General features: G+C 45.8%; 49 protein-coding genes and 2 tRNA genes (2 of these 51 cut by a window edge). 17 read left to right on the top strand and 34 right to left on the bottom strand.

What is annotated here, in order from left to right; translation table 11 throughout:
- The 3 genes from LZZ85_RS17340 to paaZ form a co-directional block, all read right to left on the bottom strand.
- A protein-coding gene (locus LZZ85_RS17340) for a polysaccharide biosynthesis/export family protein (protein WP_237874602.1) crosses the window boundary here: on the bottom strand, positions 1-1,061 show its 5' portion. It extends 1,381 nt beyond the left edge of the window; 1,061 of the gene's 2,442 nt are visible here — the first part of the coding sequence; it begins with the start codon at positions 1,059-1,061; its stop codon lies off the left edge, out of view.
- A 701-nt stretch (positions 1,062-1,762) separates the two neighbouring features.
- The gene (locus LZZ85_RS17335) at positions 1,763-2,551 is read right to left on the bottom strand and encodes an enoyl-CoA hydratase/isomerase family protein (protein WP_237874601.1); all 789 of its coding nucleotides are present in this window, start codon (positions 2,549-2,551) and stop codon (positions 1,763-1,765) included.
- Between the two features lie 89 nt (positions 2,552-2,640).
- Complete coding sequence (paaZ, locus tag LZZ85_RS17330) at positions 2,641-4,695, bottom strand: phenylacetic acid degradation bifunctional protein PaaZ (RefSeq protein WP_237874600.1); 2,055 nt, start codon at positions 4,693-4,695, stop codon at positions 2,641-2,643.
- Positions 4,696-4,841: 146 nt separating this feature from the next.
- On the opposite strand from paaZ, the gene LZZ85_RS17325 reads away from it, so the two are divergent.
- The gene (locus LZZ85_RS17325; RefSeq protein WP_237874599.1) at positions 4,842-5,288 is read left to right on the top strand and encodes a viral A-type inclusion protein; all 447 of its coding nucleotides are present in this window, start codon (positions 4,842-4,844) and stop codon (positions 5,286-5,288) included.
- Between the two features lie 189 nt (positions 5,289-5,477).
- On the opposite strand, the gene LZZ85_RS17320 is transcribed toward LZZ85_RS17325, so the two are convergent.
- Together LZZ85_RS17320 and LZZ85_RS17315 are read right to left on the bottom strand one after the other, a co-directional pair.
- Complete coding sequence (locus LZZ85_RS17320) at positions 5,478-5,951, bottom strand: hypothetical protein (protein WP_237874598.1); 474 nt, start codon at positions 5,949-5,951, stop codon at positions 5,478-5,480.
- 291 nt (positions 5,952-6,242) lie between these two features.
- Positions 6,243-6,821, bottom strand: a complete 579-nt coding sequence (locus tag LZZ85_RS17315; protein WP_237874597.1) for an adenylate kinase — start codon at positions 6,819-6,821, stop codon at positions 6,243-6,245.
- A gap of 156 nt (positions 6,822-6,977) precedes the next feature.
- On the opposite strand from LZZ85_RS17315, the gene msrB reads away from it, so the two are divergent.
- Both msrB and LZZ85_RS17305 read left to right on the top strand, forming a co-directional pair.
- Positions 6,978-7,565 (top strand): peptide-methionine (R)-S-oxide reductase MsrB, encoded by a 588-nt coding sequence (gene msrB / locus LZZ85_RS17310; protein WP_237874596.1) that lies wholly within the window; start codon positions 6,978-6,980, stop codon positions 7,563-7,565.
- 200 nt (positions 7,566-7,765) lie between these two features.
- Positions 7,766-9,022 carry a pyridoxal phosphate-dependent aminotransferase gene (locus LZZ85_RS17305; protein WP_237874595.1) on the top strand — a complete coding sequence of 419 codons (1,257 nt, stop codon included), beginning with the start codon at positions 7,766-7,768 and terminating at the stop codon, positions 9,020-9,022.
- A 106-nt stretch (positions 9,023-9,128) separates the two neighbouring features.
- Here LZZ85_RS17305 and LZZ85_RS17300 read toward each other — a convergent pair whose 3' ends face one another.
- The gene (locus LZZ85_RS17300; RefSeq protein ID WP_237874594.1) at positions 9,129-9,365 is read right to left on the bottom strand and encodes a hypothetical protein; all 237 of its coding nucleotides are present in this window, start codon (positions 9,363-9,365) and stop codon (positions 9,129-9,131) included.
- A 19-nt stretch (positions 9,366-9,384) separates the two neighbouring features.
- Positions 9,385-9,531, bottom strand: coding sequence for a hypothetical protein (locus LZZ85_RS17295; RefSeq protein ID WP_237874593.1), 147 nt, complete (start codon positions 9,529-9,531; stop codon positions 9,385-9,387).
- A gap of 58 nt (positions 9,532-9,589) precedes the next feature.
- On the opposite strand from LZZ85_RS17295, the gene LZZ85_RS17290 reads away from it, so the two are divergent.
- Positions 9,590-10,717: a glycosyltransferase gene (locus LZZ85_RS17290; protein WP_237874592.1), complete on the top strand. Its 1,128-nt coding sequence runs from the start codon at positions 9,590-9,592 to the stop codon at positions 10,715-10,717.
- A 138-nt stretch (positions 10,718-10,855) separates the two neighbouring features.
- Here the strand turns inward: LZZ85_RS17290 and LZZ85_RS17285 are convergent, their stop codons facing one another.
- From LZZ85_RS17285 to LZZ85_RS17275, 3 genes are all read right to left on the bottom strand, one after another.
- Positions 10,856-11,365: a SixA phosphatase family protein gene (locus LZZ85_RS17285; protein WP_237874591.1), complete on the bottom strand. Its 510-nt coding sequence runs from the start codon at positions 11,363-11,365 to the stop codon at positions 10,856-10,858.
- Positions 11,366-11,523: 158 nt separating this feature from the next.
- Complete coding sequence (locus tag LZZ85_RS17280) at positions 11,524-13,371, bottom strand: amidophosphoribosyltransferase (RefSeq protein ID WP_237874590.1); 1,848 nt, start codon at positions 13,369-13,371, stop codon at positions 11,524-11,526.
- A 168-nt stretch (positions 13,372-13,539) separates the two neighbouring features.
- Complete coding sequence (locus LZZ85_RS17275) at positions 13,540-14,883, bottom strand: peptidylprolyl isomerase (RefSeq protein WP_237874589.1); 1,344 nt, start codon at positions 14,881-14,883, stop codon at positions 13,540-13,542.
- Positions 14,884-14,968: 85 nt separating this feature from the next.
- On the opposite strand from LZZ85_RS17275, the gene LZZ85_RS17270 reads away from it, so the two are divergent.
- Positions 14,969-15,445 carry a hypothetical protein gene (locus LZZ85_RS17270; protein WP_237874588.1) on the top strand — a complete coding sequence of 159 codons (477 nt, stop codon included), beginning with the start codon at positions 14,969-14,971 and terminating at the stop codon, positions 15,443-15,445.
- A 510-nt stretch (positions 15,446-15,955) separates the two neighbouring features.
- Here LZZ85_RS17270 and LZZ85_RS17265 read toward each other — a convergent pair.
- The 4 genes from LZZ85_RS17265 to rimP form a co-directional block, all read right to left on the bottom strand.
- Positions 15,956-17,332, bottom strand: a complete 1,377-nt coding sequence (locus tag LZZ85_RS17265) for a peptidylprolyl isomerase (RefSeq protein ID WP_237874587.1) — start codon at positions 17,330-17,332, stop codon at positions 15,956-15,958.
- A gap of 145 nt (positions 17,333-17,477) precedes the next feature.
- The gene (gene infB / locus LZZ85_RS17260; RefSeq protein ID WP_237874586.1) at positions 17,478-20,519 is read right to left on the bottom strand and encodes a translation initiation factor IF-2; all 3,042 of its coding nucleotides are present in this window, start codon (positions 20,517-20,519) and stop codon (positions 17,478-17,480) included.
- A gap of 143 nt (positions 20,520-20,662) precedes the next feature.
- Positions 20,663-21,910 carry a transcription termination factor NusA gene (gene nusA / locus LZZ85_RS17255; protein WP_237874585.1) on the bottom strand — a complete coding sequence of 416 codons (1,248 nt, stop codon included), beginning with the start codon at positions 21,908-21,910 and terminating at the stop codon, positions 20,663-20,665.
- Positions 21,911-21,991: 81 nt separating this feature from the next.
- Positions 21,992-22,639 carry a ribosome maturation factor RimP gene (rimP, locus tag LZZ85_RS17250; protein ID WP_237874584.1) on the bottom strand — a complete coding sequence of 216 codons (648 nt, stop codon included), beginning with the start codon at positions 22,637-22,639 and terminating at the stop codon, positions 21,992-21,994.
- Between the two features lie 122 nt (positions 22,640-22,761).
- Here rimP and LZZ85_RS17245 point away from each other — a divergent pair, with 122 nt between their 5' ends.
- Complete coding sequence (locus tag LZZ85_RS17245) at positions 22,762-23,001, top strand: DUF4834 family protein (protein WP_237874583.1); 240 nt, start codon at positions 22,762-22,764, stop codon at positions 22,999-23,001.
- Between the two features lie 249 nt (positions 23,002-23,250).
- Entirely contained in the window at positions 23,251-23,727 is a 477-nt protein-coding gene (locus LZZ85_RS17240) for a hypothetical protein (protein ID WP_237874582.1), read from the top strand.
- A gap of 106 nt (positions 23,728-23,833) precedes the next feature.
- On the opposite strand, the gene LZZ85_RS17235 is transcribed toward LZZ85_RS17240, so the two are convergent.
- From LZZ85_RS17235 to LZZ85_RS17215, 5 genes are all read right to left on the bottom strand, one after another.
- The gene (locus LZZ85_RS17235; protein ID WP_237874581.1) at positions 23,834-24,463 is read right to left on the bottom strand and encodes a hypothetical protein; all 630 of its coding nucleotides are present in this window, start codon (positions 24,461-24,463) and stop codon (positions 23,834-23,836) included.
- Between the two features lie 141 nt (positions 24,464-24,604).
- Positions 24,605-25,840, bottom strand: a complete 1,236-nt coding sequence (locus tag LZZ85_RS17230; RefSeq protein WP_237874580.1) for a thioredoxin family protein — start codon at positions 25,838-25,840, stop codon at positions 24,605-24,607.
- Between the two features lie 444 nt (positions 25,841-26,284).
- Positions 26,285-27,151 carry a GLPGLI family protein gene (locus tag LZZ85_RS17225; RefSeq protein WP_237874579.1) on the bottom strand — a complete coding sequence of 289 codons (867 nt, stop codon included), beginning with the start codon at positions 27,149-27,151 and terminating at the stop codon, positions 26,285-26,287.
- A gap of 43 nt (positions 27,152-27,194) precedes the next feature.
- Positions 27,195-28,265 (bottom strand): BF3164 family lipoprotein, encoded by a 1,071-nt coding sequence (locus tag LZZ85_RS17220; RefSeq protein WP_237874578.1) that lies wholly within the window; start codon positions 28,263-28,265, stop codon positions 27,195-27,197.
- 1,174 nt (positions 28,266-29,439) lie between these two features.
- Positions 29,440-29,513, bottom strand: a tRNA-Ile gene (locus LZZ85_RS17215).
- Positions 29,514-29,679: 166 nt separating this feature from the next.
- Between LZZ85_RS17215 and LZZ85_RS17210 the strand changes: the two genes are divergently transcribed.
- From LZZ85_RS17210 to LZZ85_RS17195, 4 genes are all read left to right on the top strand, one after another.
- The gene (locus LZZ85_RS17210) at positions 29,680-30,420 is read left to right on the top strand and encodes an outer membrane beta-barrel protein (protein WP_237874577.1); all 741 of its coding nucleotides are present in this window, start codon (positions 29,680-29,682) and stop codon (positions 30,418-30,420) included.
- A 170-nt stretch (positions 30,421-30,590) separates the two neighbouring features.
- Positions 30,591-31,778 (top strand): GTPase HflX, encoded by a 1,188-nt coding sequence (gene hflX / locus LZZ85_RS17205; RefSeq protein ID WP_237874576.1) that lies wholly within the window; start codon positions 30,591-30,593, stop codon positions 31,776-31,778.
- Between the two features lie 137 nt (positions 31,779-31,915).
- A complete protein-coding gene (locus LZZ85_RS17200; RefSeq protein WP_237874575.1) occupies positions 31,916-32,272 on the top strand; it encodes a Rieske (2Fe-2S) protein in 357 nt (118 codons plus the stop codon).
- A 268-nt stretch (positions 32,273-32,540) separates the two neighbouring features.
- Positions 32,541-32,780, top strand: a complete 240-nt coding sequence (locus tag LZZ85_RS17195; protein WP_237874574.1) for a hypothetical protein — start codon at positions 32,541-32,543, stop codon at positions 32,778-32,780.
- 38 nt (positions 32,781-32,818) lie between these two features.
- On the opposite strand, the gene LZZ85_RS17190 is transcribed toward LZZ85_RS17195, so the two are convergent.
- The 8 genes from LZZ85_RS17190 to LZZ85_RS17155 form a co-directional block, all read right to left on the bottom strand.
- Positions 32,819-33,982 (bottom strand): hypothetical protein, encoded by a 1,164-nt coding sequence (locus LZZ85_RS17190; protein ID WP_237874573.1) that lies wholly within the window; start codon positions 33,980-33,982, stop codon positions 32,819-32,821.
- 10 nt (positions 33,983-33,992) lie between these two features.
- Positions 33,993-35,228, bottom strand: a complete 1,236-nt coding sequence (locus tag LZZ85_RS17185; protein WP_237874572.1) for a YaiO family outer membrane beta-barrel protein — start codon at positions 35,226-35,228, stop codon at positions 33,993-33,995.
- A gap of 61 nt (positions 35,229-35,289) precedes the next feature.
- A complete protein-coding gene (locus tag LZZ85_RS17180; protein ID WP_237874571.1) occupies positions 35,290-37,317 on the bottom strand; it encodes an LTA synthase family protein in 2,028 nt (675 codons plus the stop codon).
- Between the two features lie 9 nt (positions 37,318-37,326).
- Complete coding sequence (locus tag LZZ85_RS17175) at positions 37,327-38,763, bottom strand: glycosyltransferase family 2 protein (RefSeq protein ID WP_237874570.1); 1,437 nt, start codon at positions 38,761-38,763, stop codon at positions 37,327-37,329.
- The gene (locus LZZ85_RS17170; RefSeq protein WP_237874569.1) at positions 38,760-39,866 is read right to left on the bottom strand and encodes a HEAT repeat domain-containing protein; all 1,107 of its coding nucleotides are present in this window, start codon (positions 39,864-39,866) and stop codon (positions 38,760-38,762) included. Before LZZ85_RS17170 ends, LZZ85_RS17175 begins: the two co-directional genes overlap by 4 nt.
- Positions 39,867-39,922: 56 nt before the next feature.
- Entirely contained in the window at positions 39,923-40,285 is a 363-nt protein-coding gene (locus LZZ85_RS17165; protein ID WP_237874568.1) for a response regulator transcription factor, read from the bottom strand.
- 55 nt (positions 40,286-40,340) lie between these two features.
- Positions 40,341-44,138 carry a PAS domain S-box protein gene (locus LZZ85_RS17160; protein WP_237874567.1) on the bottom strand — a complete coding sequence of 1,266 codons (3,798 nt, stop codon included), beginning with the start codon at positions 44,136-44,138 and terminating at the stop codon, positions 40,341-40,343.
- 285 nt (positions 44,139-44,423) lie between these two features.
- Entirely contained in the window at positions 44,424-46,001 is a 1,578-nt protein-coding gene (locus LZZ85_RS17155; RefSeq protein ID WP_237874566.1) for a sensor histidine kinase, read from the bottom strand.
- A gap of 568 nt (positions 46,002-46,569) precedes the next feature.
- Between LZZ85_RS17155 and LZZ85_RS17150 the strand changes: the two genes are divergently transcribed.
- Positions 46,570-48,255: an ArnT family glycosyltransferase gene (locus LZZ85_RS17150; protein WP_237874565.1), complete on the top strand. Its 1,686-nt coding sequence runs from the start codon at positions 46,570-46,572 to the stop codon at positions 48,253-48,255.
- A gap of 190 nt (positions 48,256-48,445) precedes the next feature.
- Here LZZ85_RS17150 and LZZ85_RS17145 read toward each other — a convergent pair whose 3' ends face one another.
- On the bottom strand, positions 48,446-49,201 hold the full coding sequence (locus LZZ85_RS17145) for a carboxypeptidase-like regulatory domain-containing protein (protein WP_237874564.1): 756 nt from the start codon (positions 49,199-49,201) through the stop codon (positions 48,446-48,448).
- On the opposite strand from LZZ85_RS17145, the gene LZZ85_RS17140 reads away from it, so the two are divergent.
- Positions 49,200-49,865 (top strand): phosphatase domain-containing putative toxin, encoded by a 666-nt coding sequence (locus LZZ85_RS17140; RefSeq protein WP_237874563.1) that lies wholly within the window; start codon positions 49,200-49,202, stop codon positions 49,863-49,865. The genes LZZ85_RS17145 and LZZ85_RS17140 overlap by 2 nt on opposite strands.
- A gap of 218 nt (positions 49,866-50,083) precedes the next feature.
- Positions 50,084-51,037 (top strand): alpha/beta fold hydrolase, encoded by a 954-nt coding sequence (locus LZZ85_RS17135; RefSeq protein ID WP_237874562.1) that lies wholly within the window; start codon positions 50,084-50,086, stop codon positions 51,035-51,037.
- A 77-nt stretch (positions 51,038-51,114) separates the two neighbouring features.
- On the opposite strand, the gene LZZ85_RS17130 is transcribed toward LZZ85_RS17135, so the two are convergent.
- The 3 genes from LZZ85_RS17130 to LZZ85_RS17120 all read right to left on the bottom strand — a co-directional run bounded on the left by LZZ85_RS17130 (position 51,115) and on the right by LZZ85_RS17120 (position 52,432).
- Positions 51,115-51,549, bottom strand: coding sequence for a VOC family protein (locus tag LZZ85_RS17130; protein WP_237874561.1), 435 nt, complete (start codon positions 51,547-51,549; stop codon positions 51,115-51,117).
- 71 nt (positions 51,550-51,620) lie between these two features.
- Positions 51,621-52,115, bottom strand: a complete 495-nt coding sequence (locus tag LZZ85_RS17125) for an SRPBCC family protein (RefSeq protein WP_237874560.1) — start codon at positions 52,113-52,115, stop codon at positions 51,621-51,623.
- Positions 52,112-52,432 carry an ArsR/SmtB family transcription factor gene (locus tag LZZ85_RS17120; protein WP_237874559.1) on the bottom strand — a complete coding sequence of 107 codons (321 nt, stop codon included), beginning with the start codon at positions 52,430-52,432 and terminating at the stop codon, positions 52,112-52,114. Before LZZ85_RS17120 ends, LZZ85_RS17125 begins: the two co-directional genes overlap by 4 nt.
- A gap of 206 nt (positions 52,433-52,638) precedes the next feature.
- On the opposite strand from LZZ85_RS17120, the gene LZZ85_RS17115 reads away from it, so the two are divergent.
- Positions 52,639-52,938 carry a hypothetical protein gene (locus LZZ85_RS17115; RefSeq protein WP_237874558.1) on the top strand — a complete coding sequence of 100 codons (300 nt, stop codon included), beginning with the start codon at positions 52,639-52,641 and terminating at the stop codon, positions 52,936-52,938.
- A gap of 472 nt (positions 52,939-53,410) precedes the next feature.
- Here LZZ85_RS17115 and LZZ85_RS17110 read toward each other — a convergent pair whose 3' ends face one another.
- The gene (locus tag LZZ85_RS17110) at positions 53,411-54,568 is read right to left on the bottom strand and encodes a hypothetical protein (RefSeq protein WP_237874557.1); all 1,158 of its coding nucleotides are present in this window, start codon (positions 54,566-54,568) and stop codon (positions 53,411-53,413) included.
- Between the two features lie 555 nt (positions 54,569-55,123).
- Between LZZ85_RS17110 and LZZ85_RS17105 the strand changes: the two genes are divergently transcribed.
- Entirely contained in the window at positions 55,124-55,486 is a 363-nt protein-coding gene (locus LZZ85_RS17105) for a VOC family protein (protein ID WP_237874556.1), read from the top strand.
- A gap of 148 nt (positions 55,487-55,634) precedes the next feature.
- On the opposite strand, the gene LZZ85_RS28840 is transcribed toward LZZ85_RS17105, so the two are convergent.
- Together LZZ85_RS28840 and LZZ85_RS17100 are read right to left on the bottom strand one after the other, a co-directional pair.
- A complete protein-coding gene (locus LZZ85_RS28840) occupies positions 55,635-55,745 on the bottom strand; it encodes a putative polyvalent protein kinase domain-containing protein (protein WP_432422773.1) in 111 nt (36 codons plus the stop codon).
- A gap of 1,261 nt (positions 55,746-57,006) precedes the next feature.
- Positions 57,007-57,080, bottom strand: a tRNA-Asn gene (locus tag LZZ85_RS17100).
- Positions 57,081-57,319: 239 nt separating this feature from the next.
- Between LZZ85_RS17100 and LZZ85_RS17095 the strand changes: the two genes are divergently transcribed.
- Positions 57,320-57,671: the beginning of an endonuclease Q family protein gene (locus LZZ85_RS17095; RefSeq protein WP_237874555.1), read on the top strand. The gene runs 950 nt beyond the window's last position; only the first 352 of its 1,302 coding nucleotides appear in the window; the start codon lies at positions 57,320-57,322; its stop codon lies beyond the right edge, outside the window.

The following is a 57,671-nucleotide window of genomic DNA, read 5'->3' as shown; positions in this document are numbered from 1 at the left end:
CTTTTAAACCCGCCAGCATATTCAAGCGCTTTATCAAGGTTCTCATCAGCTTTCAATTCAAAAATACCGCTGCGGTTCAGTTGTCCTGTAAGCGTTACAAGAAGGGTTGCAAACGGAACACGGATTACATCGTTGTCTTCCAGCCGCACATTTGTCAATTGATTACCGCGAACCAAAAAGTCATATAAGTCTGCTGTTTGAATCACTTGGTTGTTCCTGATCAGCTCGATATTTCTGAAAGATCCATTCTCAGCAGGCCCTCCACTCGCATATAATGCATTAAAAAGCGTAACAAGAGAAGGTAACGAGTAAGTCCCCGGCCGTTTTATTGCTCCGATCAATATGACGCGAATACTACGGATATTTCCAAGGGTCAGCTGCATTTTTGTTTGTCCTGAAGAAAGACCAGGATAATATCTCGTGAGACGGTTTTTCAGAATGGTTGTGAGAACATCAACGGTCAACCCGCTGACATTGATAACCCCGGCATATTTTACATTGACAGTTCCTTCAGGAGTTACCTTCAATGTTTGTTGGGAAATGTTCAACCCATATATGTTAAGCAATAATTCATCATCAGGCCCGATCGTGTAGTTCTTCGGAGTAGCCATCCGGAGATCTGGTTCAAAACTCAGGTTTGCATTCGCGAAAAGCTCAGAACCAAAGATCTTTGGCTTCTTATCGTTTATGTCTTCAACAATTTCCAGGAGCCTGTTATTACTTTTGGCCACCTGGCGTTTAGTATTTGCCCGCATATTTGTGCCATCAGCACCTGTAGAATCAACAGAAGTGGTTTCATCGGCAGTTTCTATACCGCTTTCAATATCAGAGATCCGCTGACGAAGAATCTCCATTTCAGTCGCCGGAAGCCCTCTCCTGGTAAACTCTGCTTCAAGCTGAGCCTGCGAAAGACCAGAAGATTTCGCCCGGTTCAAAAACTCCCTTAGCTGAGCGTTTGATATTTGTGAAGCTTTCACATTACTCATGTCTGATGGCACCTGTGCCATCAGGTTCAAACTTATCACGGAAAAAAGAAGCAGGAAAAAGCCTTTGAAGTTCATGTGCTTGTTGTTACGGAGCTATAAGATTACAGCAGATGGAAAGCTGAATTGATTTGCGTGAATAAATTGAGCTGATTTAGAAAATGACTTTTCAGAGTCCGAAAGAAATGTGCGTTCAGCGGTGTAGGTGACAGTGCATTCACATCATTGCAGATTGATGTGCCCGGCAACAGTTTGAGTAGGACAGCCGGCAAGTTCTGTTCACTCGCTTCCGCCAGCATCCCGAATGATAATTTCATTTGAATCTCCATTGGATCGTTCATAGGTATTTACCGAATCTCATTTCCCACATTAGATGCAGAACAAGATGAATTACATTTCTTTTAAAGAAAAAAATAAACAACCGTGCACTTACCTGATTATCCCTTCTTTCTTTAAAATCCTAATCCGCAAAAACCCTTAAACCGGTTATAAATTTTCACCGGCAAAATTAAGGTTTTCGTTATTAGAAAAAGCAGCCCCCGATCCGCTTCCTGCCCTATTTTGATGATTTATTTCCACATTTATTAACTTTTCTAATCGTTTCTACTTATGAAAAAATGCTGTCAAAACAAATAGCAAAACATCACCATATTTCATTGAGTTATAGGGTCATGCAGTTCATGACATTAAAAAACTGCCCGGCGTGTGCCGGGCAGACAAATTATATACTACCAGAATAAATTAATGGTTGGGTTTCCGAGAGAATTATTTACCGATCACTATACGGCTTTCGTTGCCTGTTTTTTAAGGATGGTCTCAATAGCTTTTCCCGAAAACTCGCTTAGAAGCAGCCGACCGCTGATCGCCGCCCTTTCAAACAACAGCTTATCCCAGTGATCTGTATCCTTCCAGCTTATCTTTTTAATCTCGCGCATCGCTTCCGGACTTGAATGAGCGAGCGTGAAAGTCAATCTCGCGATAGACTCATCCATCCCTTCCACAGTCGGATGCAGTTCCGCAAAAAGCCCTTTTCTTCTTGCCCAATCCCCATTCCGCCACATGGTCGCGTCTATTGCCAGCTGAGAAAATGCAGAAACACCGATCTTCCTCTCCACGGCCGGGCCCACCACGAACGGGCCGATCCCAATAGATAGTTCGCTTAGCTTTATTTCGGCATCTTCACACGCAATTGCATAGTCTGCCGCTGCCACTAATCCAACGCCACCGCCAACGCATTTACCATGAACCCGCGCAATGATCAATTTGGGGCAGGTACGCATCGCATTGATCACTTTCGCAAAGCCGCTGAAAAACTCCGTTCCGGCCTCCACCGTTTTTATCGCCGCCAGCTCATCGAAAGAGGCTCCGGCACAAAACGCCTTGTCTCCACCCGACCGCAACAACACCACTTTCACTTCGCTGTCCAACGCAGCACTGTGAAATGCCTGCGCCAGTTCATCAAGGATCTGTGCCGGTAACGCATTGCTCTGAGAATGAAAAAATTCGATTGTTGCCACTCCATTGTGTAACTCCGTTCTAACATATGCTTCCTTTACTCCTGTGCTCATAAAATCCATTTTAAGAGGGTTTTCAAGAATGTTTTAATAAAAATATTAAAAATAAATTTTGTATTTGTCAATAGTAAGTTAACCATGTTTTACGACAGATCCTTTCTTGCCACCATCGTCAATATGGTAGCAATTCCAACCACCGGCTCCTCCGATTCATCAAAAATCTCCACCAGCCATTTCACAATGCCTTTTGCGATATCCGTGTCTTCTTTTTTGTCCTGTGGCAGCTTTTCCTTGCAGGTGAACCGCACATACACAGATGTCCCCGCGTAAACCGGCTTTGTGAACCTTAGCTCATCAATGCCGTAATTCAGCAGAACGGGATTCTTTTCATAACTGTCCACAAACAATCCCGCGGCAGCGCTCATAATAAAATACCCATGAGCTACCTGTTTTTCAAACATAGTACCGGAAAAATCTGTGTCCTGCAAATGCGCATAGAAATGATCCCCGCTCAGATCGGCGAAACGATCAATATCCTCCGCCGTGATCAGCCTTTTTTCCGTGACTAACTGGTCTCCGATCGCCAGTTCTTCATAATATTTCCGGAACGGATGCTGCCCGGGATCTTTCCCCGGAGCATTTGGCTGATGCACGCTCGTTACCGCGCGGATCATACCCGGCGAACCCTGCACCGCCACCCGCTGCATATAGTGTTTAACACCGCGCAGCCCACCCATTTCCTCGCCACCACCGGCGCGCCCGGGACCACCGTGAACAAGCAGGGGCAGCGGAGAACCATGACCCGTAGATTCTTTCGCACAGGCTTCATTTAATATCAGGATCCGGCCATGATAGGTTGCCGCACCCAGTACATAAGAGCGGGCAATTTTTTCGTCGGCTGTTACAATTGAACTGCACAAACTTCCCCTACCCTTTTTACTTAACTCGATCGCCTCCTCCATTCCTTTATACGGCATGATCGTACTTACCGGGCCAAAAGCCTCTACTTCATGCGGAGCCGAATGAACAAAAGGCTGATCATTCAGCAGTAATAAAGGAGAAATAAATGCACCCTTCTGCGGGTCTGCATCGATCACCGATACATCTTCAAGTGAGCCATAAATGAGCTGTGAAGAAGCAAGCAACTTCTGCACCTGCGTTCTCACTTCTTTCCGTTGCGTTTCCCCGGCGAGCGATCCCATCCTTACCTTTTCATTCAACGGATTTCCGATCACCGTTTGCGATAAAGAAGCCGTGATCGCCTTCCATACATCTTCCATTTTACTCTCCGGCACAAATATGCGTCTGACTGCGGTACATTTCTGTCCTGCCTTCACGGTCATTTCCTTTCTGATCTCTTTAATAAAGATATCCCACTCAGGCTGGCCCGGCATCACATCCTCACCCAGTACGATACAGTTGAGAGAATCCGCTTCCATGTTGAAAGGAACCGATTCCGCAAGGATCGCGGGATGCGACCGCAGCTTCAACCCGGTTACCGCACTACCAGTGAATGTTACCACATCCTGCGAACCCACATGATCCAGCATATCGCCCGCACTGCCACAGATCAGTTGCAGCGAACCTTCAGGAAGGATCCCTGAAGCGATGATCTCCCGCACTACCGCTTCAGTAAGATAACAGGTAACAGTCGCAGGTTTCACTACCGCCGGCACACCGGCCAGCAGATTCACGGCGATCTTTTCCAGCATTCCCCACACAGGAAAATTAAAGGCATTGATATGTATCGCCACCCCTTCTTTCGGTACCAGGATATGTGTTGCCATAAAGCTGTTATGCCTGCCAAGATTGTGTGATTCACCATCTATGCAAAACGGCTCGTCCGGCAGTTTCCGGCGGAGAGACGCATTGGCGAATAGATTCCCGATCCCGCCTTCGATATCGATCCAGCTATCTGCTTTCGTAGCCCCGCTCTGATAACTGATCGCATAAAATTTTTCAAGATGCTTCTGCAGATGAAGTGCTAATGCTTTCAGCATATTTCCCCTTTCATGAAAGGTCATTCTTCTTAATGCAGGATTTCCCACTTTACGCCCATACTCCAGTACTGACGCAAAATCAATTCCTTTTGAAGAAGCCGCACCCAGCAACTCACCGGTCACCGCATTATAGAGCGCCTGCCCCTCACCATCGCCGGTAACCCAGGCCCCTGTAACATAATTTTTAAATGTATTCATAGTAACACTCGTTAGTCCCGCAAAGTAAGCTAAGAGTTCCAAAGAGGAAAAAGAGGTTAATTAAATTTCCATTTAAAAAACTCCTTTCCCCCAACATCCTCTTTTATCCGCTTAGCCCTAGCTTTGTGGCCTTAATTGTGATCATTATGAAAGTTTTATTCTTTGCCGCGGCTCTTTGTTCTTTAGTATTTATGTCTTGTGGAAATGAATCCGGGCCGCAGGAGAAATCGCTGGCTGACAGCTTACAGAAAGAGGTGCTTGACGGGCATAATGTAGGGATGGCGAAATCAAGAAAGCTTACGCAATTGCAGACAGACACAAAAAGAATGATCGATTCCATACAAAAGCTTCCGGCAAAAACGAAGCTGGCAACTGCCCCTTATCTCGCAAAGTTGGATTCACTGGCGAAAGATCTTTATAACGCTGAAGTGGGAATGAATACCTGGATGACGGAGTTTAATCTTGATTCTGCAATAGACAATCAGCCGGTACGTGAAAAATATCTTGCCGACGAAAAGGTGAAAGTAGACCGGGTAACGGCAGCAATCCTTTCTTCGATCGCAAAGGCAGATACCCTGCTTAAGAAAAAGTAATTCAACCTCATGATCCCGCCGGATTCCGTTTGTTCCGAGAAGCATTGGCCGGATGCGAATGACCAGGAGGGTTAACCCTGACAGGCAGCGCAGGCCGGCAGCAAAGTGCATCACAAATGACACCAACTTTCAGCCAGTGACCATTCGTTCATCCGCCATCGAGAACGGCGGTTCGTTGCGTCAATTAAATTATATGTACGGGTTAACACCGAACTGGCGAAGATGATGCAGGGCATGTTTGTACAGCAGCTGTACATTCTGGTCGAAATTCAATGGCCCGAAGATGGGGTTCAATGTGGTCATCATTGGTTTTTGCTCAAATACCTCAAAGAAATGGATCAGTTCGCCATGCAAATTGGCGATTGACGCCTGAACGGTATTAAAACGGAGCGGTAAAGGCTCTTCTCCCAGCAGCGGGTTACGCAAATTCTTTTTGAAAGGTTTCTCGCTCAGCAGAAACTCAATCATCTGTGGCAGCTGATCTGCCGGGGTGAACATTTCTATAACAAGCCTGCCATTCGCTACCTGCAGCACATCTCCCCCAAAATGTTCGATCATCTGCTGTACAGACATCTTTCCCCAAAGCGGCGGAGCAGATCCATCCAGTTGTTGCAGGTGGCGTATAAAACGCGTGCGAAGAAAGTTTTCCTTTTCGAAACTCATGTGGCAAGTTGTTGTCCTAATTAATGAAACGGTCAGGCATTTGTTCGATGGCCAATGGTCGATGCTCGATGCTCGATTTTATTTTAGTAAAGACCTTGAAAATAAACCACGCTGGTATGAGGCATTTATTTTTTCAGACGTCTCCTTCCTCCGATCCAACCATTTGACATCGACCATCGAACAACGATCGGGCATTTCCTGACTAAGCTACGCCCAGCGATTGTAAAAAACAAACCGGCGCAGGATCGTGATATCAATGCTCACGATCGCTGCGCCGGTCAGATAAACAGATCAGGCTATCTTTTTGTCGATATGGGAGGTCAGACCAGAGAATACCACATCAATCTCCGCCATTCCATCCACATGGATCACTTTTTTGAATTTGTCGTAATGAGCAGCCACAGGCAAAGTCTCTTTACGGTAAACATCCTGGCGTTTCCGCTGGATAGTTTCGTCCGCATCGTCGCTGCGACCGGAAGTTTTAGCCCGGTTGATCAAACGCTGGATCAGTTCTTCTTCATTTACATCAAGGAACAGAACCAGGGCGATGGAAGATTTTTTCAACTCAAGCAGTTTGTCCAACGCTTCAGCCTGCGCCGTTGTGCGGGGAAAGCCGTCGAACAGAAATCCACGGGCACTTGCATTTTCATCGAGCGCCGAGCTGATCATGCCGATCACAACTTCATCCGGAACTAGCTGCCCTTTGTCAATAAACTGCTGTGCTTCAACTCCAAGTGGAGTCTTTAATTTTAATTCTTTTCTGAGTAAATCCCCCGTGGAAAGGTGGATCAGACCATATTTTTCAACCAATTTAGCCGACTGTGTACCTTTTCCGCTACCAGGCGGACCAAATAAGATCAAATTAAACATATTTGCAATAAGCCTTAATGAGCAACAAATATAACGTAACCGCCTAAATAATCCGGCGATCCGGTAAATTCATTGATGTTTTCTAAGGAGATGTTAAGGTGGCAACCTAAAAAAATCCAGTCAAACAAGCTGGACGTAAATTTGTTAAACAGTTATATGATACCGATGCTCAGGAATATTTTAATACTGGCTTTTGTGGGTTTGCTGCAGCAATGCAGTTACTCTCAAACCAATAATTCAACCAATAAAGCAGGAAAAGAAATGGATTCAACAAAGAAAAATAACCCCGTCTATTCTCAGTCAGATACGTCCAAAGTAGAGATCAGTGAAGCTGAATGGAAGAAGATCCTGCCGGAAGATGTGTATTATATCGCAAGGCAAAAAGGCACAGAACGCCCCTGGACCAGCAAGTACGAAGCCTTGAAAGACAAGGGAACTTATTACTGCGCAGCCTGTGGGAATGCTTTGTTCCAAAGTGATACAAAATTCGAAAGTGGTTGCGGCTGGCCGAGTTTTTATCAGCCGATCAGCAAAACGAGCATCATTTATACTCCCGACAATACTCACGGTATGGAACGCGTCGAAGTACAATGCGGCCGATGCAAGGCCCACCTCGGTCACGTATTCGAAGATGGCCCACCTCCTACCGGCCTGAGATACTGTATCAATGGGGTTGTCCTTGATTTCGAAAAAGCAAAAGAAGCAGAAAAAACCTACCAGGATAAAGCCAAAAAAGACGAGTAATCCGCACATTCTGATAGTTTTAAAGTTTAAAGGTTTAATAGTTTAAAGGTTGCCAGGGGCGTTCCCTCAACTTGTAAACTATTAAACCTTTAAACTTTAAAACCACGAGGCCTGAACTCTTTCCCCTCTTTTTCACCGCTTAATCTCTTAGCTTTGCGGACGAAAACGCTAACGATCGTTAATTTTTAAAAAATTCAAGGATGAAACTTTCGCATTTATCGGAAACGCTGATCGGGTCGGAAATCGTGAAACTGGGTGGCGAGATCAGGGAAAAGATCCGTCAGGGTGAACGCATTTACAATTTCACAGTGGGGGATTTTGACCCTTCCATTTTTCCGATACCAAAAGAACTTGAAGATGCGATCGTGGAAGCTTACCGCAAGCATTTCACCAATTACCCGGCTGCTGAAGGCAATCTTGACCTTCGCGAAGCTATTTCTTCGTTTACCAAAGAAACAGAGGGACTTGATTATGGTGTAAGTGAAGTGCTGGTGGCGTCCGGCGGGCGTCCCCTGATCTATTCTTTATTCAGGGCGATCTGTGATAAAGGCGATAAGATCGTTTATGCCGTTCCAAGCTGGAATAATAATCACTATACACATTTCGTAGAAGGACAACACGTGGTTGTGGAGGCAAAAGCAGAAAACAACTTTATGCCTTCAGCCGATGATATCAGGCCCTATGTAAAAGAGGCGTCTCTGATCGCTTTGTGTTCACCACAAAATCCGACAGGTACGACCTTCAAGAAAAAAGATCTTGAAGCGATCTGTGACCTTGTGATCGAGGAAAATAAACGCCGTGGTGACGGTGAAAAGAAACTTTATGTGATGTATGATCAGATGTACTGGCACCTGACTTACGGAAAGATAGAACATTATAACCCAGTTTCGCTGAGACCTGAGATGCGTGAATACACCATCTTTATCGATGCGGTCAGTAAGGTTTTTGCAGCAACGGGTGTGAGAGTAGGCTGGAGCTTTGGGCCTGCAACGATCATCAAAAAAATGAACGCGATCTTATCGCATCTCGGTGCATGGGCTCCAATGGCTGAACAGAAAGCGACCGCACAATTCCTTGCACAACGTGATGCGATCAAAAGCTACCTGGGTAACTTTAAAAGCGAGATCGAAGAAAGACTTCGCAGCATTTACGATGGCTTCATGCAACTCAAAAAAGAGGGACTGCCTGTAGATGCTATCGCGCCGGAAGCTGCGATCTACCTTACCATCAAAATTGACCTCGCCGGCAAAACAACCGCGGAAGGCAACACACTGAAAGATCAATCTGAAGTGACCGCTTATATATTGAATGAGGCAAAACTCGCCGTTGTTCCTTTCTATGCATTCGGTGCAAGCAAAGATTCAGCCTGGTACCGGCTCAGCGTAGGCACCTGCAAAAAAGAGCAGATCAGCGAAATGATCGGCAAACTCAGGGAAGCACTGTCGAAGTTGAAATAAGGCCGGAGTAGCATTGTTAAAAAAGTGAAAGGTTTAATAGTTTAAAAGTTGATTTCTCAAACTTTAAACTATTAAACCTTTAAACTTTTAAACTCATATGTTGAGGTTAATTCTTATTGATCAGAAACCGGAACGGCTTAAGCTCGGAAAAGCGGATCGCTTTTAATATTCTTGCAGGTTTCGAAGTGATCTTGTTCCTGTTCACCAATTCATGTGCAACACAAAAGTGCTCGTCAGACTCAGCAATCAGCAGGATATCATTTAAACATTCCACCTCATGGTCAATCGCCTGTTGGCTCATGAATTCATTCTTCAGCAATACCAGTAAATCACGGTTGGGCATCTTCATCGCCTTTTAAAAGTTAATAGCCTGACATTCCTTTATGGCTCGGACAGCCGCAACCGCCTCCACCCTTACCATTGCCTGAATAATAGTTCTTGTTACACGCAGAGACAACAACCATGCCTGCCAGCAAAAGCAATAATGCTATTTTATTTATCGTCTTCATTTTAAGAGTTGTAATTTAAAACTATTTTACGACCAAAATAGTATACAGCGGGGATAAAATGGCAAAATTTTCTTCCGATAAACACGTAGTAAAGAACCGGCATGATCGTCCCCGCGTGCTCGTTGCCCCGCTCGATTGGGGCCTCGGACACGCCACACGTTGTATTCCTGTTATTTACGAATTACAGAAACAACAGGCAGACGTCTGGCTGGCCGGAGAACGCTCCCAGGAACATTTGCTCAGGCAGGAGTTTCCCGGTCTTCCATTTCTGCCGCTCCGGGGTTACAGGGTAAGGTATTCCAAAAAGGCATCCGGTCTCTGGCGGGCATTGCTGCGCCAAATGCCGGGTCTGTGGGGTTCCGTACAGCGCGAGAAGAAATGGCTTTCCGCTATGATCGAACAGCATCAATTCGACCTGGTGATCAGCGACAACCGATTTGGATTGTCCCATCCCGGCGTCCCCTGCGTCTTTATCACCCACCAACTGACCATTAAAACTTCATTGGGCAAATGGCTTGATAAACAGGCACAGCGGATGAACTACCAGTTCATCCGCAGGTTCCAGGAATGCTGGATCCCGGATTATAAAACAGAACCCAACCTGGCAGGCTCGCTTGCTCATCCCATCGTTTTCCCTGATATTCCCTGTTTCTATACCGGCATCCTGTCCAGACTTCAGCAAAACAACACTCCGATCACACAACGGCACCTGTTCATCTCCTTATCGGGCCCCGAGCCACAACGGACCATCTGGGAAGACCGGCTGATCAATGATCTGTTCAATTACAAAGGAACAGCAACTGTTGTCCGCGGACTACCTGATTCGGACCGACTGATGCCTTCCACTAATGATATCCGCTTTTTCAACCATCTTGGTTCACAAGCGTTCGCTGAAGAACTCGGCAAAGCCGAATGGGTGATCTGCAGAAGCGGATACTCCACTGTAATGGACCTTGCGAAAATGGGAAAGAAAGCGATCCTGGTTCCCACTCCGGGGCAACCCGAACAAGAGTACCTTGCACAGCATCTTCACAATAATGGCTTTGCGCCATTCATTTCACAAAAGGATTTTACACTGGAACGGGCATTGTCAATTGCATCTGATTATACATACCGGCCATTTGACAACAACAGAAATACAGTTGCAGAAGTGGTGGAGCAACTGGTTCGTAAGGTGTTTGTGTGATACTTGGCGTAGGAGTAACGCGGCGAACGCGGCGATCCGCAACGGACACAGCGAAAACAGCCCGGGATAAAATTGTCTTTCTCCGCATATCGCCGCGCATCGTTGCGCATCGCCGCGTTACTCCTACGCAATTCAATATCAAGACTCCTCTACCCGATCAGACTTTGGGTAATCAAAAAACAAAAACTCTTTCTCAGCCGCTGTGAAATCCTTCCAGCTACTTGCTGTTGCCTTCACCGCAAAGATTGCGCAGGTCGGCATTTCATCCACTCGTGTATGAGTAAGCGTGTTTGCATAATCAGTAATGCCATTATTATGCGAGAATACTGCAATTGTATTATAACGGTCGTCCAGCTGCGCGATCACTGATTCAAATACAACTGGTGTGGCAAGATATAACTCATCAATAAAAATGATCTCACTCTTTTGTCGGTCGTACGCCGAAATAAAATACTCAGCTGTTTTCTTTGCACGCTTTGCCGGACTCGCCACAAACGCGTCGATCGTAATCTTCTTGTCCAGCAGACGCTGTGCCATCACCGGCGCATCACGCTTTCCGCGGTCATTCAATGGCCTGTCAAAATCTTTTACAGAAAAATCAGCCCAGCTGCTCTTTGCATGACGGATGAGGAGGAGTTGTTTGCTCATAGAGGAAAGATAGGGAAAGTTTAAAAAGGGAAGCAGTCGGGGTTTAAAGTTTAATGGTTTGAGTGTTTAAAAGTCATAGCAATTGCCATTGACCTTTAAACACTCAAACCATTAAAACCTGAAGCTATTAAACTTTTAAACTATTAAACTTCTTCTCCTTAATACCCCCTCTCATTCTTTCCTTCCATGTAATTCATGAAAGCCTTATTCACCACTTTATTACCGCCAGGTGTTGGATAATCACCCGTGAAGTACCAGTCTCCAAGGTTATTCGGGCAGGCATTATGCAGTCCGTCTACGGTCTGGAAAAGCACATCAACGGGGATCTTTACATCACGAGGAGTGATCAGCTGAGCGATCTTGTCAGAGATCTCTTCAGGAGTAAAGTCTTTATACAACTCTTTTACCACGTTCTCTGTGTGCAGTTGATTGTTGTTTTGCAGGTGTTTGCATTTATCCAGCATCTTCTGCAAAACATCTGTTTTCCCTCTTTCCTTCAGCAACTCAACAGCAGCATTGAATGCGATGAAATCGCCCATCTTGCTCATGTCTATACCGTAGCAGTCAGGATAACGGATCTGAGGAGAAGAAGAAACAATGATGATGCGTTTCGGCTTCAGTCTTGCGAGCATCCGGATGATGCTTTCTTTTAATGTTGTTCCCCTAACGATCGAGTCATCTATTACCACTAAGGTGTCTTCGCCGGGGCGAACAGTACCGTAGGTGATGTCATAAACGTGCTGCACCATTTCGTTGCGGCTTGCGTCTTCAGTAATGAAGGTGCGCATCTTTACGTCTTTGATCGCGATCTTTTCAACACGGATCCTGCGGTTGATCATTTCCTCCAGCTTCTCTGCATCATAGTCTTTATTCCAGCTGAGGATCCTTTCAAGTTTGATCTTGTTCAGGTAACGCTCCATTCCTTTCTGCATTCCCAGGAAAGCCACTTCGGCTGTATTAGGGATAAAGGAGAAAATGGTATTTTTCAGATCATTGTCGATCATATTCAGCACAGGTTCACTAAGGTTGAAACCCAATGCTTTTCTTTCTTTATAGATCTTTTCGTCACTGCCGCGCGAGAAGTAAATTCTTTCAAAGCTGCAGGCTTTTCTTTCTTTCGGCTCAAGTACCTGGCAGATCTCGATCTCGCCTTTCTCATCAACGATGAGTGCCTGTCCCGGCATCAGTTCTTTCACTTCGTTCTCTGCGACGTTGAAGGTTGTGCGGATCGCAGCGCGTTCTGACGCTGCTACCACCACTTCATCATCCACATAGTAGTAAGAAGGCCGGATCCCGTGTGCATCGCGGAATACAAAACCGATTCCGTCGCCAGTCATGCCGCCAACGTGAAATCCTCCATCAAACAAAGGCAGTGTTTTCTTCAGCACCTTCTTGATGTCCATCTTTTCAGGGGAGGTTTCATCTGCATCGCAGAGATGCTTGTGCATCAGTTCGATCATCGCTGCGAGGTCGCTGAATCGCATGTTTTCACTCGGCTCTTTACCTACCAGCGTGAACAATTCGTCAGTATTTACCAGGTTGAAGTTACCTGCCAGAGCAAGATTCCGGGCAGGAACCGTATCACGGTTGATGAACGGGTGGCAGTATTCCAGTTTATTTTTACCCTGTGTACCGTAGCGTAGATGCCCCAGCAGGATCTCTCCCAGGAAAGGAACATGTCCTTTCATCAGTCCGGGGTGAGACTTGATGCCGGGATGGTATTTCTCCAGCTCAGCAACTTCAGATCCTATCTGTTCGAAAATATCTGCAATGGCCTGGGGTGCATTACTGCGGCGGCGGTGCATAAAAGGATAACCGGGCTCTACATTCAGTTTTACGGCAGCCACACCCGCACCATCCTGGCCGCGGTTATGCTGTTTTTCCATCAGCAGGTAGAGCTTATTAAGCCCCCACATGACGGTGCCATATCTTTGCTGAAAGTATGAGAAGGGTTTCCTTAACCGGATGAACGCTAAACCGCATTCGTGTTTGATCGGGTCGCTCATGTATTTATTTGGGAGGTGCAAAGGTAGGTTCATTCAGGCAGACTTCATACACAGAACCTGTTAATCTCTTCAATTGCATGAATGAACGGTTACACTTGCATAACACCGGTTAACTTCATTTTGTTCTGACCCCTGTACAACACTTGCTAAACTTCTGAAAACGAAAGCCTACCGGTCGGCTTCACGAACACCCGCCGGCAAATTCCCGCAAACTGCCGCCATTTCGGGATCTACTTCGATCAGGCTGGAAGACATTTTCTCCCTTACCCATTTCCCCATCATCTCCGCACGTTTGTGTTCCAAAGCGGCTTCCGCAATTCTTCCATAATCATCTTTCAGGTTCATCCGGTGAGGCTGTGACCGGGAATGCAGATAGACCATTCGTACCGCCGTTTTTCCTTCCTGGTCCTGATACACAAATGGCGCTGAATAGTCTCCCAAACTCATCTTTGTCAGGGCATTTACCGTTTCCCTGTCCAGCTGATCTATCGTCAACAAACGGGAATGATGGCTATTTCGGTAATAAAATTCTCCGTTCCTGCCCTCAGCTGATTCGTCAAATTTTTTCGCGGCCTGGTTAAACGCGATGGTCCCCGCATATAAGGCCGATCTGATGGAGTCCAGCCGTGCTTTGGTATACCCGATCTCCTCTTCCGCAACGGGTACCCGGCGGAAAATGTGCCGGATGATCGCTTCGTCCCCGTTCTTCCCGAGCAGCTGTACGAGAAAATATCCATCGCCTGTTTTGACTGGTGCAGATAAAGCGCCTTCTTTCATTTTAAATACAGCTGCCATCAGCTTTGGATCAACACTTCTATCATTCCGCGATAAGACATACTGCAGGCCTTTGTCCTTTTCGGGATCAGCTGACCGTTCCGAAAATCGTTGCGCCAGTTGTTCGAAAGAAATCGCTTTTGATTCGATCTCAGCTCTGTAACGGTTCAGTTCACTGATCACATAAGCCTCAAGGTCGCGCGATGTTTTAGGGTAAATTGTTATGTATCCCACTTCCAGCTCTGACTCAAAAAACGGTAAGCTGTCTTTGGGGATCTGATTAAAAAATATTGTTACCTCGGCTGGTGTGATCTTCGCCGAACTCATGATTTTTCGTTGCATGGTCTCCACCAGGAGGTTTTCACGGATCGCATCCCACATATCTTCCTTTAACCTGAACACGGACTTATTGGCAACCTGTTCGAGAGCGCTGATGCCGCCAAGCGCCCGTGCATGATACTTGATACGCAGGTCAAGCTCTGCATCCACTTCCTCGTCAGACACCCGGATGGAGTCTTTCTCTGCCTGCAGCAACATCATTTTTGAGATCAGCGCGCGTTCAGTTGCATTGCATATTGCATCAGCGGGAAGGCTGCCGTCCGGCAATCGCGAAGCTTCAGCGGCATTTCGAATATCTGAATAGAGAATGATCCGGTCTCCTACAGTAGTAACGATCTTGTCGGCAACCGCTTTGTACGATTGAGCGCTGGAACCGATCGCGCTCAGCACCGTTATCATCAGACAGATGGTTGTTTTTTTATAACTTCTGCAGGTGTTAAAGATCGGAAAGGCGCGGTCAGTGAGGCGATACAAAATTGGAGTAGTGAGATTGGTTGTTGGCATATCCAAATCTAAATTCTGGAGAAGGGTTCTCCAACAACCTGAATTTCATTTAACAAAAGTTTGCCGGGCGGGCAAGGCGCTTTTGTCGACGGGAGTGTCGAAAGACTCTTCTTTTGCCGGGCGGGCAAGGGCGCTTTTTTTCGAGGGGTTCCTCGAAGACTCCGTTTACTTTTTTTGCCTTGATGCAAAAAAAGTAACAAAAAAAGATCAAGGCTGGGAAAAACTGGCTAAAAATGGGAGGATGTCACCTGCACCAAAAAAACTCGCCGGAGGAGTGTTTCAGTTCGTCTGGCGTGCTGGCTCAGACAGTTTTTGGCGCCTTCGCACACCTGCGGTGTGGCTCAGACGGTGCCAGCCTCCCATTTTCTTAACGCCATTTTTTCCAAGGCCGGGGGCGTTGAGAGAGGAGGATTCGCTTGCGAAGAAGATTCGTTGTAACTCAGTAGCTGTATCATAATTTGATACTGGCGCGCACTTCATGACAGAAAGAGACAAAACTTACAAGAACCGTAAGGCTACATTCATTTAAAGGCCTTCTGCCCGCTTTAAGAACGGTGGCCTAGCGCAAATGGCGTTAAGAAAATTATGGGCGTAACCGACGAGCCGAAGGCGAGGGCGCTAAAATATTGTCTGAGCCAACACGCCACTCAATCTCAAACCCTCTTCCGGCGAGTTTATTTTAGTGCCAGGTGCAGCCCATAATTTTTAGCCATTTGCGCGTAGCCTTGATCTTTTTTTGTTACTTTTTTTGCATCAAGGCAAAAAAAGTAAACGGAGTCTTCGAGGCAACCCTCGAAAAAAAACCCCTTGCCCGCCCGGCAACCCCGTCAACGCCTCCCCCGCTTTAAGGCCGATGGCCTCCGGGCCGGTTTCCATCTTATGAACGCCGCATAGAAAATTCGAAGGAGCACAACAAAAAATCCCCCGGAGCAACTCCGGGGGACTTCAATATCTGTTCTGTAAAGGATCAGAATCCTTTTTCTTCTTCTGATTTATACTTCGCCAGTTGTTCGCAACTACCGGCGGAATCATTATCCACCATAATATAATAGGTAGGCAATTTGGTCGTGATCCATTTGTTCAGCGCTTCTGATTTCTTTTGCTCAAGTGCGCCATGAGCGATCTTGCTATAGTCATCACGCATGTTCATACGGTGTGGTTCTGAGCGCGATTTCAGGTATACGATACGAACACCTTTTTTAGCCTGCTCATCCGTAAATACGGTCGGCATTGAATAATCTCCCACTTTCATATTCCGGATAGCGCCAACCATGTCTTTATCCAGCTGATCAATGGTCACATAAGGAGAACCGTCATTATTCAGGATAAATGCGCCCTGGTATTTGGCTGCATCGCCTTCGCTGAACTTCTTTGCCGCTTCGTTAAAGCCGATGGTACCGGCAATGATCTTTGTGCGGATAGAGTCCAGTTTAGCTTTAGCGAGGTTTACTTCTTCGTCAGTGATCGGGGGAGTGCGGAGAATATGACGAACGATCGCATCATCACCGGAACGTTTAACCATCTGAATGATGTGATAGCCGAATTTGCCTTTTACCGGAGCGGAGATCTCCCCGTCTTTTAAACGGAAAGCGGTTGAAAGGAACACCGGATCCCATGATTTTTCATTCCTGTTCAGCTGATACTGACCACCACGGTCTTTACTTCCCGGGTCTTCAGAATAACGTTGTGCCAGTTGTTCGAAAGTAACCTGTTTGGATTCAACCTGGCGTTTATAGTTATTCATTTCTGTAATGATATAACCTTCGAGATCACGGGAAGCTTTTGGATAGATCGCGATCTGGCCAACTTCCAGTTCTGATTCAAAGAATGGAAGACTGTCTTTCGGTATCCTGTCAAAGAAAGCTTTTACTTCGTTTGGCGTGATCTTAACGCCGCCAACGATCTTCTGCTGCATGGCTTCCGCCAGTTTTCTTTCTTTTACGGATTCGCGGGCATCGTCCTTGATCTGGTAGATCGTTTTGCCGGCATATTCTTCAAGGGCTTCGCGGGTTCCGAGCTGGGAGACGAAGTAACGTACACGCTGATCAAGCTCAGCTTCCACTTCTTCATCGGTTACAGGCAGGGAATCTTTTTCAGCCTGGAGCATCAGCACTTTTGACACAAGCGCCTGCTCCATCAGAAGGCACTCCGCATTGTCAGGAACGGTTCCGCCCTGGCGCTTCGCATCCTCGATGGAATTGCGGATATCGGAATGAAGAATGATCCGGTCACCAACCACCGCAACGATCTTGTCTACCACCGCTTTACGAGGTTGTGCTTTTGCCGTCACCGCCCCTGCAAACAGCAGGCAGAGAACAGGCAATATTCTTTTTGTGTTCAGCATGAGTCAAAAATAGTTTACCCTTCCGGCAGTCGGTGGGCATTTAACAAAATGTTACAGTTACAAAGTAAAAAGTCACCCCGCTTACAAGTTGAATGCGTTGCAAACTGTTAAGCGGGGTTAATTTTTACTTTTGACTTATTACTTATTAAAGTGTTCTCTTAACTTCCTCTTCCTCATACGCTTCCACCACGTCACCCACCTTAACATCACTATAGTTCTTGATGGTCAGACCGCATTCCATACCTGCCTGAACGTCTTTCACGTCGTCTTTGAAACGTTTCAGAGAGGCAAGTTCGGCAACAGCGCCTTCGCCTACAGGATAGACAACGATACCGTCGCGGATCAGGCGGATCTTGGAATCACGCTTGATCTTACCATCGCGTACATAACAACCGGCAACGGTAGCTTTATCGAATTTGAATACGTCACGTACTTCAACGTTTGCAACGATCTTCTCCTGAACTTTTGGCTCCAACATACCTTCCATCGCACTGCGGATCTCATCGATCGCGGTGTAGATGATAGAGTAAAGTTTGATCTCCACCCCTTCGTTCTCTGCAAGCCTGTTAGCCTGAACAGAAGGACGAACGTTAAAGCCGAGGATCACAGCATCTGAAGCGGTAGCGAGTACCACATCACTTTCAGAGATCTGACCTACACCTTTCAGGAGTACACGAACCGCGATCTCTTCTGTTGAAAGTTTCTGCAATGAGTCACTCAACGCTTCTACCGAACCATCCACGTCACCTTTGATGATCACGTTCAGTTCTTTGAAGTTTCCGAGTGCCAGACGGCGGCCGATCTCATCGAGTGTGATATGTTTTTTCGCACGCATACCCTGTTCGCGGAGGATCTGGGCACGGCGGTTGGCGATCTCTTTTGCTTCTGCTTCGTCTGCGTATACTTTGAATTTCTCACCAGCCTGGGGAGCACCGTTCAGACCGAGGATCACAGCCGGAGCTGATGGACCCGCCGCGTCTTCCCGTTTGTTACGTTCGTTGAACATCGCTTTTACACGTCCGTAATGCTGACCGCTCACCACAAGGTCACCGGCGCGGAGCGTACCATTCTCTACAAGAAGGGTTGCCACATAACCACGGCCTTTGTCAAGTGATGCTTCGATGATGGTACCTGTTCCTTCCCTGTTCGGGTTTGCTTTCAGATCAAGCAATTCCGCTTCAAGGAGGATCTTTTCAAGGAGCTTGTCGATATTCAGTCCTTTTTTCGCAGCGATCTCCTGGCTCTGGAACTTACCGCCCCATTCTTCAACGAGAATGTTCATCTGTGAAAGCTGCTCATAAATTTTCTGTGGGTTAGCGCCGTCTTTATCGATCTTGTTGACTGCAAAGATCATCGGAACGCCTGCTGCCTGTGCGTGGCTGATCGCCTCACGGGTTTGTGGCATTACTGCATCATCCGCGGCCACCACGATCACAGCGATATCGGTTACTTTGGCACCACGGGCACGCATCGCGGTGAACGCTTCGTGACCAGGAGTATCCAGGAAGGTGATCTCTTTGCCATTTGGTAATGATACCTGGTAAGCACCAATGTGCTGGGTGATACCACCTGCCTCACCGGCTACCACGTTTGCGCTACGGATATAATCGAGCAGGGATGTTTTACCATGGTCAACGTGACCCATGATCGTAACGATAGGAGAGCGGGGACTCAGGTCTTCTTCATTATCAACATCATCTTCCTCTTCCATTTCGGCTTGTTTTTCCATGTTGATGAACTCAACATCGAAACCGAATTCGCTTGCTACCAGTTCAATTACTTCCGCATCGAGTCGCTGGTTGATAGAAACCATGATACCCAGGCTCATACATTTGCTGATCACCTCCGCAAAACTTACGTCCATCAGGTTCGCGAGTTCGCTTACACTGATGAATTCTGTTACCTGCAGTTTGTTATCATCGCCCATTCCGCCCGCTGCGTCAGCCATTTCCTGGCGTTTTTCACGGCGCATTTTGGACTTCATGTTCTTCCCTCTGCCACCGCCGCCGGAAAGTTTGGCCTGCGTTTCCTGTATCTTTCTTTGAATTTCTTTTTCGTCAATCTGTCTGTCATCACCACGGCGACTGATCGTAGGCCGGTTGCCGGTACGGTTGCCACCCTGCTGGGGAGCGCCCTGTCTTCCGCCGCCGCCTTGCTGTCCGCCACGATTGAATCCGCCGCCGCCCTGCTGGCCACCGCGGTTGAATCCGCCGCCTTGCTGACCACCACCGCGATTGAAGTTACCGCCACCTTGCTGCTGGCCACCACCCTGCTGCTGACCTTGCTGGCCACCGCCGGTAGTGTTGTCTCTTTTCTCGATCGGGATACGCTTGCGTTTGCGCTTTTCGTCCTTTTTAGGACGGGTATCGTTATCAACCGGCAGGTCGATCTTACCGAGGATCTTTGGACCTTCGATCTTATCAGCCCTGATATTAGTGATCACCGTTGGAGCATCTTCTTCCACAACAGGTTTCTCTTCCTGCTGCGCCGCAACCGGGGGTGCCACTTCTTCTTTTTTGATCTCTACAACAGGTGCCTGTTCAACGGCTTTTTCCTCTTTCTTCTCTTCTTTCTTCTCTTTCTTTTCTTCCTGCACTACAGGAGTCTCAGGTTCAACCGGTACAGGTTTTTCTTCTGCAACGGGAGCCGTTTCGTCCTGTTCAGCCTCACCTTTCTTCTTGATGACCTTCTTCGGACGGGTTGATGAGTCGATCGTAGAGAGATCAATTTTATCGATGATCTTAGGGGAAACAATCTCAGGAGCTTCGATCTTCACCACTTCTTCTTCTTTCTCCTTAGGTTGTTCAACTTCCTGTGGTTTTACAGGCTCTTCCACTTCCACCACTGGCGGCGGAGGTGTCGGCGGTGCAACAGCAGGCTCTTCCTTCTTAACTACAATTGGTTTCTTCTCTTCTTTTCTGAAGTTGATCTCTTCTTCTTCTTTCTTCTTTTTCGCCTCGGCCTGTGCACCTTTTGGCAGGTCCACCTGGTCGCTCTTCATTTTTGCAGCCTTGTCGCCCTGAAATTCCTGCTGCAACGCGCGGTACATGTCTTCCGTCAGCTTGGACGTAGACTTCAGGTCGTCTTTTTGAAATCCTTTGCCAACCAGGAAATCAACTAATGTTTCCTGGCCAACGTTGAATTCTTTGGCGGCCGCTAATACTCTTGGAAGTTTTAATTCTGCCATTAAGTGTTTTATAAATTTCTAATTCTTGCCATCTGGTAAAAATTAAAAAGTCAAAATTAAAAATTAAAAAAATCAAACCCGTAAATACTTTACGATCACGAGGGGATCTTTTTAATTTTTTACTTTTTAATTTCTAATTACCGTTATTCTTTTTCAAACTCAGCCTGCAGAACCTTTCTCACATCCGCAATCGTTTCTTTTTCAAGATCGGTGCGTCGTTCGAGTTCTTCGGCTGTGAGGTTGAGGACGCTGCGGGCTGTGTCACAACCAACGCGTTTCAGTTCCTCGATCACCCATGTTTCGATCTCATCGCTGAATTCTTCAAGATCCACGTCAAATTCTTCCACTCCTGCTTCAGAATCGCGGTAAACATCGAGCTCAAAACCCGTCAGTTCACACGCCAGTTTGATGTTAACACCGCGGCGTCCGATTGCGAGGGACACCTGGTCTGGCTGCAGGTAAACACTTGCGTGTTTTTTATCATTATCCAGGTCCATGCTGGTGATCTTAGCCGGAGTCAGTGAGCGTTGAATGAGCAGCTGGATATTGCTTGTCCAGTTGATCACGTCGATATTTTCATTTTTCAGTTCGCGAACGATGCCATGGATCCTGCTTCCTTTCATACCCACGCAGGCACCCACCGGGTCGATCCTGTCGTCATATGATTCCACCGCCACTTTCGCTCTTTCACCCGGATCGCGTACGATCTTTTTGATCACGATAAGGCCGTCAAAAATTTCGGGCACTTCTATCTCCAATAATTTAGCCAGAAACTCAGGTGCGGTGCGGGACAGGATAATAACAGGGTTGTTATTCTTCATGTCTACCTTTTTCACCACAGCCCGGATGTTTTCGCCTTTTTTGAAGTAATCCTGAGGGATCTGTTCGCTTTTAGGGAGGATCAGCTCATTGCTTTCTTCGTCCAGCAGGAGGATCTCTTTTTTCCAGACCTGGTAAACTTCAGCGCTGATGATCTCTCCGATCTTATCACCATATTTTTTAGCCAGTACGTTCTTTTTCAGGTCACTGATGCGGCTGGCCAGTGTTTGTTTGGCTGCCAGGATCGCTCTTCTTCCGAAGTCGTACAGGTCAATTTCCTGGAATAATTCCTCACCTACTTCAAAGTCAGGTTCTATTTTGGTAGCTTCTGAGTACGCAACCTGGGCCAGCGGATCTTCAACCTGCCCATCTTCAACGATCACCCGGTGACGCACGATCTCAAGGTCACCCTTCTCAGCATTCACGATAACATCAAAGTTCTCATCACTGCCATACTTTTTGCGAAGCAGGGTTTTGAAAACGTCCTCCACCACTTTCATCATCGTGGGACGGTCAATGTTTTCCGCATCCTTAAACTCCTGGAATGCTTCTATAAGATTGATACTTGCCATAGAACTGAGTTTGTAATTCGCTGCTCACCATTGCTGGCTTCGCTCGCGGTTAAATTTGAATTTTGAACTTTCTCGTTTTGTTTAAAATTTGATTTGAACTTTTGTTGCCTTGATCGTCGAAAAAGGAATGGCATGCTGAACCAGCTCTTTTTTCTTGCCTTTCCCTGTTTCTTCTTCAATGACAATTTCTTCGTCCGAAGTGCTGATCAGCTTTCCTTCTTTTTTTGAACCATCTATTAACACCACCTCCACGAATCGTCCGATATTCTTTACATACTGGCGGTGCTTTTTCAGCGGCTCATCCAGTCCCGGTGATGATACTTCCAGTGAAAAATCCCCTCCCGGAAAGACACTTTCCTCTTCCAGTTGCTTATATAAAGCCCGGTTGATCTGGATCAGCCGGTCAATACTCATCCCCAGGTCCGAATCCAGGAAGATCTTCACATTATTCGTCGGCTTGATCCTGATCTCCACTAGAAAAACATCTTTCTCTTCCGCGATCAGGGCATTTGTTTTTTGTTCAAGTATTGATATGTATGCGTCTGTGCTCATAGTATCGTTGACCGTTGTCCGTTGACCGTTGTCCGCTTTTAACTCCCGGGAGTTGTCTGCCCGGACAACGGTCAACGGACAACGGTCAACGATTATGAAAATAGAAGAAGGGAACGACTCCGTTCCCTTCTTACTTCGCTTTTTCCGATGCAAAAGTAAGGGATTAGTAGTATTCATTCCAAAACTTATACTTTTCGCCGGTAACGGAGGGTTGTTTACCGGATATTGACCGGCCTTTAACGAAGTATTAAGGCTATGGCCGGGCAGATAATTGATAGTGTTGTAGCTTTGTCGGCACAATGAAATATGTACTCTACTTTTTGTTGGCCTGGTTTCTTTACAACTTTATCTTCAAGTTCGTGATACCGGTATATCGTGCAAGCCGGCAGATGAAAAAACAATTCAGACAGATGCAGGAGAATATGCAACAGCATGTGAACCAGCAACAGGCAAATAACGGCTATCAACCCCAGCAGCCAGCCAGCTCTGCAAAACCCAAATCTTCTGGTGATTATATTGATTTTGAAGAGATTAAGTAATCAGCGTAAATAAGGCGATCATCATCCATCTATACAACAAGGCGCAAACCTGGCAGGCATTGGTGTGCCTGGTACCATAGCACTCAGCACAGGAACAGGTTGGAAAAGTCAGAACCTGGCCCTTTTTATCAAAAACAGGTTCCAGACCCGCCAGTCCCACCCGGGAAGACACGAACTGACCCGCTTTGATAAGATTGGCGCCTTTCCGTGATCATACGGCTATATTTGTTGCAGACTAAACACAGCCACATGCTTTACCGGGAGGAACAGCGATTACGCAACAATTTTCTATGGATCATCGCCGCGGTGATCTTCGTCCTTCTGGGCCTGGGCCTCTGGGCCAATAAAGCCAATGGCAGCCTGGTGACGATGTACGTGACGAGCATCCTGATCGTAGTTGCGGTGTTAGGGCTCGCAGCGTCGCTGAAACTGGTGGTAACCGTTCAGGAGACGGGGATCGGGATCGTGCTTCGCTGGCTACAGTCCAAACCCGTGATGATCAAATGGGAGGATATCGCTTCTATTTCCCGGGAACAGGTAAACCCGGTAAAAGACTTTGGAGGCTGGGGTTTGAGGTATAACAAACGGGCTACGGGGTATATTTTCAGAGGCCGCGAAGGCGTAAGGGTCCGCTTGAAAAGCGGGCGGGAATTTGTGATCACCACAGATAATGGCGAGGCATTAATCGATGCGGTAAGATCGGTTCACCATGAATTGGTGATGTGATCAGCCTGATCGGCGCAGGGCTCCGCAGAATAGAGGCTTAGGGAATACAGGAACTTTCAAGCATCCTGGCGGCCTTACTTAAAACCATCCGAAGGAGTGCCGGCTATCAAGACTCTATATCAAGTGAAAGAATGATCTCCCCATCAGCACTCTGATGGATGCGTATACGGGAAAGAACAAGATCACTCAGATCGTGTCCCCAGATCCCAAAATCTCCATTCGTCTCATTGCGGTTATACAAACCTCTCCTTTGTTTCGGCGGAATAGTTTTTACAGAAGCAGATCGTTCTTCGGTTTTGTAGATCTTGTGATACTGGTCGCTGATCAGCTGAACCAACTGCCCTTTTGTAAACGCACCATTGGATTTTAGCGTAAAAATAAACTCGTCTTTAAGCGGATACTCTATGGCTACCCGTATTTCCGGGGCAGAGATCAGCAGTTCCCCCGCATCCGGCAATCTGGCCAGATCCGGCCCGGGGTTCTCCAGGCTGATCCATTGCTGATAACCATTTTCGAAAGAAGTGTCTGGGATAGAAAACTCCACTACACCCATGATCTTCCCCAGATGGTCATATTCGTGGCTTACAGCCTCACCTTCCTTTGCTTCCAGGAATTTTCCATAGGCGGCGGAGGCAATGGAATCTGTCTCTACCGGAGGTTCTTTCTTCCGAGAGTTACTGTCTGCGCAGCGTGAAAACAGCATAACCAGGCAAACCAACAGCAAAATGGATCTCATCGAACGTAATTGATGGTGTTTACTAAAAGATATTATTACGGCCGTGCGAGGTACAGCCCATGACCCGCGCTCACTGCGGTCAGTCCGGTTTGCAGCAAAGGCCGTTAATAATGTGACTAAGATTTTGGAACAGGCCATTGGTCAGGGGGACGGTGCTGTTGTGGTTTCGAGCTTTTCCTTTAACTCAAGGATCGCTTTATTACCTGGCACCAATTTTTGCGCATGCCGGATCCATTTTAGTGCATCGGCTCTTCCAGGATCCGTCACATCAAGATTCTCAGCAAACATTTTCGCGAGGTCATAAAGTTTTGTAGACACTTCCCCGGAATAAATATGCCGGAGATACTTTTGATCTTCCTGGAAGCCTACTACTTTGGTGCTATCCTTTTCACCTGTGAGATAAGGTTTCATGATCGCCCGGAACTCCCGATCATCACGTTGAAAAAGGGAATCCACGGGGATCAGCAATAATGGTTTTGCGCTGGCATAGCCGATCTTCCTGAACTGCTCAAGATCCTTTACTGCTGCATAGTACATCATCCGGAGGTTATCCATGGCCTCTGTGTGTTTCTTTGTAACATCGGGTCTCAGGAGATCCATATAAGCGACCAGTTGTTGCATCTCTGGCATGCGTCCAGCTTTCCAGGCTTCACCTGCGGCGTTATGGATGATACGTGAGTAGATCCTGCCTGCGAGCTTTTGCTGCTCTTCCTTACTAAGGTTTTTATACGCTTTCAGCAAAAAAGGCAATCCTTTGAACCGGATCGATCCGGCATTCTCACCAAGAAAGATCAACGCTGCTGGCTCTGACAATTGCTTTATTGACGCACTTTCGAAATAGGCATTCAGCACAGGAGTATTATCGAGTTTTAGTTCCGTCATTTTTGTGATATAGCGCCGAAGGAAAGCAGCCTCCCTGTTGCCCTCATTGAATTCCTTTTCATATACGCTGACCGGGTTTTCTGTACCAACTAGGGAGATGGCGCGGTCTGCCTGCGCAACGAAGGGCGCGCTATCAAAATATCCTTCCACCCTATGGACCGGGTAACCCTGTGAATCGAGAAAAAGATAGGTCGGATAGGCTTTCACATTGAATTGCCCTGCCAGTTGTATGCCTTCTCCTTTTTCAGCATCTATCTTATAATTGATAAATGCTGCATTGTACTTATCCCCCACTTCCTTAACCGTAAATACAAATTTGTCCATCTGCTTACAGGGCGCACACCAGGAAGTGTATACATCGAGGAAAATCGGTTTGTTTTGCTTTTTTGCTTCCTGCAATACTTCCTGCCAGGAGCCTTTAAAAAAGGTCAGGCTATCATTTGCCTTTACAATTGAAGAAAGAAAGAGGGCAAGAATACAGATCAGTGAACGCATGACGTGTGTTTGTATGATGAGTAATGCTGAAGATGTCTCGTCAATGCCAGAGTTGAGCCCTGAAGTTACTCAAATAGTAAATTACCCGATCAAAAGATCTGTATCCCTTTCCAGAATAATAGTCAGTGATATTGATGCCCCGTCTGCGTAATCAGCGGAAACATTCCGGGTTAATCCGGAGAAAAAACAGTGAAGCAATCCTTTATTTTTGATGTAAGGTTTGAAGAACGAAAACTAACTGCTGAACCCTTTCTCCAAAAGAAAGGGTTTTCTTTTTTGATAGGCGGGTATGATGATCCTGTACATGCGGGCCGTCGTTTTTAGTTCCGTTCAATTGGAAATCGTATTACCATCATCCTGATCTTTGATCTATCGTCGTAAGGTCAAGTCCCGCGTTTTCCAGGATGGCTGTACCTGTGTTCAATGGCAGGCCTAAGGCCATGCTTACTTCAACTCCATAGGGTTATATTTAACTACTTTTCTGATACTATTATCTTCGGGAGAATCGAGATTCCGGACATTAACGACTGTACCGGGTAATTGTCCCTCTGCAACCGCCGCGGGGTCTTTCGCAAACATGCCGGCCACTTTACTGTACTCCTTTGGCTTCACCTGTATGCTTCGATCAGCATTCATAAAGGGTTTCAGTAATTCTTCCGGATCTTCATTTTTCGTTATTTCCTTACACTCAAACGAAATCTCATTTTTTGTATCGCGGGCACTAAGGATCAATCCTGGCAAACCATGCAACTTCCAGGGGCCAAAAGCATCCGGAAGATCGGTTGTGAACCATGCCTCAAATGTTCTGCCACCGTAATCACCTACTGCTTTTTGGCAGGTGTAGCCGCAGATCTCCTTCTTATCGCTACTCAGCTTCCAGTTGATAACGGGTAGTGAGACCGTAAAATGAAAATTTTTAAACCCGACCCTGCCTGCGGTTTGAATAGTTGATTTATTTCTGTCAATAAAGATCTCTTCATTGATCAGCGCACCTGCGTTAGTCACATTAAGGAGTGGTCCGCCAACAGCGACCACTGCAGGTCCGGGGATCGCCGCCGTATTTGCCTTCTCTTGCCTTTGTTTATTAAGCTTTATGACTGCGGGGCTATTGCGGTTAAAAAGATCACGGGTGGTATAGCGACTGGTTTGTTTGCCCACTGACAGGATCATTTCCGCTTTGTAGCGGTTCACTGTATCAGCCAGATCCCTGACATAGGAGAAATCGTACATCACATTCAACACCAGGATTTCCTGAGACCGGAGATCCAGGTACTGAAGGAGAATAAAAACAACGATCGTAAACTTTTTCATTCTTTGTTATTTTTAGTCAGGGCAAACATTTCCTGATGATCTTTTATCGGCCCAGCACAGAAAAACTAACTCCTTTTGTTTGAGGGTTCAGCGTGTAAAGGATTTTATCATCCGATGTAACCGCCAGACCGATGATGTCATTCTTCAACCTGATTCGTTTAACAGGATGTCCGTCCCAGTCAAACACGAAAATTGTATTGCTGTAAAATCTACGTGGCGACCTTACATTGTATCCGGAAAATAGCAGGTAGATGAATTTCCCGGTAACACAACCTCTGAGAAAGCCGTATCTCGAATCCTGGCCGATGGTGGCTACCGTTACCCCGGTATTGTCTTCAAAAGGGACAAGTTGAGGGGAGAAGCCTTCCGGCCCACTGATCCTTTTTTGTGTTCCGCTTTCAAGATCCACCAGCTCAAACTGATCAGCATATCGGGTAACCAATGCCAGTTTCTTCTTATCCGGTCTTAGCAGCATAAAACTTTCATAGGACATTTTACTGATCCTCGACGAACCTATAAGAGAGTCTTTTTCGTAAGACAACAGTTTTTTATTACGGGTGCTGTCTGAAAAATTTATACGTACAAGTTTTTCATCTGTATCATAATTCCCGCTAAGTAATCCCTCACTCCGGTTCAAAAGCACGGCGTCATAAAAAAAGACCTGCGGCGTGATGCGATACTCTGAATACCACTCCACCCCTTTTTTCCCATGCAGTATCGTATCTAAATTGGCTGCGATAAAACCATTTTTGGCGACGTCGAACACCCATACCAAACTGTCTGAAATATCAAAGGACATGAAGGATAGTGTTCCTCCTTTTTTGCTGCTTGCAGGTAAAATGTTATTGATTGCGTTTCTCCTGCCGATGTCAAACACGCGCACATGATGAGTTTCCCGGTTCAGGTTATTTGAGATCAACAAGAGTGAATCTTTGTAAATCCTCATCGCTTCAGGTGTACCCAATTCTGTGTAAAGCAGCTTCTGTTCGGTTGCATTTACCTCCGGCAGGTTTGTAAAATCTGTGCGGCTTACAGGATTGCCACGCATGGCAGCGCAACTGTATAAAACAATCGGAATAACGAGGAGGAATAAAAGATCACCCGGTTTTTTCATAAACACTTTTAAAGAAGAGATATTTTCAGTGGCGGTTCAACCACGTTCAGGGTATTGACCGGCCAATTGGCCAAACCTCCGTTCCTTAATAATTCCGCCCGGTAGAGAGTTCTGCCAGTCTAATTTACAAGTTTTTCATCTTGAGAAACGATTTAGGTTAGCCGGATATCCGTTGACCGTTCACCGTTGTCCGTTCACCGTTGACCGTTGACCGTTGACCGGAGGAAGGGGCATCTTGATTACATATAATGAATATACTAAGATCAATTGTATACGAAGACGCAATTCTATTCCACCTCGCTTGGATTCCGGACAACGGTGAACGGACAACGGACAACGGTGAACGGTCATCGGTCATCGAGCTAGTGTAGGAAGATCTCTTAAACGCCATTGCTTGTAATGGCAGGCTTGAAGATGCTTCTTCTGTGCAAATCCATTGAGATCCCTTCTGATCGATTAAGCAAAGAGAACACCTTTATTCAATGCAGGCTTTTACATCTCCGGAGCTCAATGCTTATGCAGCAGCGCTATGATTTTGGAAATGCTGGTTGAAAATGTAAGTGGATCAGGAACAAAGGTTGGGGGATGGCAATGGATCATGTTGAAAAGTTAGGGGATGGTCTGCAAAATGGCTTGGGTTGAAATGTTCCGGATGAGCATCGCTCGCATAAACTTCTGCCGGCCCTTCCATCGTTGCGAAGCGGAGGAGGGAACCTGGGCCAGTCGCCCAAAAGATTTATCGCCCTCAACGTGTCAGCTTGTCACCATTTTTCACTGCTTAAAATCCCGTCAAACTTTGGACGGCCAAAGGACGACCAAGAGACGGACTAACGACGACTAACAAGCATTGCAAAAACACGTGGAATTTGACCCTGGATGATTATCATTAGGCAACGCATCAACTGGCTTCGTGTGCCAGAATGTCGTATCTAAGGAGCATATATCGTTTCCTGGCGTGCTCACGTTTTTGTGGCCGATCAGACAGCTATCGCTTAAAAACCTGGGACCGAAGCAAAGCAAAAACTTTAAACTTTTAAACCACTAAACATTTAAACAACCATCCCACAACTTTTACGCTTCATCCATGCAAGTGCGGGCAGTATTTTTTGCGTGCAAATGGCGTGAAAATGAAAATCCGTTGCAGCAGTAACGCTACAACGGATTGATCTTCAAGTGGATCCTGCCGGGCTCGAACCAGCGACCCTCTGATTATGAGTCAGATGCTCTAACCGACTGAGCTAAGGATCCGGGCTGTTTAAACAGCAATATCTTGTATTTTTGACTGGTCATCCGACATCGCGAAATGCCTGTTTACCAGCCATGGAGGCGCAAAAGTAGCAAATTAAATTTATTCCTTGCTTCTTAACCTATCTTTAACCGAAAGAAAAATATATTTGCGACCTTAAACTGATTTATGAAGAAAGTTGTTCTGTATGCTGTTAGTTGTTTGTTGATCACCTCTTTAGTTGCACAGGAAACACCAGAACCCCCAAAAAAGGAAAAGAAGAAAAAAGAACCTATCAATCTTGCCGGCCGCGCGAATGACCACTTTATGCTGCAGCTTGGCTACACAGGTTGGTCCGGAAAACCGGATACCATTAGCACAAGTGGCTGGTCAAAAGCCTTTAACGTCTACTTCATGTTCGATTTCCCGTTCAAAACAAACCCTAAGCTGAGCATGGCTTTCGGACCGGGGATCTCGTCTGATCATATCAAATTCTCAAAAACTTATGTAGGGATCAAAGAAACCACACCAACCCTGCAATTCAGGAACGTGGCTGATACCAACCACTTTAATAAAGTAAAACTGAATACGACCTACCTCGAGGCTCCGATCGAATTCCGCTACACGGCTAACCCGGAGAACAGCGACAAAAGCTTCAAATGGGCTATTGGCGTGAAAGTGGGAACGATGATCGACGCACACACAAGAAATAAAGACCTGAAAGATAAAAATGGCAATACGATCAATAACTACAAACTGAAAGAGTCCAGCAAAAGATATTTTAACAGCACCCGCCTTTCCGGTATGGCGCGCATTGGGATCGGACATTTCAGCCTGTTTGGCAGCTACCAGATCACTTCTCTCTTCAAGGAAGGCGTAGCCGCGGAGATCAGACCATGGTCGATCGGGCTTACACTGAGCGGACTGTAATAAACTAAAAGTCAAAATTAAAAAGTCAAAAAGTGAAGCCGGTACGGTTTTTACTTTTTGACTTTTTAATTTTGCAGAACGGATGATCCTGCGGATCATCTCTTAACTTACAGCTTTAGTCCGTTTGGATAAAGCAAAAAGCCCGCAGAGCCGGGCAGGATAAACACAGAATGTTAGAAAAGAAGAATATACTTAACGAAGAAAAGGCTGTGCTGGTTGGACTTGTTCATAAAGACCAGACAGAACCGCAGGTGCAGGAATACCTCGACGAACTGGCGTTTTTGGCTGAAACAGCCGGAGCTACAACCCTTAAACGGTTTACCCAAAAGCTGCAGCACCCGGATAGCAAGACATTTGTAGGGAAAGGAAAGCTTGAGGAGATCAGACTCTATATCCAGGGAAAAGACATTGGCATCGTGATCTTTGATGATGAACTGTCAGGCGCCCAGATCAACAATATCGAAAAAGCGATCGGTGTAAAAACAATTGACAGGTCGGATCTGATCCTGGACATCTTCGCCCGCAGGGCTAAAACAGCACAGGCGAAAGCACAGGTGGAACTGGCGCAGTACCAGTACATCCTTCCACGACTTCGCGGTATGTGGAAACACCTGGAGCGTCTCGGAGGCGGTATCGGTACAAGAGGCCCGGGGGAAACAGAGATCGAAACGGACCGTCGTATCGTTCGCGACAAGATATCCCTGCTCCGCAAAAGACTGGCCGAGATCGATAAGCAGGCTTTTACGCAAAGAAAAGACAGGGGCGAATTCATCCGGGTGGCACTTGTTGGTTATACCAATGTCGGCAAATCAACTTTGATGACGCTACTCAGTAAAAGTGATGTGTTTGCAGAAAACAAACTCTTTGCAACGCTCGATACCACTACACGTAAAGTTGTATTCGAGACCACGCCATTCCTGCTCAGTGACACGGTTGGATTCATCCGTAAACTTCCTCACCATCTTGTGGAAAGCTTCAAAAGCACCCTGGATGAAGTGAGAGAAGCGGATATCCTGCTGCACGTTGTAGACACCTCACACCCTGCGTACGAAGACCAGCTCGGAGTTGTGAACAAAACATTGCAGGAGATCGGTGCAGCGGAAAAACCAACCATTACCATCTTCAATAAAATGGATCTCTATGAGGAGAAAACATTTGATGAATGGCTGGAAGAAAGCACAAAGAAAGAGATCCTGGAAGATCTGCGCGACAGATGGAATAATGAAACAGGCGGCAATGCGATCTTTGTATCAGCTATCGAAAAACGGAATCTTGATAAACTGAGAGAAGCCATACTGGGTAAGGTACGTGATATGTATAAGGTGCGTTATCCTTATAAGAGTGAGTTCCTGTATTAGCGGCTGATGGCAGATGGCCGATCTTGCTATCAGACGGTCAGCAGGAATTCAGAATCACCCGCTGAATGATCGGCCCCGAAGTTCAACAGCCCTCTGTCATCGAACAATAATAAAAGCGCACCAAATTCCAACCAGGTATGTCGGAAAAAAAATACCGCTGGCATAAGATCGCTGATCATATCAACGAGATCAACTTCGGATCCAATAATATCACGGAAACCGAAGCTGGTGGTAAAGCTATGTGCATTGCCCAACACAATGAACAGGTATTCGCTTTTGCACGTAAATGCCCGCATGCCGGGGGCTGGATGAGTGATGGATTCATTGATGCATCAGGTAATGTTGTTTGCCCGCTGCACCGCTATAAGTTTGATCTGAAGAACGGGCGAAATGTTACAGGTGAAGGTTATTACCTCAAGAACTGGCCTGTTGAAATAAGAGCAGATGGCGTGTATGTGGGAATTGAAGAAAGCAAACTCTTCGGTCTGTTTTAAATGAACACGAATAAGCTGTTTATTGATTCGAAAATCAGAGGGAACTAACCGCATTATCTATATTCTGGAGTCAATAAAAACCAACTAAGCAAAAAACTCAAAGGTTACTGCCAGTAACAGCCGGTTTGAAACCATCCCGCCATCCCGGAGCTGGCTTAACGACCTATCAACCGCCAGCTTTCAAGACCCGGAACTTCCCATCTTTACAATTGCATTAACAGGCGCATGAAGCGCGCTTCTGTATTTTGTCGGCAAATCAAAACCAACCATGCAAAAAATCCCGGGTGCAATTGCCCTGATGTTTCTGCTAGGCTGCACCGGAAAGAAATCAGGGAACCCTGAAGCCTTTATACCCGGATTCAAAACGATCCACACAAGCGATACCACGAGGATCTACAAGCACGGCACCAGTGTCACTGATCAGCTCCATTACCGGCCATTGGATCTCGACATCTGGTATCCTGCAGATAGCTCGACGAATGATACGGATCTTCCTGTTGATCAATAATTATTGATGAGCGACGAAGTAGACTGATCAGGATCGTTTTACTGTTGAAGTCTCTGATAGTGATCGGACAAGATCTGCGTAAGCAATGGCCGGTAATATTTCCAGAAGAAGCTTTTTCTTTCCATCGGATCTGACTCATCGAAGAACAGGAATTTAAAGAAGGAAATGCCCTTAAAGTATGATGCCAGCATAGACACAGGATTATCGCAGAAATCAGCACAGAAATAATAGAACTGATAGTCGTTTGTTTTTTTGTGCTGCAGCACTGCCGGGAAGATAGCCGGAATGCTGTGTTTATTTAAGAGCGCTGAGCCGGCCTTATTGGGATCAAGGTAGAAGCGCGCTACCGTTTCATTGATCGTTGTATCTGGAGATATAACATCAAACCAAAAGCTGTATTTGATCTTTTCCGGAAGACCATATTCATTTTGTGCCGCTTTGGTAGTGATAATATGTGGCAACGGGTTCTGTAGATGGGTATCTTCTTCCAGGATCACCACTTCATCTTTATCGCTGACGAACGCGACTCCTGGCTTGGTAAATGGCCATCGATGGCCGTTTTGCGCAAGATAATTATTGATCAGCCACCGGGGCAACTCGCGGTTGAGTGCTGTATCAAAGGTTTCAAAATAACGACCGATCCAGCCACTCCATTTCATCCCGAACATATTCTCAAACTGTTGCCTGATCTCTGGTGATGTAGGTGAACCAATGCTGTTAAATTCAGTGATGATCAGCTTCTTCTTCTCTTTCATCTTCGCCAGCATTTGAATATCCTGCTGACTCATTCCTCCATAAACAATTCCTGATCGCTCAGTTACGTTTTTCTGTGCATACCATTCATTGCTGAACACACCATAGGTATCTGTAAAATAAGCGGCGCTGCAATCGTTGCTTAACTGTTCCAGCTGCTGCGGAGAAAAACGTTCAAGACCTTTCAAGCGGAATGCTTCATTCTGCAAAGGGAAGAAGCCGAAGTAATCACGCGACACCTGATAAGGCTCACGGGAAGTTTTCGTGAACCGCTCATGGTTTAATACCCAGTTTAAAGAAACGTGTTCCTGGCCACTGGTAGTTATCTCCGTCTTATCTACAATCGCCAGGACCATTTTCTTTTTTGGTGTGAACAGCCAGGCCAGCCACATCCAGAGCGGCAAAAGCACGATCAGCAACACCAGCATTAATATGATTCGTCTTTTCACAATAGGATTTTTAAAATCTTCTTTGATAGCCGACACTGCCTGTGATCTGATTATCCCTGGTTTTGGGAAGATACTCCACATTGGCATAACCGATATCGAAGGTGAAAATATTGAGTTTCTTATGGCTGAAACGATAGCCTGCACTTGCCCGGCGTGTAGTCAGCTTATAACTACTGTTGAGCAGGTTTGACTGGGTTCTGTCGTCGGGCGAGATACCAGACGCAACAGATGCAGAAATAAAATGATCAGCCCCGCCCAGATAATATCTTGTGGTGAGAGAATACGATTGTGAGATCCGATGATTGGATGGAGTAATGTATGCCCGCAGATTGAACCACCAGCTCTTATAATATTTGCCGATAGAACCTGTATAGATCCAGGTGTCGCTATCAAAGTTAAGATAACGGAAACCCGCGTCCGCTTCAAAAGAACGGGGAAGACTTGCATACAAGGAAAACCCTCCGCGATATTTCGGGAACAACGGCATGTCCGGAGAATAACCAAAGTTCACATACGCATACAGGTTTCTTGCGATGGACGGATAGCCATCCACTTCAAACTGCCATCCGCCCTCACCAAAACGGTTGGTATGGTTGATCCGGCCCGTGAATGAACCGGCACTTGTTTGCCGGGTATAATCGACGCTGACCAGGTGCCAGGGATCATCAAACTGCTTTGAGAAATGTGTGTAGTCGTACGATACACCGATCTTATTTGCCGAGCGGAAATCTTTGATCTTGAAGGCAAGATCCCTTGCGTCAGCATCGCTTTTGTTCAGGCTTAGCAATGTGTCTGTAAGTATAACGGCATCCCTGTATCTGCGCATCGCGGTCAGGCATTTTGCTTTTTGCATTAAAAGATCACGCGATCGGGGATGATGCACCAATCCGCCATCGCAATAAGAAATGCAGTCATCATACTTATCTGTGAAGAAAGCAACGCTTGCCGCTGCCACTGCAGCATCCTCATGCTGCGGATTGCCTTTTACCGCCTGATCAAGTGTTGAACGCGCACTATCCGTCTGGTCATTCCAGAAATAAAGTCTGCCAAGAAATACACGGATATCTGTGTAATCAGGACTTCCTTTCAATGCCTGCTGACAAAGCCTGATCGCTGCGGGATAGTTCTTTTGGTCAAAAGCAGTCTTTCTGGCCTGGACCAGTAACTCATCTGCGCCAGGTTCACTCTGTGCTGCAGCGATAACGGGCAGACACATCATTACGATAAATATTCTCTTAAGCCTCATAAGACTTTGTTTGTTTCAACATTAAATGGTCAGGCCGTAACTCCGGAACAGTTCACGGGAATTACGGATGATAGTTTTTCATTAACGAATCCGGTATAAGCTTTCCCTGTTGCTGCAACTGATCATTCTTTTGCCTGAACCGGTTAAACGCAGAAAGCAGGCCTTCTTTTACCGCTTCATCCACGATCTTTTCTTCGCCAAGCGAAGAGTTCAACCGGAACAGATCAGTCCCGTTCAAATGATAGTTGCCCATCACGAAATCTATCAGGTCTGTTTTTGTCTGCATCAGCGGTGTTGCGTGGATATTCCGGAAGCTCCGGGCCGTATCCAACCCGCTGCCCACCCAGGCGGATAATGACGGCGCATTCAGACCATAGTTCCTTTTAAGATAACCAATGACACTCGGTGTAATATCAAAATGGGAGGAGACCGATTGGAACCTGGCCGGCCGTTGTAACAGCGGCGAATAGATCAGCAAAGGCACGTGATATCGATCGATCTTCGATACCATCGGGATCTCCGGCATGCGGTGATCTCCGGTGATGATAAAGATCGTGTTATTGTAATTTGGCTTCTTACTGTAATCTTTTATAAAGCTCCTCAGGGCATCATCAGCATACATGACAGTTGAATACTGTTTGATGTATTTGTTATGTTCTTCCTGCTGAGCACTGCTTAACTGGAGAGTTGCCATCCTTTGCCTGGCCAGTTGTTCGTAATACGGCTGATCATTGATCAGGAACGGACTGTGCGTTGCAACAGTTAGTATGACCTGTAGTGATGGCCTGGTGTTATTTACGGTTTGTTCCAGGGAATAACGATACAACTCTTTATCTCCGTAACCCCAGGAGAAACCATTGTTGGCCGGCATCTGGGGATAGCCAGCGGGGAATGTCTTTCTGTCTTTGATCAGATCGATCGATTGCTTCTGCATAAAGATGTCCATGTTATCAAAAGAAGCATCGCCGGCATAAAAGAACGAGGTCTGATAGCCGTTCCTTTTCAAAATGCTGGCCAGGGAAAGATGTGGCGGCATGTTCTCCCGGTTCTCATTGAAGCCATTTTTCTCAAAAGGCAATGAACCGAGCACCGTGGGCAGCACTGCAAATGTGCGGCCGCCACCGCTCAGGAAGTTCTCCCAGTATAGCGATTGTTGCGACAAAGAATCAAGGAACGGTGTAAAGCTGCCGAGATAAGCGCCTTCATTGCTGAACGCCCGGCCCATTCCTTCAATGATGATCATTACGATATCGGGAGTTGCTGTGGCTGGTTTCAAGAACGGAGACAATACATCTGCGCTACTGTCCAGCCGGAGGAATGGATAGTTTGCTTCATCGGGGTAGTTGAACGAAACGGAGGTCCCGCTACCTGCGTCACCATAATCTCCTGTATAGGCATCGCTGTAAATATCAGTTTCGAAAGGGTCCGGAAAGAAATGCGTCCACGAAGATCTCAGGAAAAAATCAAGTTTATTCTCCGCAAGATCATTATCGTACTCTTTTTTGAAAGAAGGTTTCAGCGGATTGATCGCGAGGGAAACAATTCCCGTCAGTGCGATAAGCACTGCCGCGATAACGGCAATCTTATAACCGGGCCTGATCTTTTTACCGGTAAAATAGAATACCACCACTACACCGGCGATCAGCAGTAATATCAACGTGATCGTTTTCCAGTTAAGTCCTCCTGATGCGCCTATCGTTTGTTGGATATCCTGCAATGAGTACCCATAAAGGTCTGCACCCAGCAACACTGTTGTACTGCTGAAATACTGCAACAAAGCGAAGTAGCCAAATGTAAGAAGCAGGGCTATGATAAAGAAAACGATCCGTGCCGCCTGTATGGATGCGAGGCTGATCAGCAGAAATAAGACGAGCATCAGTAAGCCTGTACTGCCCAGGAAGAAAAGGTCTGTCAGTAATGCCCATCCTATAAACGCGGCGCCTGCGGGAAATTCATGGATGAACCCGTTCAACAGCCATTCGGCGATACGCATCAGGAGCAGCAGCAAGGCCCAGCCCGTGAATAAAGACACGAATACTGCCAGCGCTTTTTGTATGCGTACTATCAAATTGGATCTCACTTCATTCATATGCCTGTTTTATTTGGCTGCCGGTTTTTTCGCCCCCGCAAATCCCTGCCTGGTCATTTCTCCCCAGGACTTCTTGTTCCGTAACAGATCTATATTCCCTTTTACTGCCGACCACACAACGAATGGGTGAAACAGGAATGGTTCCAGAAAAGCGGTCAGGATCAGTCTAAATATGTCTTTATGCCTCTTGTATTGATTATAGGTCAGCACCTCCATCAGGATCGCGAAAGTAGAATACACAAATCCGAAACACAGAATGAACCCAAGTAAGGCAAAAAAGAACGGCCAGTCCAGCAGACCAAATGCGGCAAAGATCAACAGTGCAACAAAACCGCCAAACTCGATCAGTGGCGCAAGAAATTCAAAGAAGAACCAATACGGGTAGCTGATCATACCGAGTCGCCCGTATCTGGGGTTAAAGAACATCACCTTATGCAGCTTGAGGGTTTCGATCGTACCGCGGGTCCAGCGGTTCCGCTGACGGCCAAGTATCTTGTAAGTGGATGGGGCCTCTGTCCAGCATAGCGGATCCGGGATATAGGCCACTTTGTAGGGTATTTTTTGCTCTTCCATATAACGCCTCATCCTGACCACCAGCTCCATGTCTTCTCCCACCGTGTTATGATTGTACCCGCCGGCTTTGATCACGATCTCCCGGTCAAATGCGCCGAAGGCTCCAGAGATAAGGAGCAATCCGTTCAACCGGCTCCATGCCATCCTGCCCAGTAAAAACGCCCGGATGTATTCCAGCGTTTGTACACGCGGAAGGAATTTCTCCGGAAGATTTACTTTAACCACTTTGCCATCCCTGATCTCACATGAATTTGCAATTCTCACGACTCCCCCCGTCGCAATAACACGTTTATTTTTTTCTTCGAGGAAAGGCTTTACCAGCTTAAGCATGGCATCCTGCTCAAGTATGCAATCCACATCGATACAAACGATATAATCATTAGATGCCACATTAACGCCTACATTCAAGGCATCGGCCTTGCCGCCATTTTCTTTATCCACTACTACCAGCTTGCGGTAAACAGGATTTGTACTTTTATAGATCCCCCTAACTGGTTTTGTCAGAATGTGATTGATCACCAGCCTGGGAACCTCAACGAGTTCATAGGCATCGATCAGCTTCTGCAATGAGTCGTCCTTGCTGCCATCGTTTATCACGATCAACTCCATGTGATTGTAATGAATGCTCAGTAAAGAGCGCACATTTTCAATGATCGTTGCCCCTTCGTTATACGCCGGCGCAAGTATGCTGATCGAGGGTGTTTTTTCTGAAACGGCCAGTATGGAATAATCTGTAAAACTGCTTTTACGGATATAATGTCTTGTTTCGCCAATAGAATAGACGGCAATAAAGAGATAGAATCCCAGTAAGACCACAGAATAGATCAGTATTCCGTAAGTAAAAAAATCAACTACAACTTGTTGCCAGCTCATGCGTTTACCTCCTCTTCAAGTTGTGGAATTAAAATGTACCAGGGGTGCACTTCCATATCTACGCGTTGTCTTAACATAGCCATTCCGTAAGGGTGTGAATTCCTGATCGCCCTTGCAGCAGCGATCTTGAATACCGTTCTTGGATGCGCCAGAAACGGCCACAGCACGGCCAGGTCATTTTCTGAGCCTACTTCGCCCATTGCTTCAAGTACAACCAGCTGCACATCTTCCTCTTCTCTTAAAAGCTGTGTTGCCAGCAATGGTGCTGTCTGGGGTTGATTTATCGACCTGACGGCCTGCACCGCTTTCTTGCGGATCGAGGATTGTCCGTGCGCAAGGCAGAAAGCAACATCCCCATGCAGTTCAAGAATACGATAGCTTTCTACCAGGCGCAAAGCGAATTCTACCACACTGTCATTATCGGAATGAAGCCAATCGGGAATATGTTTAAAATCAGGTAAATGGTTTTCTGAGAGCTCATGTACCAGACAAAGCTGCTCCCACTCTGTCAACGGATAGGTGATCACATCCAGGAAGCGTAGTCCCTGAAAACCGGTCAGCTTTACCACTGCCACGCGTGCTTCACTTCTGATCAGTTCATTTCTATTGTTAGTGTGCCGGTAGATCTTAGCAATATGTTGCTTTTGTCCGAGATGTGAAAGCGTTTGAATAGAGCGGGATTTCACGTGCCATGCGCCTGACTTCAATTGAGAAAGTGTGATCTGATCCAGGCCTGCGGCTCGATAGAACGCGCTTATATTTTCTTTTGCTGCACCACTCATGCTTTTGGCAGCAGTTACCAGTTCTTTGATCAGCACGCCCCGGCCCTGTTCGTCCTCAGTCAATCCCTGTTGTTTCAACTGAGCGTGGATATCATATATCGTTTCCTGAAGTTCCTGTTCTCCCTCACAGATAGCCAGCATACTGATGTGTTCACTGTAAAGCAGGCGAAGCTGCATTTTACGCGCCGTGCGGCGGGCGCGGTAAAAAAGATAGAAAGCAATAAAACCCACCACCAATACGATGATGCTGATGAATAGATACATCAGTTCCACGAACTGGAAGGGGCCAACGGTATAGAGAAAATAATTAAGAGGAGACATAGGCCGGTCAACTGCTGGTTCTGAATAAACTTACCTGCGTTCCCACTGCATAATCATCATGCAGAGTGAGTAAGTTTTTTTACACGTATCGAAAGTTCATTTGGACTGAAAGGTTTCGTGATGTAGTCATCCGCTCCGAGATTGAAGGCTTCGAGCACCACGTTCTCCTGTCCCATCGCGCTGAGCACGATAATCGGGATCTTTCTTCCTTCGAGTGCGCGGACCTTTCCGATGATCTCCAGTCCCGAAGAATAAGGCATCATTATATCTGTAATGATCAGGTCGGGTAATTCTGCGTCGATCTGCTTCATGGCATCCAGCCCATTGTCTGTCACGATCACTTCGTGACCGTCTTTCTTAAGGCGAAGTTCGATCGTTTTCAGCATGATCGGTTCGTCTTCTGCTACCAGTATCTTCATAAGTTATTGTTTTCAGGTCGAATTTTAAATCGGTTTATTTTAGGATACGAAACGATCATAACATGCCGCTTACGCGCAATTCTTCTGTTTTCAATTCAGCCTCGATCATCGGCTTAACGAGTTGAAACTGCTCAGTCAGTTTTTTCAATATGTCCGAGATCTTGTTGGTATCGGCTTGCGCCTTCGCGTGTTGTTCAATATCGGCTGCCATTGCCAGCATCGAATTCATCTGCAAGATACCAAGACTGCTCTTCAGCTTATGGGATATTTTACTTACCATATCAAGGTTCTCGTATAAAAGACCTTCTTTGATCTCATCCAGCATTACTGGTGTGGTTTCAAGGAAGATCCTGAGCACTTCGCAGAAGTAATCGCTATCATCCATTTCATTCAGAAATGAAAGATTATAGGAATCGTTTTTATTATCTGTGATCGTGTTGGTCACCTGTGCCGGCGCATTTTCGTGTGCCGGATTCAGGAAGCGGTGTAAATGAAAGAACAATTCTGATGGTGCAAAAGGTTTTGTCAGATACTCATTCATTCCGACCTCGAAGCATTTAATTTTCTCATTTCTTAATGCACTAGCCGTCATCGCAATGATCGGCGTATCCAGTTTTAATTTCTGCCTGATATAACTCGATGTCTGAAATCCGTCCATCTCCGGCATGGAAAGGTCCATAATGATCAGGTCGAAGGATTCGCCATTCTCCAGCATTTCCACTGCAAGGGCACCATTACCCGCCAGTACCGGTACGATCTTCTCTTTTTGAAGGATATGCTGCATTACCTTTTGGTTGATCTCATTGTCCTCTACGACCAGTATACGTTTGCCGGCAAGCTTCTGGTTATCTGCTCCCGCTTCGGAGCCGATCTTCTGGACAGGCTCATCTGTCTCTCCAATTTCATACTTTACAGTAAAACGGAATACTGTTCCTTCATTCTCCGCACTGCTGACCATGATATTTCCGCCCTGCATCTCTACGAGCTTTTTTGTAATGGCAAGACCAAGTCCTGTACCACCAAACTTACGGGTAGTGGATGCGCTGGCCTGTTCGAATGCCTGAAAAATGCTTTCCAGTTTATCATCCGGAATGCCATCACCGGTATCAGCAACGGAAAACGAAAGTTCAGAGTCTTTGTCTGTAACAGATAACGGGAAAACCGTAAGTTGAATATATCCTCTGTGTGTAAATTTCAGCGCATTGCTGAAAAGATTATTCAGGATCTGCGTGAGCCTGTATGGATCACCTAACAAAGTGGCCGGCACGGCCGGGTCAAGCGACAGGATCAGCCGGATGCCTTTTTCCTTTGCGCGGAGCTGGAATGGTGCCAGTGTAGCGTCGAGTGTTTCCGAGATCCTGAACGGCATTTTTTCCAGCGACAGTTTACCTGATTTGATCTTCGACAGATCAAGTATATCGTTGATCAGGAAAAGGAGGTTATCGGAAGACTGTTTAATGATCTGTACAAATTCTTTCTGTTCGGCAGCGAGTTCGGTGCCCATCAGGATATTGGTCATCCCTATGATTCCGTTCATCGGCGTCCTGATCTCGTGGCTCATATTAGCAAGGAACTGCTCCTGCAATTGCTCAGCGGTTTCCGCTTTCTTTTTTGCTTCGATGAGCTTTTGCTGGTTGAGCACACGCTCCGTGAAATCCGTAGCGATCCCTCCAACTCCATATAATTTATCCTCCTTATCAAAAAGGGGAAATTTCATCAGGAGCAGGTTACGGACGCCCCTTTCACTGTCATAGATGGTTTCTTCCCGCTCGATCGATTGCTGCGTTTCGATCACTTGCCGATCCAGTTCCAGGTAATGCTCTGCCTGTTCGCGTGTGTCTATATCAAAATCTGTCTGACCGATCACCTCTTCATCCGTACGGTTGAACATCTCACGGAAGGAATGGTTTGTCAGCAGATAACGTCCCTGCAGGTCTTTTATAAAAACGATCAAAGGCGTATTGTCAAGAATGGACTGCAGCCGGAACTGGTATTCTTCATTCTCGGTCCTGATCTTTTCAAGGGCATTTTCAGCCAGCTTCTTCTCTGTAATATCGGTTGATGACACACACACGGCAATCACTTCCTGGTTTTCATCCTTCACGGGGAAGTAATTATTGTGAAACCATTTTTCCCCTTCTGCTGTGATGATGTTTGCCTGCACTTCAACGGACTCTCCGGTCATTACCCGATTGAACAGATCTTTAAACGCTTCTTTTCTTTCGGGAAGAACATATTCGAGGATGTTATCACCGAGGCTGGCGTCTTTGCCGGAGAATACTCTCAATACAGATCTCGCTGCTTCATTGAACATGATCATCATGTAATCGGGCCCGATCATATAAAAGCCTTCGTGTGTACTTGCAAGCATCGCTCTTACCTTTTGATCTGCCTGAACGGCGTCTCTTTCGCTGAGTTTGGCCCTTGTTATGTCGTGGGTGACGATGGCAGCACCGAAAATATCTCCGTTATTGTCGCGAACAGGGGAGTGACTGATCCGGACCCAGGTTCTGGTTCCAGCCACTATATAAGACGACTCATAGTCGACCACTTCGCCATTCCAAACGCGGCGGAGATTTGCTTTAGCGATCTCCTGTTCTTCTTTGAGCGTAAAATCGAGCAGGTTCATTCCTGGCTCGACTTTCCTGCCAGACAAAGCTTCCATATCGTTCTTTGCCTTTTTGTTCAGGATCATGAGTTCATAGCTCCGGTTCACCATGAAGAAGCCTTCGCGAGTATTGTCGAGGACTGTTCTTGCCAATTCTTCTGACTTCCGCCACTTTTCCTCTGCTTCCTTTTTGGAGTTGATATCTTTCACCACGCACTGGAAGCCATACGGCTGACCTGCTTCATTGTAGAGCAATACGGCATGTTGCTCCACCCATTTTCTTCTCCCGGTTTTGGTGATGATCGGAAATTCGAGATCGCTTTCTGTCCGGCGTTCAGCTACCTGTAGCCGGTATTGATCGCTAACACGTTCTACCCAGTCAGCCGCCACAAGGTTGGCGAAGCTAACGCCGGCAAGTTCGTCAACGGCATACCCGGTAAGTTCGAAACAGCGGGCGCTCACATAGGAGAACACTCCTTTCAGATCAGAAGTGAACAGGGTTACACCTGCGTCTTCAATAAGGCGGCGGTGCTTTTGTTCGCTTACGCGAATGTCTTCCTCTGCAACTTTTCTCGCTAGTATGTCCTTATTCAGTTTCCATAATGTGCCGAGTATAAAGATAAAAGTGAGTGCGGTACCGATAATGGTTGTTGCCAGGGCACGGTTCTTGGCTTCCGCGCTGGCGTCCGAACGCTGATGAAGTAATTGATGCTGCCTGGCCATGAACTGATCGAAGAGGGAGTTGATGGTAGTTGAGAGATGGCGTTCATCTCCATAGTACCCGATCTTTTCTTTTACGGAAGCGGTGATAGAGTCATGCTGAACCAGGAATTGCTGGAATTCCATTTTTTGCTGCAGTTCCAACTGAAGTTGACTCAGCCGTTTTTCCTGCGTATTGTCGCGCACCCGTTCCCGGGCTTCCTGCAGGAGCTGAATGGTTTTTGCGTGACTGGCCGTCAGTGCTTTTCGCCATTGTGAATCTCCGGTTGCAACATATCCGTGTGTCATGGACTCGCTTTCCGCAACGGTCGATTTCAGATTTTCTATGTATTTGATGATCTCGTATGTATGATTTACCAATGATTCGGTATTATGGCTTTCCGCCATATTGTCACTGATCATTTTTACAAACAGAGCTACGGTCAGTGCTGCAAAGATGAACACTAACAATACCCCACGCTGAACCCTGTATTTGTATATACGAATGGTTTTCACTGCCTTGTCATGATTGGAAACAAAACTCATTCTTAGTCGTGGAAGGGTATAAGCCCCCGTTTATTGGTAAAACAGGAATGCAATCCTGCTGTGCCGGGGTGCTGAATGGTGATAGCTTGCATGGCTTTTCAATGGATTGATATAAAAATATCTCAATTACAGGACTTAGTGAAATAGTTTCGGGGGTTTTTAGGAGGGAAGGGGGAGACAACGGACTACAAACGATTCCGAACAGAAACTTCTCATTATTTACACCCTGATTGAGTATGTACCGGAAGAGCTATTGTGCATCTTCAACCGTCCGCACTCCTACTTTCAATACCTGTAACTTCCGACGAAGCAGCACACCGTACCATCTTCTTCCGTGCTGTGTATCATCAGTTGGGATTGTTGTGATTCTGCGAGTTTTTTCGCTTGATAAAGGCCGGGAACAGTTGTGCCGGGGCCGTTAAGGAGATCGTTCATTTGTTCAGCATCGAGGCCTTTGCCGGTATCTGCGATGGAGAAAGCTATTTCAGCTTTATCCACCTGGATGTTCATGCCTGTAACGGTCAACTGGATATACCCTTTATAAGTGAAACGCATAGCATTGTCGATCACATTCCGGAGAATACCAGAGAGTTTTCTCGCGTCACCAGATAAGAAATTAGGAATAGACGGGTCGAGCGTGTATAGCAGGCGGATGTTTTTTTCCTCAGCTTCTACGTAATAGGGGTTCAGTATATCCTGTATGAGCGTTGAAAGTTCGAAGCCTGGCGATTCCTGACCGGGAGTTCTTGTGATTTCCGGTTGATTGGGGGTTGGAGGAACAGGCAGGATCCGGTAAGAAGACATTCCCCCGGGCATATAATTACCGGGTTGGCGATTGTACACCGGACCGGGTTGGTAATAATTAGCGTTTACGGCCTGCCCCATAAAATGATCATGACCGCGGTCAACGTTTAGTGTAAGTTGTTCCGGCAGACCCGCAGCCATCCATTCCGGCAGGAGATCTTCTTCCATCAACTCAGTCTCTTCGTCTGACGATCCTTTTTTCAGGCTTTTTTGCTGTTCGTCTATTTTCGCAGCGATATAATTAAAGTTCTGTTCTACTTCTTCCTTTGCCCAAAGCACCCGTACGATAGCGGTGCCTTCCTGCCGGCGAATGATCTGACCACTTCCTGCAATAGAAAATACACCAATGAATGCCCCCTGCTCACGAGAAAATATTTCATCGTCTTCCGTATCCGTATTATCCATTCTCGCAGCCGGACCGGTTCTTACCAGGTTGCGCAGGTGCCAGAGAGCACAAAGGATCAGCAGGTAAATAAATACAGCGGTGAATATGGTAATAAACCTTGCATGCATAGAGGCTGAATCATTTTCGGCGGCCTTCCGTTGCATCAGTAAAGCCTGCCGTTCTGTTGCAAGAAGTATCGGTAGGCGGATCTTTTCATCCAGGCGGCCATTTATCTGATGATAGCCGATCGCTTCGAGATATGCGGGTGAGATATTGTCCATTCTGAGCATATTTTCCTGGAAGGCGATTTTTTGCTCAATAGACTTTTTAATCAATGCGAATTTTTGCTGTTGCATTTGATCTGCTTCCAGTGAGGCAGTTTCTTTCAGCAGTTGCAACATTACGAGGCGGGAAGCAGGCAATTCTTTTTTCCATTGCTGATCCCCGGTAAGAAGAAAAGACTGAACAAGCGATTCGGTTTCGGATACCGCTGCGCGAAGTCCTTCAAGGTTCCGCATCACTTTATTTGCCTGCATTAACGCAATCCCGCCTTCTTCTTCTTTTTGGCTGTTATAGCTGATCGCTTTCAATAAACCGGCGAGACATACCAGGGTAAAAAGGCAAAGCAAGAGCAACCTGCTCCGTATCCTGCCTATATGTGATAAAGCTCTCATAATATAAACAGGGAAGAATAAAGTCGGTTGGAGGAAGAACAAATGCGAAAGAGACCAGGAGTCGGTCGTCCGTTGAAGGTTTCATGTACGGCGGTTAAGCCGCTGTCTTTAAATCGGGCTTGCATGGCTTTTCAGGATTGGATGCTTAAATATATATCAGCGAACTATATATCAGAAAGAGAAACCGGCAGAAAGTTCTAGGAATGAGGGATTTCCGTCAGCAGGGATCGTAGTTTTCCGAACATGGACAGGTCGGCAACATCTGTGGCAACCAGCAGGGCGGCGTTTCTTTGTAAAGAATGAGTGTTTGTGTAAACCGGTGGGTCTGGTTTTTGATACGAACGGATACCGGTCAATCAACTCTTCTTTCTGCCAGCATAATTGTTACCCGCAATACCGTACCGTCAGTCAGAGGGCCTGGCCCGGGCGAAGCGGTGTTTGAAGACGCTTAAAATCCGGGTAACGATCTGCATCCAGCACCAGTGACCTCTTAACGCTTCAATAGCATTAAGGTTACAATTTCTTTATATCTGCCGGGTACTTTTAGACATTCACCTAAAACCAGCTTATGCCTATCTTTCCGGCGAGCCAGCGCCCCTGGCTGATCTTTCTGTTAATACTGGCGATCGCAGTCAACTTCAGCGGACTATTCGTTACGCTTCTCGGTGCTGACGGGCCACTCTATGCGAGTATTTCCCGAACGATGGTGGAAAAGGGAAATTATATAGAACTTTACTCTCACGGCACCGACTGGCTGGATAAACCACATTTTCCGTTTTGGGTAACAGCTCTTTCTTTTGAGATCTTCGGATTTACTACCTGGGCATATAAATTACCGGCGATCATGTTTTTACTGATCGGCGTCTTCTATACTTTTCTCCTCGCGAAAAAACTATATGACGAGAAAACTGCTTATTGGGCTGCGATCATTTTGCTGACGGCTCAGCATATCATTCTGTCCAATACCGATGTTCGCGCGGAACCTTATCTCACCGGCCTGATCATTGGCAGCATCTACCATTTTTACAGGGCTTATACGGAAAAGAATCACCTGCAACTTGTATTGGGCGCATTGCTGGCGGGCTGTTCAGTGATGACAAAAGGCCCATTCGCTTTGATCCCGATCGCGGGCGCAATTGCAGGAGAACTGATCCTGAAAAAAAGCTGGAAACAATTGTTTCACCCGCGATGGCTGGTCGCCGGAATACTGATCTTATTATTTATCACTCCCGAATTGTATTGTCTTTGGTACCAGTTTGATTTGCACCCGGAGAAAGTAGTATTTGGAAGAACAGGAGTGTCCGGACTTCAGTTCTTCTTCTGGGATAGCCAGTTTGGCCGATTTTTTAACACCGGCCCGATCAAAGGGAAAGGCGACCCTTCGTTTTTCCTGCACACACTGATATGGGCTTTCCTGCCATGGTCTTTGCTGTTATATATCGCCATCGCAAAGGTTTGGATCAAAAACTGGAAAAGGCCACGGCTTTATGTGGAATGGATCACGTTCTCCGGAGCATTTCTCACCCTGCTGATTTTTTCATTGTCTAAATTCCAGTTACCACATTACAGCAATATCATTTTTCCACTACTCGCGATCTTTCTCTCCGGTTATCTGCAGCAGCTTCGGATGCCACGCGAATGGAATTTTGTCCGGATCACACAGACCGCAGTGATCGTTCTGCTGGTAGCCGCTCCACTTCTGTTACATTACTTTTTCCGTCCCACTACCCTCTCCTGGCCGATCTGGATCGTGCTGTTCCTTTTGCTTTGCTTACTGATCTTATTACCGAAGATTGGGCCGTTCTCGGGCAAGCCGATGCTATTCTATCGCACGGCGATCGCCGCCGTTATGGTGAACATTTACCTGAACAGTGTCGCCTATCCATCGATCATGCACTATCAGGCGGGAAGTGAAGCCGCTTTCTACAGCAATGCTCATTTCCCGAAAATGCCTGTGGTGCAGCTTCGCAAAGACTATTCTTATGCACTGACATTTTACCTCGATTCCCCGGTAATGACGATCGATAGCCTGGAACAGCTCGCTACTGTTCCTTATGACTCCTATCTACTGTATGCCTCGGAAATAGAAGCTGATAGTATCAGCGAGGTGCGGGATATTCCTGTGTCAAAAGAATTCGATTATTTTCCTGTAAGCAAACTCAACGGCAAATTCATCAACCATGAAACAAGGGATAGCGCACTGGGACAATTTTCGCTCGTTTTGATGAAGGAGCAGGACCATTTAGGAGAGTGACGGTATGTTGATGGCTGATGAATTTCGGATTGAAACTGTTCAGCTAGCCAAAAAAAATACCGGGAATGGCGGACAAAAATCCTCCAGCATATTAAAATGCGCAAAGCTTCTGAAGGCTTTGCGCATTTTATCAGTAATATTACAGTGCAAAAAAATACTGTTAGCACCAGGGCCGTCTTGCAGTCAATCATTATTCTTTATAACCAAGGGCCGCTATATTATTCCCCCAGATAATCGATGGTTCGAAATCTATCTGAAGAACTGATTCAAACGGGCCATCGGAAACGCGGTTCTGTAGTTTCAACGGCCTTCTTGTACTACCGGAAATATGAACGGCGGAGACATTGTAACGTCCTATGGGTACATCCACCAGCTTGCCGTAATTATCCGTACGCGGCTGACCGGGTCTCAGCTTCAGTGTTTGTCCCTGTGACCCGTCGATCAGTTTGCCAACAGGTGTCAAAGTGAGCTCGACATTTTCTGAGTCATACAGTTCGCTCATTACATCTTTATCGACAATGACAGTACCCCCGTAATACCCAAGGCCATCGGGATATGCTCCTGTGAGCTTGAAGGTAAAGTTGCGCACTGCGCCATTCGTTCCAAAAGGATCATCATTGTCCGGGTGCAACCGAAGCGTATATTTTTTGCCATTGTAGGTTTTCTCAATGTCTGCGGTTGCATGATAAGTGCCTGAAGAAGGAAGCTTAACTTTGTATGCTCCTTTTTCATCAGAAACAGCCGCAACATACGTGTTATAGAACAGCGTATTTTCAACAATCACTTTGACGCCGGGCCAGGGGCTGCCATCAGCATTGGTGATCTTACCACTGGCATAACCTTTCTGTGGTTCTTCACCACCCCCTGATCCTTTATCTTTCTTGCTGCAGGAAAGCAGCACAATGAACAGCAATATCTTCCCGGCTGATCTTAAACTTGTTTTCATGTTAGTACAAAATTTAGTGCGTGAAAGTAAAGTTTTCATCGCCGGAGTTTATCGTTGCAATGCTGAAGTGATGGATTGGAATGCTCAAGTGAAACGGGAGACGGATCATTTGAGATCGGCTTACAGGAATCGAGGTCTTTATTATTCAACACAACTAAATATCATTCTTATGCCTAATCGCGTTTATTGGCTCTACAGGTTTAACAGCTCGGCCAGACTGGGAATTATGGCTCGCCCCAGAGGAAATGAGTGGCTTACCGATGAAATCATTGATCTCAAAAAACAGAACGTGGATGTGGTCATTTCACTTTTGGAGTATCACGAAATTGTAGAACTTGGTCTGGCCCGCGAGGAATCACTTTGCAAAACTGCCGGCATTGACTTTATTAATTTCCCGATACGGGACAGATCAGTTCCCGATTCTTTACACAGCGTTTCTTCACTTGTTTCTTCGCTATCGGATCTTCTGCATAAAGGGAAAAATATTGTAATCCACTGCAGGATGGGTATCGGTCGTTCATCGATCATAGCGGGTGTACTTCTGCAAAAAGAAGGAAAGAGAACGGAAGACGTGATCGAATTTATCTCCCGCATTCGCGGTTTAAAAGTTCCGGATACGACGGAGCAGGTAAGATGGCTGAAAAATATGCATGGCGGGATCTGAAGATGATGCGTGGTATAGGGCAGATCTCAAAACCAGACAACTTAAAGCCCGGAAGTGTGTCCGGCTCCACTTTATTATGAAGACTTTCATCCCATTTTTCTGCAAGTCCGTCACTCTCCGGTGATCCGCATAAAAATAGTTTTAAACTTTGAAGACAATCGCTGAGACCGGCCTTCACATCGTCAGCAAAGAATAATGACAACTAAAAACTTATCCATATGACAATGTTTTTAAAACCGAAAGTCACCGGGATTTTATTGTCCCTTTGTCTTAGTCAAATAATTTTTGCTCAGCAAGGCGACTTTAGATCAGCCAGTGTCGATGGAAAAAAAATCTCCTATAAACTCTTCAATCCTGAAGGTAGAAAAGAGAACGATCCAATCCTCGTTTTTGAACATGGGATAGGCGGTGGAAGTTTTGAACAACTATTTCGTTTCTTGCCGAAGACAATTTCCGGAATTCAATATGACAGAAATGGTCTTGGGCAATCGGAAGCAGATACGAATATCACAACGGATGCCCAGGTTACGGAAAGATTGCATGAGCTTTTACATGCTTTGGACATTCAACCACCATACCTATTAGTCGGGCATTCAGTGGGGGGAGCATATATCAGATTGTTTACCGCGAGATTCCCCAAAGAAGTTTGCGGACTTGTTTTTATTGACCCAACGGATTTTATGTTGAGTTCGCAAGATGATGCAGCGGCAAAAAGACGTTCCGAAAGTCTGACAAGCTATCAACAGATCTGGACCTTAAATCTCCAAACAATGTCCCGGGAGGCAAACGTCCCGGAAGGCGTAAAGAATGACGCTAAAAGAGCTTTAAAAGCAAGTACACCCTCCTTTTTCCAGGAGTATCGGGATCTGCCGCTTTTGATCAATATACCGGCAACTGTAATTATTTCTTACAACAAACCAATCGAACCTTATGAAGAGGAAATGAATAAAACATTCAAACTTGGCATCAACATCAAACAGTGGTGGAGAGAGTATGATGAAATAAGAATAAAGAATTTTTCGGATTTGATCAGAGAAAATGATAATAGCAGGGTGGTCTTATTAACTAAATACAGTCATGGAGTTCATTTTCAGGATCCGCAATTGGTTGCCGCGCTGATTCTTGAAAACTATGATAAATGCAGCAAAAACCATTCAAATAAAATTCCTTAAAGCAAATCCGATAGTTGTCCTACCTTAAATTGGACTGCTCCTTATTTCAAAGTTTTTCAGATTTTCTCAGGCTGCGATTATTGGTTATTGCCGGGCTCAAATTCAACGATCCATTCAATACCGTATTTATCTCTAAAACAACCGAAGTATGAACCCCAGGGGCTATCGCCAATAGGCCCTTCAATTTGTCCTCCTACCGAAAGCCCATTAAATAATCTGTCTGCTTCTTCTTTAGTTTCTGCGCTTATTACAATTTTACTTCTGTTCTCATTTTCATTTGTTTTCCCAAAAATTTCAGGAACATCATTTGCCATCAACCTGCTACCCTTACCAATCGGTAATGCGATATGCATGATTTTATTTTCTTCATTTTCTGCTACCGGGAATTCCGGGCTTGCCAGGTCTTTGAAACGGACAATCTTTTCAAACTCTCCGCCAAAAACTGATTTGTAAAAGGCAAATGCTTCTTCGGCATTTCCATTGAAATTAATGTGAGGGTTGATTAGTGCCATAATGTTTATTTTTTAGGTTGTTAAATGGGTTTCATTCTTACTTGTTTTGAGGACCATTTTGAAAACGAAAATCATTTTTGCGATAAATCCGACAACACATTTTCCAAATTTTTCATTGACATTTTGAATCCTTCGGTGAAACCCATCTCAATCATTTTCTCCATCCGGGCAAGTGATTCGTTATAAATAGTAATACGCACGGTCGTCTTTCCATTCTCTTCACTAAAAGTGTAATCCCAGTCAGAACCCGGTAATTCAGGGTTTTCATCTTTGTCCGCAAAAGCATTCAACATTTTGAAATTGGTTTTGGGGCTGATAGAGGTGTATTTCTGAATTGCCCAACGCTCCTGTCCCTCGGGGCTAACCATCGCATAGAATCTTCGTCCACCTACCTTGAAATCCATATATTTTGTTTTTGACATCCAGGGTTTAGGTGCCACCCATTGATCAAGTATTTCCGGTTTAGTAAATGCATCCCATACCAGCGAGAGGTCAGCATCAAATTCTCTAGTTATGAATATTGTTTTCGCGGCCTTGTCAACCGTAAAGTCAAACAGTAAGTTCATTTGTTCTTGTTTTTTAAGGTGAACAATACGTCATCGAGTTGTTTGAAACTATCTTCCATGATCTTACGGAACTGATCAAGCCAGGCATCGATCTCTTTCATTTTATCGATTTTCAGTTCATAGAAGATCTCCCTGCCTTCCTGTCGTGGAACCAATAGGTCGCATTCGGACAGGATCCGCAGGTGTTTGGATATGGATTGCCGTCTGATGTCAAAATGCTCCGCAATGGCATTAGGAGTCATTGCCTGCACGGCGACCAGGACAAGGATCGCTCGTCGGGTAGGGTCTGCAATTGCTTGAAAGATATCGCGTCTCATGGATTGTATTATGAAGCCGTTCGGTTGCAAATGTATGTGAAGCCGATCAGCTGCGCAAATTTTATTTTGCTACACTGTTAAAACCAAAAGGTCGCCAGGCGACCTTTTAAATGATGATCATTTGTTCCCGCGTCAATTGTTATCCGACTGGAAGATTTGAAATATTATAAACTTCCAACGGTTCAGTATATTTACCCGATCACCAGATGCTTATGCTATCAAACCTGACAACTGATCAATTCGCCCTTGCAAACCTCATGTCCAAGATCTCAGAGCGTTGTTATAGTGCGGGCTGGATGGCTAATTTAGAATTTGCACTTTGGCATGCATTATTGCACGGTCCTTGCGCCTATGGCCAGGGATTTATTACCGAGACAGATATTGCAAATCTGAGATCGCTTTCAGACCAGGCAGATTGCTGGATAGTGTTCGATGATGTCAATGAAGAAACGGCTATCAGCCTTCAAACCTGGCGACATGTTTACTCTTCAAAGATGGGCAAGTGAAAAAATTTCTGAAACCCTGTCCAACCGTTCGCTCCCGAAAGGATGAAATATCTGACCTACTATTTAGCGCGATGCCAGGTTTCAAGATATAACCAGACGATAAAATTTCATACATGAGCCTTCAGTTTTAAGGAAGACCTGATTTTTCCCTTTTCACTAACATAACTTGTAATTGCATCTTAACTGAGTTATAACTTAATCACCTGGCGTACAATCCGTCTCCCAGATCACTTCCCGAAATAATGATATCACTTTTCTACCTGGAAGGGTATGATCCGGGAATCAAGAGCATTTTTATTAAATAAAGGTTTGGGGAAATTTAGACGGCCGGAAAAAATCGATCTTATTCTTATTGTTTTCCAAATTATGAAAATCTGAATAATCAAACTCTTTCGATTAGAATTCAATCGTCTGGCTGGCTATTTTTCACAGAACTGTCCAGTTTCTGGTCAAGATTGAAATGATCCTGCCATTACATTCGTAGCTTATTCATGTCCAACGCCGTGGCAGATGGCGTGTAGCCCCTTATTTTGAACACCTGTCTGTTGGAAGGTAGGTAACTGGCTTCACCACCCCGGCGGGTATAAATGGCAACACCGCCACTCCCACCGGGAGCGCCGAAGAAAGGTGGGGGATATGCTTTCACAATTGCAATGTCTGTTATCGGTATGTTAGCAATCTGTTGGGCGGATACCCTTGTTTCATCCAGGAAAAACGTTACCGGGCCGCCCCGCCAACTGGCAACGCCTGTTGGTGCAATTTGAAGACCGGCAACCCTGCCCTGCAGGTAGTTAAAAATATTTGTAGAACCAACCGCGCTGGGATCATCCATAACACTGATCAACCGCTCATTTCCCGACCGGAACAATCCGCTGACATATTGTTCATCGAACTGCTGCGACGGGGTTCTGGCAATACTCTTTACGATGACTGCTGGCAGTAAAGTTCCACGGTCTGTGAAAAGCGATTCAGGCGATTCAACAGGCTTGTCCAATGTTGACCGCACCGCTGCCGGAGGGTTACCTATGTAAAATGTGCGGCCAGCCACCGCAAGTGGCTGATAGCTGGAATCAAGCTGACTGCTGATGCTGATATTCAGCGACTGCCTGTTGTCTTTTGTTTCATGAAATGCCAACAATGCATTATCCTCAAACAGCCAGTTACGGATGGCAAAAGTGCCATTCTGCGCAACAATTATTTTCTGCTCGTCCCAATCGCCCGTTTTAGTAAGGAGCATCGCTTGTATACTACCGATGTTCTTGGCGTTTTTTACCTGGCCGATTACTTCAAAAAAGCGTTGCTGCAAACCTGCCACCAATGTGTATTTCCCAGGGCGTAACGAATCAGGCAGGAAGATTGTGCCGGTGGCCTGCCCATCTATCACCGGCCAGCGGAGGCGGGTGCGCTGACCTGCTTCGTTTTCAATCACAATCTCCAGTGTCGCAAGGGATTGATTACTTAGTTGTCCGCCACTGTCTTTATAATCCGCTTGTATAAATAATGAATCGCCGGGTTGCAGGATGTTTTTGTTAAGTTTTATATCTAACCGGCTGGCCGCCTGCTGCGCCTCAACAGAAGCTGTCAGCCCAAGGGCGATGTAAAGTAATACCAGGATGCTTTTCATAGCCATAACCTATCAAGATTGAAGCCAGCAGCCAGAAATAAAATAGAAAAGAAAGATAAAATTGAATTTGCGAGGCAGTAGATAGCGCTGGGCTGTTTCAACTCCTATCATAGCTCAAACAAAAGCATACTGTTGCCGAGCAATCCAATGTAAAATCGATCCCGTAGACCTCCGGATTGTTCGATTTCAAAATGTAGTCGATATCAAGCAGCAGGTCTTTTATTGTATTGACTGGAAATAAAGGCAGTGCACTTAGTTGTTTGCCGGTATTGTAATTTTTTGTCGAGTTCCTGAGGGCACATTAATGATCTAACCCACATAGTATTCACCATTAAGGGCTGAGGCTGGAAATTCGTTTTGATCAAAAACGCGCCAGCGCTATTTTGTTAGCGCCGGAGGCAGTGTCGCTTATTGAAACAACGGCATAAATTCCACATTTCTAAAATCATACTGAGGTTCAATTGATTGGACAGAATTGCTCTCAGATGTGGAAACAACTAACATTGAGTATATTTATAGTCAGCTGTAACTAAATTAAACACTCCTAGTAAAGAAAGAACAATGAATTTTGAGCAACTTGTTCCGAACGTATATTATGTGAATATTACCAACGGTTTGAAAATGTTCGCCGACTGTTTAGGGTTTGTTATTGGACATAACGAAATAAAATCTGACCAACCTTTTTGCGTATTGAATAAAGACCGATTAAGCATTTATCTTTTTGAACATGCAAAGCTTGCTAAAGAACATAATCCCGAGTTCAGGTTTGTCACTAAAAATATTGAAGAAATTTATGAAAAGGTTTCCAAATCTCACCCGGAATTTCTTCATCCAAATCTCAAAGAGGTTACGCTTCGCCCATGGGGTGCTAAAGAATTCGCCTTAAGGGATGAACAGGTGTGTATTATAATTCAGCAATGGTAATAACAGTGTGCACTTTCATACTTTGCCTAATCAATGACAAAGAAAACTTCGTAGAGAAATTGAAATTCTTCCAAGTTGTGTATTTGGTTCGTTGTAACAGACCAATCGCTTAAAAAACAAAAAGCCGTCTCGGCAACCTTAATAGAGGTCAAATGAAGCAATGGTATAGAACCGTATTAATGAAGAATATTGTTTCGGAATTAACTAATACATTTTCGCCGCACAAGTCTTCTAAAATTAATCCAAGTTTTGAATGCAATTAACCCTTTCGAAAAATCTCGCTCGCCGAAAATTACAATTCTCTAACTATTTATGCATGAACTAAAGGATTTCGATATATTATTTCAAAAACTTGATGCAGAGAGAATATTCCCTTTTGACTTAAGTCTAAGTTTTAATGGGAAGAAAGCAGGAATGTTTAATGCTGCTATTTTTTTACATTGGAGAAGCGTCAACGATTTAAAGAATATATTAAAGGATTGCAGACATTTCGATCATTTCAATTAGCTAATATCAAGATTAGGAAACATGGGATCAAGCGTAAAAGTTGTGGGCTGGTTGTCTAAGTGTTTGATGGTTTAAAAGTTTAAAGTTTTTGCTTTTGCTTCGGTCCCTCGCCTGATGTAATCAGGCTTGCCGGTATTCTGCAAACGGGTTATTATCACTTGTCCACTTACAGGTTTTTAAGCGATAGCTGTCTGATCCGGCACAAAAAAGTGAGCACGCCTTGAAGCGATATATGCTCCTCAGATACGACATTCTGGCACGCGAAGCCAGCTGATGTGTAACTTATGATAATCATTCAGGGTCAAATTTCGCGTGTTTTTGAAATGGTTGTTAGTCGTCGTTAGTTCGTCTCTTAGTCGTCCTTTGGTCGTCCAAAGTTTGACGGGATCTTAGGCAGTGAAAAATGGTGACAAGCTGACACGCTGAGGGCGATAAATCTTTTGAGCGACTGACCTGGGTTCGCTTCTCCGCTTCGCTACGGTGGAAAGGCCGCCAGAAGTTTATGCGAGCGATGCTCATCCGAACATTTCAACCCAAGCCATTTTGCAGACCATCCCCAACTTTTCAACTTGACCCGAAACAAGACATTGCAGAAATCGATTCAAAAAAACATCTATTATTACAGATGCTCGATGTAGTTCCTGGAAGTATCTGCTTTAGGTTGAACAATAAACACAAGCTAATTCCTGAAGGAAAGAAAAGAAGAGGAAAAAGGACAATTGCGAAAGAGAAACTGTACAAGTTCATCCATTCAAAAATCTTTGAGCTAAGGCAAAATTTTAACATTGGAAGCAGTACGGGAATCACTTCGCTGGAAGACCGTTGGTCGCATCCCTACAGGCATTGGAATTTTAGGCCGAGAGACTTTGAAGTAAATGACAATCTTTTCAAATAAAAATGCCCCGTTCTCACTACATTAATTTCCTGAGTGGCACTCAAGCGTTCGTGGGCTAAAGAGCATGTCTACTAAAAGTAAAAAAGTCTTTCCGAAAAAAGACTTTTGTACTTGGAAGCTCCCCCTGCTGGACTTGAACCAGCGACCCTCTGATTAACAGTCAGATGCTCTAACCAACTGAGCTAAGGAGGATTATGTTTAACAGGCCGCAGCTTTCACCGCTACCTCCCCTTTCGGGGCAGCAAAAATAGGGAAAAGAAGTTTTCGGAAAAAGCAATTGTTCAAATTATTTGAACAATTATTTTAGGCTAAGCGGAAAAAGCTGGAAGAAAGAGCGAAAAAGGGAGGAGATCTCATTATGTTCTGGTTTTATGTAATTCGTAGGGTTAGAATTGAGCGTGTAATTTTGCAGACTAAAATTCTTATAACACTTGTTTATCGCAGATCTCCATACCCATTCCCGCTACGCACAGGCTTGCTCGAAATTTCTCACGGTGGAAACCCTCTATCAATGGGCATTGATCAAAGGAATTACGGTGATCAGCTCGGGGGATTTCACGCACCCTGCATGGCTGCAGGAATTGCAGGATAAGCTGGTGCCGGACGGACAGGGCCTTTTCAGGATGAAGTATACACCTGGAGGAAACCCAGCACCCGGCCTGCCGGAAAATCCTGATCAGCCCTGGCTGACGCCTTCGAAAGTAAAACAGCTGGATGTCCGGTTCATGCTTTCGACAGAAGTCTCGTCAGTCTACAGCTATGGTGGCAAGACTAGAAAAAACC

Source organism: Terrimonas ginsenosidimutans (genome assembly GCF_022012415.1).
GTDB lineage: Bacteria > Bacteroidota > Bacteroidia > Chitinophagales > Chitinophagaceae > Terrimonas_A > Terrimonas_A ginsenosidimutans.
Note: the sequence above shows the minus strand (reverse complement) of the source record. Positions and strands in the feature narration are given on the sequence as shown.

Bases quoted from the DNA above. Each gene is read 5' to 3' on its own strand.
- LZZ85_RS17335 (WP_237874601.1), bottom strand. From the start codon at position 2,551: ATGAGCACAGGAGTAAAGGAAGCATATGTTAGAACGGAGTTACACAAT.
- paaZ (WP_237874600.1), bottom strand. From the start codon at position 4,695: ATGAATACATTTAAAAATTATGTTACAGGGGCCTGGGTTACCGGCGAT.
- LZZ85_RS17325 (WP_237874599.1), top strand. From the start codon at position 4,842: ATGAAAGTTTTATTCTTTGCCGCGGCTCTTTGTTCTTTAGTATTTATG.
- LZZ85_RS17320 (WP_237874598.1), bottom strand. From the start codon at position 5,951: ATGAGTTTCGAAAAGGAAAACTTTCTTCGCACGCGTTTTATACGCCAC.
- LZZ85_RS17315 (WP_237874597.1), bottom strand. From the start codon at position 6,821: ATGTTTAATTTGATCTTATTTGGTCCGCCTGGTAGCGGAAAAGGTACA.
- msrB (WP_237874596.1), top strand. From the start codon at position 6,978: ATGATACCGATGCTCAGGAATATTTTAATACTGGCTTTTGTGGGTTTG.
- LZZ85_RS17305 (WP_237874595.1), top strand. From the start codon at position 7,766: ATGAAACTTTCGCATTTATCGGAAACGCTGATCGGGTCGGAAATCGTG.
- LZZ85_RS17300 (WP_237874594.1), bottom strand. From the start codon at position 9,365: ATGCCCAACCGTGATTTACTGGTATTGCTGAAGAATGAATTCATGAGC.
- LZZ85_RS17295 (WP_237874593.1), bottom strand. From the start codon at position 9,531: ATGAAGACGATAAATAAAATAGCATTATTGCTTTTGCTGGCAGGCATG.
- LZZ85_RS17290 (WP_237874592.1), top strand. From the start codon at position 9,590: ATGGCAAAATTTTCTTCCGATAAACACGTAGTAAAGAACCGGCATGAT.
- LZZ85_RS17285 (WP_237874591.1), bottom strand. From the start codon at position 11,365: ATGAGCAAACAACTCCTCCTCATCCGTCATGCAAAGAGCAGCTGGGCT.
- LZZ85_RS17280 (WP_237874590.1), bottom strand. From the start codon at position 13,371: ATGAGCGACCCGATCAAACACGAATGCGGTTTAGCGTTCATCCGGTTA.
- LZZ85_RS17275 (WP_237874589.1), bottom strand. From the start codon at position 14,883: ATGATAACGGTGCTGAGCGCGATCGGTTCCAGCGCTCAATCGTACAAA.
- LZZ85_RS17265 (WP_237874587.1), bottom strand. From the start codon at position 17,332: ATGCTGAACACAAAAAGAATATTGCCTGTTCTCTGCCTGCTGTTTGCA.
- infB (WP_237874586.1), bottom strand. From the start codon at position 20,519: ATGGCAGAATTAAAACTTCCAAGAGTATTAGCGGCCGCCAAAGAATTC.
- nusA (WP_237874585.1), bottom strand. From the start codon at position 21,910: ATGGCAAGTATCAATCTTATAGAAGCATTCCAGGAGTTTAAGGATGCG.
- rimP (WP_237874584.1), bottom strand. From the start codon at position 22,639: ATGAATACTACTAATCCCTTACTTTTGCATCGGAAAAAGCGAAGTAAG.
- LZZ85_RS17245 (WP_237874583.1), top strand. From the start codon at position 22,762: ATGAAATATGTACTCTACTTTTTGTTGGCCTGGTTTCTTTACAACTTT.
- LZZ85_RS17240 (WP_237874582.1), top strand. From the start codon at position 23,251: ATGCTTTACCGGGAGGAACAGCGATTACGCAACAATTTTCTATGGATC.
- LZZ85_RS17235 (WP_237874581.1), bottom strand. From the start codon at position 24,463: ATGAGATCCATTTTGCTGTTGGTTTGCCTGGTTATGCTGTTTTCACGC.
- LZZ85_RS17230 (WP_237874580.1), bottom strand. From the start codon at position 25,840: ATGCGTTCACTGATCTGTATTCTTGCCCTCTTTCTTTCTTCAATTGTA.
- LZZ85_RS17225 (WP_237874579.1), bottom strand. From the start codon at position 27,151: ATGAAAAAGTTTACGATCGTTGTTTTTATTCTCCTTCAGTACCTGGAT.
- LZZ85_RS17220 (WP_237874578.1), bottom strand. From the start codon at position 28,265: ATGAAAAAACCGGGTGATCTTTTATTCCTCCTCGTTATTCCGATTGTT.
- LZZ85_RS17210 (WP_237874577.1), top strand. From the start codon at position 29,680: ATGAAGAAAGTTGTTCTGTATGCTGTTAGTTGTTTGTTGATCACCTCT.
- hflX (WP_237874576.1), top strand. From the start codon at position 30,591: ATGTTAGAAAAGAAGAATATACTTAACGAAGAAAAGGCTGTGCTGGTT.
- LZZ85_RS17200 (WP_237874575.1), top strand. From the start codon at position 31,916: ATGTCGGAAAAAAAATACCGCTGGCATAAGATCGCTGATCATATCAAC.
- LZZ85_RS17195 (WP_237874574.1), top strand. From the start codon at position 32,541: ATGCAAAAAATCCCGGGTGCAATTGCCCTGATGTTTCTGCTAGGCTGC.
- LZZ85_RS17185 (WP_237874572.1), bottom strand. From the start codon at position 35,228: ATGAGGCTTAAGAGAATATTTATCGTAATGATGTGTCTGCCCGTTATC.
- LZZ85_RS17180 (WP_237874571.1), bottom strand. From the start codon at position 37,317: ATGAATGAAGTGAGATCCAATTTGATAGTACGCATACAAAAAGCGCTG.
- LZZ85_RS17175 (WP_237874570.1), bottom strand. From the start codon at position 38,763: ATGAGCTGGCAACAAGTTGTAGTTGATTTTTTTACTTACGGAATACTG.
- LZZ85_RS17170 (WP_237874569.1), bottom strand. From the start codon at position 39,866: ATGTCTCCTCTTAATTATTTTCTCTATACCGTTGGCCCCTTCCAGTTC.
- LZZ85_RS17165 (WP_237874568.1), bottom strand. From the start codon at position 40,285: ATGAAGATACTGGTAGCAGAAGACGAACCGATCATGCTGAAAACGATC.
- LZZ85_RS17160 (WP_237874567.1), bottom strand. From the start codon at position 44,138: ATGAGTTTTGTTTCCAATCATGACAAGGCAGTGAAAACCATTCGTATA.
- LZZ85_RS17155 (WP_237874566.1), bottom strand. From the start codon at position 46,001: ATGAGAGCTTTATCACATATAGGCAGGATACGGAGCAGGTTGCTCTTG.
- LZZ85_RS17150 (WP_237874565.1), top strand. From the start codon at position 46,570: ATGCCTATCTTTCCGGCGAGCCAGCGCCCCTGGCTGATCTTTCTGTTA.
- LZZ85_RS17140 (WP_237874563.1), top strand. From the start codon at position 49,200: ATGTTAGTACAAAATTTAGTGCGTGAAAGTAAAGTTTTCATCGCCGGA.
- LZZ85_RS17145 (WP_237874564.1), bottom strand. From the start codon at position 49,201: ATGAAAACAAGTTTAAGATCAGCCGGGAAGATATTGCTGTTCATTGTG.
- LZZ85_RS17135 (WP_237874562.1), top strand. From the start codon at position 50,084: ATGACAATGTTTTTAAAACCGAAAGTCACCGGGATTTTATTGTCCCTT.
- LZZ85_RS17130 (WP_237874561.1), bottom strand. From the start codon at position 51,549: ATGGCACTAATCAACCCTCACATTAATTTCAATGGAAATGCCGAAGAA.
- LZZ85_RS17125 (WP_237874560.1), bottom strand. From the start codon at position 52,115: ATGAACTTACTGTTTGACTTTACGGTTGACAAGGCCGCGAAAACAATA.
- LZZ85_RS17120 (WP_237874559.1), bottom strand. From the start codon at position 52,432: ATGAGACGCGATATCTTTCAAGCAATTGCAGACCCTACCCGACGAGCG.
- LZZ85_RS17115 (WP_237874558.1), top strand. From the start codon at position 52,639: ATGCTTATGCTATCAAACCTGACAACTGATCAATTCGCCCTTGCAAAC.
- LZZ85_RS17110 (WP_237874557.1), bottom strand. From the start codon at position 54,568: ATGGCTATGAAAAGCATCCTGGTATTACTTTACATCGCCCTTGGGCTG.
- LZZ85_RS17105 (WP_237874556.1), top strand. From the start codon at position 55,124: ATGAATTTTGAGCAACTTGTTCCGAACGTATATTATGTGAATATTACC.